Here is a 57,671-nt window from a genome sequence, read left to right as displayed (position 1 = left end):
AGCTCCCGTTACACCAGGTATAAATAATCAGCAGGAAGAGATTGATTATTTTAGTGCTTATTTATTGCCTGTTACGCAAAAAGCTACACTTCAGTCTGCTTTGGATAAGTATGGTTCTGTACGTTTAGAAAAAGGTGATTATTCTGGAGTTAATATCACTATGAAAAGCAACCAAAAGTTGTATGGACATCAATCATTAACGAGAGTGTCAACTATAACAATTGCAGCAGGAAGCTCTAATATTCGTCTGGAAAATTTACTTCCGGCAGATAATAACATAGTACTTCAGGCAGGTGGAGTTATATCAGGGTGCGTTTTCAAATCGATTAAATGGGCTACTTTGGTAGGTACAAATATTATGCTTGAAAACAATTCGTTTATAAACTTTAGTGGGCCAATACGAATTGATTGCAGTCAGTCCGGTTACATGAGAAATAACAAAATTATTAAGCACCAGTCGCAGGGAGGTGCCAATATGCTTGTTTTAAAAGGTAACAGTACTACTCCTAGTTATGGAAATGTTAGTCTGCATACTAATTTTTTAACGCCTCATGGAGACACCAGCGATCTTAATAATTTGCAATCGCTCACTTTTGTAGGTTTAGATGCTGAAGGATGGAATCTTGCCGGTGAAGGAACTAAAGCTATGATTACAGCTAATAATATAGGTAATGTAAAAATAACCAATTTTAATGGTGCTAATAGTTATTCAGCTGTTAGGACGCCATCTTTTGATATTGATGCAGCCAATGTTTTCTTTTTGGAAAAATCCATGAATTTTCCAACAGATGTATTATCAGTAAGAGCAAATATGTTTTTGGTTAACGGTACCGGAAGTTACATCAGAAAATCAGGAACAGTGACAGGGTTTGATCTTCTGGGTGATTTAAATGGCAGTAACTTAATAAGGTATAATGGGGTTGATCAGACTACTGCTATGACAAACAGTACAGCGATAAGTAATGTTTCAAATACTATCCTGGGAACTAAATATACGCCATGGGCAAGACCTTTCTGGGAAACATTGCCAGATCCGCTAGGAGCAAACTGGAAAACAAGCAGAACAGGTAAACCTGATCAGACTAGTTATATACAAAATTTGATTAATACTAAAGGAGTAGCTGAATTACCGGAAGGAACCTTTTACATAAGCTCTACTCTAAAAGTACCTATTGATTCTAATCATGGAATTGTAGGACAAGGAACAGGTAAAACAGTTATCGTTGGTATTACAGATGATTTTCCGCTAATTTCTCTAACCGGAGGACAGGATGCTAATTTTATTCTTGGATATTTAACGCTTCAGGGTGGAAGTGTAGGAGTATATTCTTCACAAGACTTTGGATCACAGCATTTGACCTATCAAAATATTAAGTTTGTAGTATTCAGAAATCAAAACTACGGGATACAGCTAAGACGAATGAAGGGGTTTGATAATAATTTCTTAGATAACTGTAGTTTTGTAAATTGTAATATCGGATTTTTTCAGGATCCTCTTACTCCTTATGCAAACGACCTTGATACTTCAAGTTTTGTTGATAAAACGATGTTTTATAAAAATCAGTTTATTAATTGTGGTACAGCAGTCTCTATGCAGGCAACAAGAGCAGATAATCTGAATGCCTGGGTAGATTGTAAGTTTGACGGAGGTACAATGGCACTTTCTTTAACTGCTCAAAACTCTCCTTTGGCTGCAAATTGTGATTTTACAAACTATAGTGGAGTAAATATTATAACAAGTAATGTATTTTCGATATACAACTCTCATGTCTACAATAACAAGGTTACCGGTTCGATAATGAATGCCATTAGTACGAACATTGAGGGCTGTCAGTTTTTAGACAATATTCCAATGTTTGCACCTGTTTTATTTAATCCTTTAAGTAATCATATTTTAAATTCAACTATTACAGGAAATGTGGTAACAACAATTCCTGCTAATAAAGGTTACGGGCTGGAATCTGCTATATATGTGAATAATACATTTTTAGCAAATCCGACATTGAGTAAATTGCTGGTAAACGTAAAAGCAGGTGTTCCGACAGTTATAATAAATTCTGCTTCAAATCCATATCCTCAGTTTTTAGTGACGCAATAAAATTTTACTAAACAGAATAAGATTTAAATAATAGAAACGATTTAAAAAGGTTCAGATTAAGTTTTCAAACTAATCTGAACCTTTTTTTTGCCTTTTAATTTTCTTAATCAGAATTAACATTTGAGTGTTTCATTTCAAAAATTTTTCGGACTGTTATATTATAGATTCAGTTCAGTTATTATTTTTCAAAATGCTCAAATAGCTTTTATAATTTCATTGTGAAATCATTCATCGCGATTTATTTTAAGCAAATCATTTTCTATATATTTTTTCTTTTTTATATCTCAAGGCACTATAACAGGGTTCTGCAGCAGGTAGAAGTACGTGCTTGTTCTCTTATTAAATAAGGTTTTTATGTCAATATCATATTGATCTGAGAGTCTTAAAATGGCACATGTTGTATTTTATCGGATTTTAAAATACGTTGAACAGATTTATTATTATAAACTCGAAACATTATATATTTTTGATCAGAATTTAAAATGAATGATAAAGAAAAACCGTCATTTAGCTTTAAACCTTGTTAATAATTGAATGGTTACTGTCAAAAGGTGATTTTTTTACAAATAATGTAGGAATTAAACCAATAGCTTGTCTGTAATTTTTTTAGTGATAGTTTTTGACTGCAACTGCAAAAAGAGAAATTATTTATATTTTTTATTTTTTATGAAATATAGTGTATACGAAAATATTAGAAAGATAAGAGAATTAAAAAATTTGACTAGAGAATATGTAGCGGCTGAATTGAAAATGAGCACCAGCGGTTATGGAAAAATTGAAAGAGGTGATGTTGATTTAACCGTTTCTAAATTAATTGAAATTTCAAAAGTATTAGAAGTGTCAATTGAGTTCATTTTTAAATTCGATGTTTCAATCTTTTTTAGTGAAACAAGATAAAGTCTCTTCCTGTAATTTGTGAAATAGTATAATATGAAACCTGAAAAGTTTAAAATAGTAATAAAAAAATAGGATCATGGAAAATTACTACTTAAGAATAAAAGAGTATCGGTTACAAAATAATCATACTCCGGAATATGTAGCTATTCAAATGGAAATGAGTGTAAAAACATACGAAAAAATTGAAAGCGGCATGATTGATCTTAAATTGTCTAAATTGGATCGATTGGTGAAGATTCTAGGTATCAAAAAAAGTCAAATCTTCGAATTAGAAAACTAATATTAATGGGCGATTAGTCTGCTCTTTCCGAAAAAAAGAGTTTCAATTTACATCTTTAATTTATTGAAACTCTTTTTTTATTTTATATTATTTATGTTTTACTTTTAAAACATATCCTAAAGATTCCAGAATTAAAACATAATGCGTTTTTGTAATGTCTTTAACAACAGCATTCTGGTCGCAAAAAGGACCGGAATTTAAATGTATTTGATCACCAATTTGATATTGCATTACAGATATTTCTGAAGCCGTATCTCCAGTATTCAACCATTCTTTAATAGTTTCGATTTCCTGATCTTTTACTATGGCGTGTCTTCCCAGCCAAAATAAAAATCTGACCACTCCGGGAGAATGAAAAACAAGATTTCTGTCTTTTTCTGCTAATTGTACAAAAATGTAATGATTAAACAATGGCACTTCTACCTTTACTTTCCTGTCTGATCTTTGTTGTACTTTTTTAATGACAGGGCAATAACAGTTGATATTAAATTTACTCAATTGTTCTGCGGCTCTTTTTTCCCATTTAGGTTTGGTGTACACTACATACCATTTCATAATTGTAACTGTTTAAATGTTTTTTTAAAATAGTTGTTTAAAAAAGATAAGCTCTTTGTATCGGTAAAATATTATTTTTCAAAATAGAAAAATAATATTCTGATATAGATAATGTTAAGATTCTGATTCCTTATTAAAAGATATTCTTCGCTCTAATTTAAATAGCAGTACTCAGAAAAAGCATCTTGAAAGGAATTAGATATTTTATCTATAAACTAAGTGGTAAATTTAATTCCAAGCTTCAAAAAATGCGATTGCTTTTTATAGTAAAATTTCCTTATTAAGGACATTTAGCAACAAAATTGAAATTTCTCATCAGCTGTATTATCCTAATTTTATCTTAAATTATTGTTACAGATATAGGGATAATATCGATTTAAATTTCTTGCTTTTTTTGCTAAGATTTGGATCATTTTGGAACAATCGAAAACCATAATTTTTTAATTTTTATACCATTTATTTTTTCTTTTTTGAGCAGTTATTATGTAACTATTCACGGGGAACCCTTTTTTAAAATTTTAAAAAAAGCCTCAAAAAACCAATAAAATGGTTTGTATAAGTTTTTGAAAATCATATCTACATTAACAAACATAATTTTTAATTTAAAACATTAAGCAGATGAGAACTGGAATAACATTTAGTGCTTTTGATTTGTTACATGCAGGGCACGTTAAGATGCTTGAAGAAGCAAAACAACATTGTGATTATTTAATTGTTGGTTTGCAAACAGATCCAACATTAGACCGCCCAACAAAAAATAAACCAACACAAACTGTAGTTGAAAGATACATACAGTTAAAAGCGTGTAAGTTTGTTGATGAAATTGTCCCTTATGCTACGGAGCAGGATTTAGAAGATATTCTAAAAGCATTTGCCTTAGACGTACGTATTTTGGGTGACGAATATAAAGATAGAGATTTTACAGGTAGAAAATATTGTGAAGAAAAAGGAATTGAACTATATTTTAATACCAGAGATCATCGATTTTCGAGTACCAATCTTCGTAATGAAGTATATCAAAAGGAAGTTTTAATGCATTCAAATGGCAATTAGTACTGTTACTCACGTTATTTTGACCGGAGGAATTGGCAGCAGATTGTGGCCTCTTTCCAGGAAAACACTACCGAAGCAATATCTTGAGCTTTTTGACGGAGAATCGCTCTTTGAAAAAACAGTGGTTCGTAACGAAAATGTTTCCTCTAATATGATAGTAGTCGGAAATATTGAAAATTACAAGATGAGTAATGCTATTATGGCAAAATTTAATAAACCATTTACGCATATTGTTGAAGCTGTTCCGAGAAATACTGCTGCTGCAATTGCATTTGCAGCGTTTGCATCTAAAGCAGAAGATATTTTACTGATCACTCCCTCAGATCATATTATTGATGGCAATGATTCTTATACAAATGCTTTAAATAAGGCTATTGAATTAGCAAATCAGGATTATCTGGTTACTTTCGGTATAAAACCGACTAAACCGGAAACAGGGTATGGTTATATTGAGTTTGAAGGTGAAAATGTAATTGCATTTCATGAAAAACCTGATCAGGAAACAGCAAAAACATATCTTAAAAAAGGAAATTATTTTTGGAATAGTGGTCTGTTTTGTTTTAAAGCCGGAAAATTTTTAACAGAACTGGAAAAACAGGAACCGGAAGTATATTGGGCTTCAAAAGCAGTTTGGAGCGCCAATAATGATGGTTTTCTGGATTACGATTTGTCATTAAATATTCCGTCCATTAGTATCGATTATGCTGTTATGGAGAGAAGCGCAGATATTAAGGTTGTTCCCGCTCAGTTTGAATGGTCTGACTTAGGTTCGTTTGAATCAGTTTATGATTATCTGGTAGATAAAGGTCATCCAATAGATACAAACAGAAACATTGTGATAGGAACTTCATTACATACTACTTTTATTGGCGTAAAAAATTGTATATTGATCTATACTGTTGATGCTCTGATGGTTCTACAAAAAGAGAATTCTCAGGAGGTGAAACAGGTTTACCAACAATTAGAATCGATTGCTTCGCCATTATTATAAATCTCTCAGAAAAGATTATTATAAGTCTTTATAAAAAACAATTACAATGATTGATAAAAATGCTATAATATATATCGCCGGACACAAAGGAATGGTTGGAAGCGCCATTTGGAGAACTCTGACTGTTAAAGGTTATACTAATCTTATAGGGGCTTCAAGCAAAGAACTGGATTTAAGAGAACAAGAATCAGTTAAGGATTTTATTCAAAAAATTAAGCCGGATGTAATTATAGATGCTGCTGCAAAAGTGGGAGGGATTTTGGCAAATAATGATTTTCCGTATCAGTTTTTAATGGAAAATATGCAAATTCAAAATAATCTTATTAATGAAGCTCATAATTCGGATGTAGAAAAATTTATCTTTTTAGGTAGTTCTTGTATTTATCCGAAATTGGCACCACAACCATTAAAAGAAGATTATTTGTTAACTGCTCCTTTAGAGAACACTAATGAGTGGTACGCCCTGGCAAAAATTACAGGAGTAAAATTATGCGAGGCGATTCGAAAACAATTCGGAAAAGATTTTGTGAGTTTAATGCCAACAAATTTATATGGTACACATGACAATTTCGATCTCAGTAGTTCTCATGTTTTACCAGCCATGATTCGTAAGTTTCATGAAGCTAAAGAAAGTAATAATGCCCCTGTTATTCTTTGGGGAACCGGAAATCCAATGCGGGAATTTTTATTTGTAGATGATATGGCTGAAGCCGTTGTTTTTGCTTTAGAAAATAAACTCCCTGAACATTTATACAATATTGGGACCGGAGAAGATTTGACCATCAAGGAACTGGCTGCTACAATTCAGAAAATTGTAGGTCATACCGGAGATATAATCTGGGATGAAAGCAAACCTGATGGTACACCAAGAAAATTAATGGATGTTTCTAAAATGCATAATATTGGCTGGAAACACCAGATTGATTTAGAAGAAGGAATACAAAAAACCTACAATTGGTTTCTGGAAAACATTAAAAACTTAAAGCAAAAGAGCTATTAATAGTTCACTCTTTTAATCCGGAAATCTCCAAAAAACACTTTACAAGTTAAGACTTTACAAACTTTGCAACATTGCAACACAATGCCTTTGTGCCTTATAATAACATTATGACTCTATTAAAAAAAACAGCATTCATTACAGGAGTGACAGGACAAGACGGAGCCTATCTAAGTGAATTTTTATTAGAAAAGGGCTATATCGTACACGGTTTAAAAAGACGTACTTCGATGTTTAATACAGATCGAATTGACCATTTGTATCAAGATCCTTATACCGAAAACAGAGATTTTATCCTGCACTATGGTGATATGACGGATAGCACGAATTTGACTCGTTTGATTCAGGAAATTCAGCCTGATGAAATCTACAATCTGGCGGCCATGAGCCATGTAGCAGTTTCTTTTGAAACTCCTGAATATACCGGAAATGTAGACGCGTTGGGAACTTTAAGACTTTTAGATGCAGTTCGTTTATTGGGGCTGGAAAAAAAGACTCGCATTTATCAGGCCTCTACTTCAGAATTGTATGGTAAAGTGCAGGAAGTACCGCAAACAGAAAAAACGCCATTCTATCCAAGATCACCTTATGCAGTGGCCAAAATGTATGCGTTCTGGATTACCGTAAACTATAGAGAAGCCTACGGAATGTATGCTTGTAATGGTATTTTGTTTAACCATGAGTCACCTATTCGTGGAGAAACTTTTGTAACTCGTAAAATTACCAGAGCAACTGCCAGAATTGCTTTAGGATTGCAGGATAAATTATACTTAGGTAATCTGGATGCTCAACGTGACTGGGGACACGCTAAAGATTATGTACGAATGATGTGGATGATTTTGCAGGCTGATGAACCGGAAGACTGGGTAATTGCTACAGGAAAAACTACTCCGGTTCGTGAATTTGTCAGAATGAGTTTTGCTGAGGTTGGTATTGAATTAGAATTCAGAGGCCAGGGCATAGAAGAGAAAGGTTTTGTTTTGTCGTGCAGTAATCCTGATTATCAGATCCCGGCAGGTACAGAAGTATTAGCTGTTGATCCACATTATTTTAGACCTACAGAAGTAGATTTGTTAATAGGAGATCCAACTAAAGCCAGAACAAAATTAGGCTGGGAATGCCAGTATGAGTTGCCTGAATTGGTACAGGAAATGATGCAGTCCGATTTAAAATTGATGAGAAAAGAACAGCATCTTAGAGAATGTGGTTTCACGATACTCAACTACTACGAATAGAATATTAAAACCAATCAATTAACGAAATAAACATTTTTTGCCTTCAAAAAACATATTTAAATGAAAATAAAAAATATTTGTTGTTTAGGTGCTGGCTACGTAGGCGGTCCTACAATGTCTGTTATCGCATTAAAATGTCCGGAAATAAAAGTTACAGTTGTAGATCTAAACGAAAACCGTATTGCAGCCTGGAACGATGAAGATTTAGATAAATTACCGGTTTATGAACCAGGTCTTGCAGATGTTGTTCGCGAAGCAAGAGGTCGTAATTTGTTTTTTTCAACTGAAGTAGATAGTGCAATTGAAGCTGCTGATATGATATTTATAGCAGTAAACACTCCTACAAAAACATATGGCGAAGGTAAAGGAATGGCAGCTGACTTAAAATTTGTTGAGCTTTGTGCCAGACAAATTGCGAGAATTGCCAAAAATGATAAAATTATTGTTGAAAAATCAACTCTTCCTGTTCGTACAGCCGAAACTTTACAAACGATATTAGACAGTACTGGTAATGGAGTAAAATTTGAAGTACTTTCTAATCCGGAATTCTTAGCCGAAGGAACAGCAATCGACGATTTATTAAATGCCGATCGTGTTTTAATTGGTGGAAAACAAACTGATAGTGGTAAAAAAGCAATTCAGTGTTTAGTTGATGTTTATGCGCACTGGTTATCTCCAAAACAAATTCTTACGACAAATGTCTGGTCTTCAGAGTTGTCAAAACTTACTGCTAACGCATTTTTGGCACAAAGAATTTCGTCAATCAACGCTCTGTCTGCTTTATGCGAAGTAACAGAAGCAGATGTTGATGAGGTAGCAGCGGCAATTGGAACTGATAGCAGAATTGGTTCTAAATTTCTTAAAGCGTCTGTAGGATTTGGAGGATCTTGTTTTCAAAAGGATATTTTAAACTTAGTTTATTTATGCCGTTATTTTAATTTGCCGGAAGTGGCAAATTATTGGGAACAGATTATTATTCTGAATGATTATCAAAAATATCGTTTTGCAAAAAATATTATAAGTTCACTTTTTAATACCGTAAGCGAAAAAAAAATAAGCTTTTTAGGCTGGGCTTTTAAAAAAGATACCAATGATACCCGTGAGTCTTCTGCTATTTATGTAGCTGAACATTTAATTGAAGATGGAGCAGAAATTCATGTATATGATCCTAAAGTTTCTGAAGCAAAAATTATAGCCGACATGCGTTATTTATGGGAATTAAAAGGGCTTACAGATCAAAAGATAGAAGCCAAACTAAAGCAAATTTTTGTTTATAATTCTCCTGTAGAAGCAATGGATCAGGCACATGCAATTGCTGTTCTGACAGAATGGGATGAATTTAAAACTTATAACTGGAGTTCAGTGTACATCAATATGTACAAACCGGCATTTGTATTTGATGGGCGTAATATTCTGGATACAAAAAAATTAAAAGAAATTGGATTTGAAGTTAGAGGAATTGGTAAAGGATAAACCTTTTTGTTCGAAAGAAAAACTATCTTTAACTGTATTAATTTTATTTTTTTGAAAGCTGCTTTGATAAAATTTAAACAACATCCCAAGTATAATACGATTGTTAATTGGGGGAAATTAATTTCTATTACAGGAAGTGCTCAGATTATTGTACAAGGCGTTGGATTTGCTTGTGGAATTCTTATCATCCGATTGTTGCCTGTTCAGGAATATGCTTTTTATACACTGGCAAATACAATGCTTGGGACTATGACTGTTTTAGCAGATAGCGGAATCTCTACCGGTGTTATGGCTCAGGGAGGAAAAGTGTGGGCAAATAAAGAAAAACTAGGAGCTGTTTTAGCTACGGGTATAGATTTAAGGAAAAAATTTGGTTTGGTAAGTTTAATAGTTTCAATCCCTATTTTAGTTTATCTTTTAATCCATAATGGAGCTAGTGTTCTAACCAGTTTATTAATTACTACAGCTTTAATTCCTGCATTTTATGCTGCCTTGTCAGATTCAGTGTTAGAAATAGTACCCAAATTGCATCAGACGATACTACCATTACAAAAAAACCAAATTGGTGTTGGAGTAGGACGTTTGCTGTTAACAGGCTTAACAATTTTTATATTTCCGTGGGCTTTTATAGCTATTCTGGCTGCAGGTATTCCCAGAATTTTAGGGAACGTTCATTTGAGAAAGTTAGGACATAACTTTGCAGATAAAAATCAAAAACCGGATCAGGAAGTTCGTACTGAAATTTTAGGTTTGGTTAAAAAAATCATGCCGACATCCATTTATTATTGTGTATCAGGGCAAATTACGATTTGGCTTATTTCTGTTTTCGGAAATGCAACTTCCTTGGCACAATTAGGTGCTTTAGGCAGATTTAGTATGATATTAACGGTTTTAAGTGCAATAATTGCAACCTTGATTATTCCGCGTTTTGCTAAATTAGCATCAGACAAATTCTTGTTACTGAAACGGTTTGTGCAAATAATGGTAATATTGGTAGTTTTGTTAAGCGTAGTTGTTCTGATAGTTTATTTGTTTCCAACTCCAATATTGTGGCTACTTGGTGATGCTTACAAAGGATTACCATTTGAGTTATTATTAAGCATTATAGGTGGATGCATTGTATTATTGGGCGGAATAGTTTTTAGTTTATATAGTTCAAGAGGATGGGCAATGTCTCCTTTATTATTAATTTCAGTTAATCTGCTTGCTATTATAATTTTGGCCAGTTTGCTGGATTTAAATAGTTTGAGAGGGGCTTTGTATTTTAATATAGCGTTAGGTTTAGTCGCATTGCTTCAAACCGTTTTATTTTGTACCTACAATATTCTTCTAACAAAAAATGAGCAATATGAAGAAACCCAATAAAATAGCATTGATTTATAATAAAGTTATTAGTATTGGTCATTCGGTGTCATTTTATCTTCTTAAAATCAGGGGATTGCAGGGAGGTGAAGATTCACAAGTTGGAAGTATTACTTGTAATTGGCCTAATAAATTAATATTAGGACGCGAATGTGAAATACAAGATAAAGTTGATTTTAAAATATGGCATCCATTTAACGATGAGTCTTATATTAAATTAGGAAATAAAGTATTTATTGGACATGCCTGCGAATTTGTTTGTAATGACAAAATTATTATTGGAAACAATTGTTTAATTGCAAGCAGAACCACAATTAACAACACCGGACACGAATACAAAATAAATGCAAATATAAATTTACAACCCATTACAAGTCTGCCCGTAATTTTAGAAGATGATGTATGGATAGGAACATCTTGTGTGATTTTACAAGGTGTTACCATTGGAACTGGTGCTGTCGTTGCAGCAGGTTCAGTAGTAAACAAATCCATACCAGCAAATGAAGTTTGGGCAGGAGTACCAGCACGTTTCATAAAAAAAAGAATATAAGATATGATTTCAGCCGTTTGCACCTTATTTGAGGGACATTATCATTTTGGAGTTGCTACACTTTCTAATTCACTATATACGCAAGGATTTCGTGGAACTGTTTATGTTGGTTACCGCGGATTATTACCAGACTGGGGACTAAAAGGCAAAAATGAACCTGTTGGTAAATGGAAGGATGCAATTATACTAAATCCCGTTGATGGCATTCAAATCGCTTTTTTAAAACTCGATACTACGTATAGCCTCACCAATTATAAACCCGACTTTATGTTGGAGTTATGGGAAGACGCTGCAAAAGAAGCCGAAGCATTATTTTATTTTGACCCGGATATTGTAGTGATTGATTCATGGGCTTGTTTTGAACAATGGGTGAATTGCGGTGTTGCTGTTTGCGAAGATATCAATTCACCTTTACAGGAATTTCATCCACGAAGACAAAGCTGGAGAAACTATTTTAAAAAGTATGATATTGATTTAAAGTTTAAAAACCATATTTATGTAAATGGTGGTTTTGTCGGACTTATAAAAGAGAATATTTCTTTTTTAAAATTATGGATTGAATTACAGGAGCGAATGAGTGATGCAATTGGGGGACTTGATAAATCTATATTTTTAAATCAGATGCATAATTCGACTATTGTAAAAATGGAAGGATTTCAGTTTTTTGATAAATCAGATCAGGATGCTTTAAATGCAACTATCGAAGCCTATGATGGCAATGTAAGTTATATTGGTAAAGACGGAATGGGTTTTGTTCCCGGTGAGGCGACAATGCTTCATGCTTTAGGAAGTTTCAAACCCTGGCAAATTAATCACTTTATTCGATTTTTTAAAGGAAGAATCCCAAGAAGAGAAGATGTTGCATATTGGCAATATTCAAGAAGTCCAATCCTGGCACATTCAAAAGTAGAAATAAGAAAAAAGGAATTGGCCATTAAAATCAGTAAATTTTTAGGAAGATTTTATAAAGTTTAAAATTTTAGGCAGATAAAAGCAAAAAAGTGATTCCAAAAATAATTCACATTTGTTGGTTTAGCGGAGAAGAGTACACTCCATTTATAAAAAAATGTATTGCCACCTGGGAAATTCATTTACCGGATTTTAAAATACGTGTTTGGGATAAAAACAGTTTTGATTTTGATTCTGTACCTTTTGTAAAGGAAGCAATCTTAGCCAAAAAATGGGCTTTTGCAGCAGATTATATTCGCCTATATGCCTTATACACAGAAGGTGGATTATATCTGGACTCGGATGTTAAAGTACTTAGACCGTTTAAAGAACAGTGGTTCAATTACGATTTTTTTAGTGCACATGAAATTCATCCGGGATTGTTTGACGAAGCTGGAGGAATGAAACAGTTAACTTCTTCCTATGTTCCTAAAAATCCAAATAAAGCGATAACAGGATTTGCAATTCAGGGAGCAATTTTTGCTTCAGTGCCAAATCATCTTTACCTGAAAGACTGCCTGGAAAAATACAACAACCTGAAATTATTTGAAGAGGACGGAACTATAAATTTAGATAGAGTAATAATTGGTTCTGTTATGACACCAATTGCAGAACAATACGGATATATTTATAAAGATGTGGAGCAGGTATTAAATGAAAAGATGTTGATTCTGCCTTCCAATGTCTTAGTTGGAAATTCTATTTTTCTGGACAAAGAATCGTATGCTATTCATTTAATAAATGGCAGTTGGAGAGGAAAACAGGGAATTGAACAATTTATCCACGTAATACGGAACGAATATCCGACATTATTTCCGGTAGTTTACTTTATTGACAAAGGTTTCAAGAAAACTAATCGTACCTCAAAACATATCATTAAATCATCATACAGTAAAATTAAAACAGTAATTGAAATTTTTTTCTCTTAAACAATGAAGTTGAAATTAATGATTTAGCAGAGAGACATTTTCAAATCAGAATATGATTATAAATAAGGAATTAAAACCAAAAATGAAAATTCTCTTCATCTGTGGATCGATTGAACCGGGAAAAGATGGCGTAGGAGATTACACCCGCCGACTTTGTGGAGAACTTATCAGAATCGGACATGATGTAAAAATATTATCGTTATCCGATTTCGATACAGTTACTTTTTTGCAGGAGTTTCAGGAAACTGAAGAGACTAAAGTTCATGTAAGCCGTATTCCTGTTGCAGTTTCAAACAGGCAAAGACATATATGGACTCAGGAGGTTTTAAATGATTTTGAACCGGAGTGGATTTCTTTACAATATGTACCTTACAGTTTTAATCCGAAAGGATTGCCGTTTTGGTTACCTTCTTTTCTAAAAAAATTAAAAGGAAATCATAGGTGGCATGTTATGTTTCATGAATTGTGGTTGGGAATAGATACCGAATCTTCACTGAAACATAAATGTATAGGAAAAGTACAACAGCTAATTGCAAAACGTATTATTCGTAAAATAAAAACGAACTTCATCAATACACAAAATAAACTGTATCAGTACTTTTTGAAATCCCGGAATATCAATGCAGCTATTTTACCTATTTGTGGTAACATTCCATTGACAGGAGAAAAAAGCAGAATGAATGATTATATTCAAATAGTACTGTTCGGAACAATACATCCGGGAGCACCTTTTCAGGATTTTATTGATGATCTCGGAAATCTGAAAAGTGAATTGCACAAACCGATAAAACTCATATTTATAGGCAAAAATGGTACAGAGCTTTATGATTGCATCGATATTTTGGAAAACAGGGATATAGAATATGAAGTTATGGGAATTCAGTCGGAGGCAATAATTTCTCAGGTATTAATTGACAGTGATTTTGGAATATCCACAACACCTTATTTTCAAACTGAAAAAAGCGGAGTTTTCGCAGCCTATAAAGAACATCAGATAAATGCTATTTCCGTTTCACGCGAATGGACGCCTACAAAAGGCCAGTATACCATACCAAACATTATTAAATACGAAAAAAATAATTTGAAATTAACACCAATGCCAGTTCAGGTTTTTGACTTGAATTCTTTGGCAAGTCAATTTATTAAATCATTATCTGTCTCATGAAAATTCTTATTTCTCACCCTTCAGGAAATAGTAATGTACGTGCTATTGTAAAAGGATTTTTAACGCAGGGATTATTGTATCAGTTTCATACTTCGATTGCTGTATTTCCTAACAATTTCTGGCATAGAATTGCCGGACTAAAAGGTTTAGGAGATATTAAAAGACGCTCATTTGATTCCGGATTAAAGGCATATACAGAAGCTTATCCAATAAAAGAATTAGGAAGAATGGTAGCTTCAAAGTTAAAAATGAACTCTTTGACAAAATCAGAAACAGGCGTTTTTTGTGTAGATAAAGTATATCAGAATCTGGATAAAAAAATCTCTAAAAAATTACAGCAAGCTCAAAAAGAGGGATTAACAGCTGTTTATGCCTATGAAGACGGAGCATTAGAAACATTTACAGTAGCTAAAGCATTGGGACTGGAATGTATTTATGATTTACCAATTGCCTATCATACACTTTTACAGGAGCTTTTGCATGAAGAAGCTCTTAGAAAACCAAATTGGGCTTTTACTTTAGGTGGTGGAATTAATGATAGTGTTGAAAAATTAGAGAGAAAAAGAAAAGAATTAGAGTTGGCAGATACAATTATTGTTGCAAGCGATTTTGTTCGTCACTCCTTACCGGAATGGGCAAAGAAAAAGAAAATTATTCAATCGCCTTTTGGAACACCTTTTTCATCTGATCAATTGGTTTTGAAAGAAAAGAACGATAACAAGAAACTAAGAATTTTGTTTGTAGGTTCAATGACACAGCGCAAAGGATTGGGCGATTTATTTGATGCTATAAAATTGGTCGATCCTTCAAAAGTTGAATTAGTAGTTTTAGGTTCACTGGCAGCTCCAATTTCTTTTTACAGCGAACAGGTAAAGTTCACTTACGAACCTACACGTTCACATGATAAAGTCCTGGAATTGATGAGAACCTGTGATGTTTTTTGCCTGCCATCCATTGTTGAAGGAAGAGCACTTGTAATTCAGGAAGCGATGAGTCAGGGACTTCCCATAATAATTACGGCAAATACAGGAGCGGAAGATTTAGTAAAACCTGAAGAAACAGGTTTTTTAGTTCCAATTAAAGACCCGAAAGCAATTGCAGAAAAAATAAATTGGTTTTTAGCCAACAGGAATAAAATTTTTCAAATGGGTAAAAATGCAAAAGAACTTGCAGATACCTACAGTTGGGATAGTTACGCCAGCAAAATTTGTAGTGTATTAAGTTCTCAGGAAAATTAATTATTAAAACGATTATCAAAAGTTACAAATGAAAGACACTATCGCTAATATTGAAAACTATAGTTCTTTAAAAAAAGCTATCTGGCTGTACTTTTTATTATGGATTTTTGAAGGTGCTTTACGTAAATGGGTTTTGCCGGGTTTGGCCACCCCGTTACTTATTGTACGTGATCCTTTCGCAATTTTTATAATTGTGAGAGCCATTTATCTGAATGTTAAATTCATGAACGGATATGTAGTCTGGAGTTCTATTATAACGCTTTTAGCATTCATTATAACGCTTACTTTCGGTCATGCTAATTTGTTTGTAGCCATATATGGTGCGCGTATTATGTTGCTTCATTTTCCGCTGATTTTTATTATTGGAGCCATTTTTACCAAAGAGGATATTCTTAAAATGGGTCAGGCATTGCTGGCAATTAATATTTTTATGACATTCATTGTCTATCTGCAATTTATTAGTCCGCAATCTGCTTTTATAAATATAGGTTTAGGCGGAGAAGGAAGTGCCGGTTTCTCTGGCGCTATGGGATATTTTAGACCTCCCGGAACTTTTTCATTTATTATTGGATTAGCGGCTTTTTATATTTTGGTTTCCGTATTTATTTTCTATTTCTGGTTATCCAAAGAACCAATTTCAAAAATTTTACTTTATGCCAGTACTGTAGCTTTAATATTTGCTTTGCCATTAACAGTAAGCAGAACTGCCGTTGGTGGCGTAGTTTTGGTAGGTATTTTTGCTTTTATTGGTTCAGCAACTAGTCTTAAAACCCTGATGAAAATTGCTTTTACACTGGTAGTTTTATTTGGATTATTTACAGTTTTAAAAAACACTACATCTGTATTTAATTTAGGAACAGAAGTGTTCATGAGCAGGGTTGATACTGCCAGTGGCCAGAGCGGAAGTTTCGAAGAATCTTTCTTTTCAAGATTTCTGGATGATTTCAGAAGACCTTTGGTAAATCTTTTAAACATGCCTTTGTTTGTAGGTAAATTAGGAATGGGAACCAATGCAGGAGCTCAGATGCTATCAGGCAGTACTAATTTTTTAATTGCCGAAGATGAGTTAGGAAGAGTAGGCGGTGAGCAAGGTCTTATTTTAGGAGGAGCATTAATTCTTTTACGATTAATATTAGCCGTTAATTTATTTCTTCAGTCCATACGATTACCAAAAGAAGATAAATTGTTACCTCTTACATTCTGTGGTACCGCTTTATATTTAATTACACTGGGGCAATGGGCTCAGCCAAGTATGCTGGGTTGTGCTGTTTTAACAGTCGGGCTTTTGGTAGCAAGTATAAATATGAATTCCAAACAAGTGAAATGAAGATAGTATTGTTTACTCATCCCTCTTTTTTGGGGCATAAAAGTATGCCCAGATTTGCTCAGATGATCGACACGGGAATGAAACAAAAAGGACATGAAGTAACAGTATGGACTCCCAAAGCTGTTTTTTTTAAACTGTCTTTTAAAAAAGTTATTCTGGAAAAATGGCTGGGTTATCTGGATCAGTTTTTTGTTTTTCCGATAGCGGTAAAATTAAGATTACTGAATTGTGGTAAAAATACTTTGTTTGTCTTCTCTGATAATGCTTTAGGTCCATGGGTACCATTGGTTTACAAAAGATACCATGTTGTACATTGCCACGATTTTTTGGCACAACAGTCGGCTTTAGGTTTATTACAGGAAAATAAAACAGGTACTACAGGAAAATATTATCAGAAATTTATTCTCTGGGGATATCGTAAAGCTATAAATTTCATTCCTATTTCTAAAAAGACACAAACTGATTTACATTTTTTGTTAAATAAAACTCCAGGCATATCAAAGGTAGTTTACAATGGTCTGAACCAAAATTTTGAACCGGCAGAAGATATAGAAAAAGTAAGGGAATTGCTATCCAATACCCATGAAATCGATTTATCTAAAGGATATATTCTACATGTTGGCGGAAATGCATTTTATAAAAACAAACTTGGGGTGATGGAAATTTATGACCAGTGGGCCAAAGATTTTGAAATAAACCTGCCCTTGATTTTAGCCGGAGAACCGCCTACAGAACAAATGATTGCTTTTAGAGACGAGTCAGTTGCAGCAAAATCGATTCATTTTATAAATGATATTGACGATTTACAATTACAGCAGTTTTATCAGGGAGCAACGGTTATGCTTTTCCCCTCTCTATATGAAGGTTTTGGATGGCCGATAGTCGAAGCAATGGCATCCGGAAGTTTGGTTATTACAACAAATGAGGATCCAATGAAAGAAGTTGCGGGAGAGGCTGGTTTTTATATTCCTAAAAAACCGGTTGATGTTGAGAAATTAAAGGATTGGAAAAAAATAGCATCCAACGAACTGGAAAGAATCATACAACTCAGTCCCGAAGAACGCAGGGTCGCTGTTACAAAATCAATTTTGCGTTCAAAAGAATTTTCATCTCAGGGTTTTATAGATTCAATAGAAACCATTTATCAGGAAATTTTAAATCATAAATGAAAGTAGTTCATTATATAGCAAGTATTGACAAGACCGGAGGCGGAACCACAGAATACATGCGGTTAATAAGCAAAGCATTATACAATGATACCTCTTTTATAATTGCAACCGGAATGTCTAAACAACCCATATCCATAGATGGAGTTTCAATTAATTTTTTTAACTGCAGTATGTTTAGGTGGTTTTCTTTAATGAAAGAGTTCCGTGTGTTTCTGGAAAATGAAAAACCTGATATCGTTCATATTAATGGAATCTGGACACCACAAAACTGGGGTTTTCAAAAAGTAGCGCAGGCACTTAACATAAAAGTCGTTTTATCACCCCATGGTATGCTGGAAGCATGGATAATACAACACAATCCTCTAAAGAAGAAACTCGCTCTTTTTTTATTTCAGAATAAAGCAATTAAAAGAGTCGATCATATTCATGCAACAGCGCAGATGGAGGAAGACAGCATCAGAAATATGAACTTCAGCAATAACATTACAATTATCCCAAACGGAATTGATCTGAATGAAGTTGTTGGACGCAAAGAAAAATACGGAACGAAAAAAATGGTTTTCTTTTCACGTATTCATCCCAAAAAAGGAATTGAAATATTACTGGAAGCCTGGAGAAATTCTGATACAAAAGACTGGACTTTGGAAATTGCCGGCAATGGAGACGAAAATTATATAGCACAATTAAATGAAAGTGCTCTGGATCTAAAAAATGTTCATTTTGTCGGAGCAAAATATGGTAAAGAAAAGTGGGATTTTCTAAAATCAGCCGATATAATGGTTCTTCCTACTCACAGTGAAAATTTTGGGATTGTAGTTGTAGAAGCTCTTGCACTGGGAGTACCGGTAATAACAACACACGGAACACCTTGGGAAGATTTAGAAACCTACCAATGTGGCTGGTGGTTCGATCTGTCAGTTTTAAATCTTGAAAAGATTATTAGTAAAGCCATTCATACCCCAATTGAAGAATTAGAGAATATGGGGAAAAGAGGAAAAGAACTTGTAGCAGAAAAATATGAAATTAACACTGTTGCAAAGAAGATAATCGAATTATACAAAACACTTAATTAATTCACATTTTGGATTTATCTACTTATAGTCATTCATTTAGTTTAAGAAATAAAATTTCAAGACTAATATGGAATTTCGCACGATTGATTTTGTTTCGCCCGTTTGCTTCCCGATTATTTAGAAAATGGAGAGTTTTTGTACTTAAATGTTTTGGGGCAAAAATAGAATGGTCTTCACATGTTTATGCCTCAGTAAAAATCTGGGCACCCTGGAATTTAGAAATAGGAAAAAATTCAAGCTTAGGCCCTAAGGTTGATTGTTACAATCAGGGAAAAATAAGCATTGCAGATAATACTATAGTTTCCCAAAAAACATATTTATGCGCCTCTACACATGATTACAATCAAAAAGATTTTCCACTTATTTTAAAACCAATTACTATTGGAAGTGGAGTCTGGATTGCTGCCGATGCTTTTATAGCGCCGGGAGTTTCTGTAGAAGATCATGCTGTTGTAGCAGCCCGTTCTGCTGTTATTAGAAATGTTGAGAAAAATACAATCGTAGGAGGAAATCCTGCTAAACTTATAAAAACCAGAAGTTTTGAATAAAATTCCAATTACTGTAATCGTTTCTGTCAAAAATGAAGCTTTGAATTTGCCTTCTTGTCTGGAAAAATTAAAGCGTTTTGACCAAATAATAGTAGTAGATTCAGGAAGTACTGACAATACTACAACTATAGCCACTAATATGGGAGCTGAAGTTTTGCAATTTCAATGGAATGGTAAGTTTCCTAAAAAACGCAACTGGGCATTACAAAATGGTAATCTTCGTCACGAATGGATTCTTTTTTTAGATGCTGACGAATTTGTTACAGACGAATTTGTAGATGAAGTTGCTGTTAAAACTCTTGATCCTAATTATAATGGTTTTACGATACAATTTGAAAACTATTTTATGGGACGAAAACTCAGATATGGCTATGGTTTTCAGAAATCAGCTCTTTTCAAAAAATCTAAGGGAGCATATGAGAAAATCGAAGAAGATTTATGGAGCCATTTAGATATGGAGGTTCACGAACATCCGGTTATAGAGGGCAAAGTCGGAATTATAAAAGCCAAGGTTGTTCATAAAGATTTTAAAAACTTAGAACATTACATCGAGAAACACAATGCTTATTCGACCTGGGAAGCTCAAAGGTTTTTACAACTTAAACAATCTAAAAACGCTCATTTGTCATTAAATCAAAAGATTAAGTATGGTCTTCTTAATACAGGACTGCTTCCTGTTGTTTATTTTGTAGGTGCCTATTTCTTCAAATTAGGATTTTTAGATGGAAAAGAAGGTTTTTATCTGGCTCGTTTTAAATCACACTACTTTTTTCAGATACAAACTAAGGTTGGAGCATTAAAAACTAAATTACAGTAGCAGTAAATAAAAAATTTTAAAATACGGAATCAGATATAAATTGAGAAGATAATATTAAATCACGAAAATATGAATATAGCTTTTAACATCAACAGATTAGCGATGATAGGTCTTGGAGTTACATTAAATTCCTTACTAAAAAATTGTTCTGATCCAAAAAAATTAAATATTTACATATTGTGTGCAGACTTAAATGCTGATGATAAAGAGAATATTCATAAACTATTAAACAGATATGGTTTAACTACTATTAATTTAATCGATTTTGATGCTAAAGAGCATTTTGGAAGTTTTAGGTCGCTACAAGGAGACTGGACACCTTACGGAAGATTATTATTAGCAGATTATATTAAAGACGACTCTGTATTATATCTGGATGCTGATCTTGTTATTGAACTGGACGTCCTGGCAGTTGAAAGCTTTGATTTTCAGGGTAAAGCCATTGCTGCAGTAAACGGAGGTGCAATTGAGTATTCTTTAGAAAATGCATTTTTTTGCAATGAAATCGGAATAGATCCAAAATTAGCGTCGTTTAATTCAGGAATACTTCTAATGAATTTAAAACTCTGGCGTGAGAAGGATATTAAAAAACAATGTTTAGATTTTGGAAAACTTCATCCTGCTAAATTAAGATCGGCAGACCAAACGATACTTAATGCCTTGTTTGCAGGAAATTTTGCTTATTTACCGGATGAATTCAACATGGCCTGGTACGGACACATTAATAAACCGGTTAGTAAAAAAGCAATTTTACATTTTGTTGGTTCCCCTAAGCCGTGGGATTTATTTGGCCGATTTTTTCACAAAGGATTTTCAGTTTGGAAAAGCTACCTCGATAGTGTCTGGAAAAAAGCATACTACAACTACAATTATGATGATTTTTTAAGAGCATGGCATATCCGTAAATCTTATGCACGAACATTTATGTTAAAGATAAAATCAAACGATTAGTAAAAATTATAAAAAGATAGGCTGAAATTTCTTTTGAAACCTAAATATAGATTATTCCTTTTACCTCAGGAGTAATAGAAACTTTAAATAGTAAAAAATGAAAAGAATACTGATAACTGGCGGAGCCGGATTTGTAGGATCGCATTTATGTAAAAGATTATTGAATGAAGGCAATGAAGTAATTTGCCTGGACAATTATTTTACCGGGGCAAAATCTAATATTATCGATTTATTGGATAACCCTTATTTTGAAATGGTGCGACATGATATTACAGAACCTTATTATGCTGAGGTTGATGAAATTTACAATCTCGCTTGTCCTGCCTCTCCGGTACATTACCAATATAATCCGATAAAAACGATAAAAACTTCAGTAATGGGAGCCATAAATGTTTTGGGATTGGCAAAACGTGTTAATGCTAAAGTATTACAGGCAAGTACAAGTGAAGTTTACGGAGATCCTCTTGTACATCCTCAGACCGAAAATTATTGGGGACATGTAAATCCAATTGGTATTCGTTCCTGTTATGATGAAGGAAAACGTTGTGCAGAAACTTTATTTATGGATTATCATAATCAAAACAAAGTGGCCATTAAAATTATTAGAATTTTTAATACATACGGACCAAACATGAATCCGGCAGACGGAAGAGTAGTATCCAATTTTATTGTACAGGCTTTACAAGGAAAAGATATTACCATTTTTGGTGATGGTTTACAAACCCGTTCTTTTCAATATGTTGATGATTTGGTCGAAGGCATGGTTAGAATGATGAATTCTGATGCTGGTTTTTTAGGACCTGTAAACCTTGGAAACCCTAATGAATTTACAATGCTGGAACTGGCTCAGGCAATTATTGAGCTAACAGAATCAAAATCAAAAATCATTCATATGGATCTGCCACAGGATGATCCAAAACAAAGACAACCGGATATTTCTCTTGCTAAAGATAAACTTAATGGTTGGGAACCAAAAATTCAGTTACGTGAAGGTTTAATTTCTACCATCAACTATTTTGATTCGCTTTTATTAAATCAATAAAAGCACTTTTTCTTTTACAAAATACCCATAATTTCTTTCAGCTACTTTCTCTCAATTTCCTTATTAAGGAAACAGATTCTGGTACACCCTGTTTTAAAGTCTGCTTTTTTGTGCTTTTAACGAGTTTTGTGGTGCTTCATCGAGAACTTTTTTTAGTAAAATACCTTTGTTTTAATTTTAACTTGAAATTGTGAGAGACAGTTAGCTAGAGAAGAATATTTATAACTTAAAAAAATAATTATTATGAGAGTTACTATAATCACAGTATGTTACAATCGTAAAAATACGATCGAAAAAGCGATCAAAAGTGTATTGGACCAGAATTATGATAATATAGAATATATTGTTATTGATGGTAATTCAAAAGACGGAACAAAAGAAATTATCGAGTCCTATAAAGACAGAATAACAAAATACATTTCTGAACCGGATAACGGTATGTATGATGCGATAAACAAAGGCTTAAAATTAGCAACAGGAGATGTTATTGGATTAATGCATTCTGATGATGAGTTTTATGACAATGATGTAGTTTTAAGAATAGCATTACGTTTTCAGGAACCTAATATCGAAGGTGTTTATGGTGACGGAGTTTATGTTTCTAATGACCAGAAAGAACGCCTGATCAGAAATCGAATAGGAGGTGGGTTCAGTCTTAAAAGAATTAAAGGAGGCTGGCTACCATTACATCCAACGGTTTATTTAAAGAAAAGTGTCATTGATAAAAATGGTTTCTATAACCTTGATTTTAAAATTGCTTCTGATACGGAATTTTTACTCCGCTATTTGTACAAACATAAAATTAAGATGAGTTACATAAACGAGTATATCGTTAAAATGAGAATGGGCGGAATGAGTACCAGTTTTAAAAGAGCGTTTGAGGTTTTAAAAGAAGACTACAGAATTTATAAATATCATGGTTTGACTGCGTTTTCAGTGGTATTTCGTAAGAAAACCATCGCTTTAAAACAGTATATAGTTCATTAAGAATAAAGATGGGCAACGTTTTTTAGAAGAAGTATAAGACAGTAGTAAAATTGGAGTTCTGAAAAGAACTTATCGAAGATAAATTAAAGTAAAAAGCCAATATAAATTGAAAGATTGAATGCAGGTTTAGTTTGAAGATAGACATATCGAGGAGTTATTGAGCGCTAAATAGTTTTCATTTTATTTCAATAGAATTTAGAGTAATTAAAGAATACTAATATATACTACAATTAACATGAAGAAAATTTTCCTTTCGATAATTTTATTGCCTTTATTGATGCTTCAATCTTGTACGACCAGAAAACAAATGTTGTATTTACAAGATTTAGATAGCTATGCAAATTCGACGATAAATTATACTTCGCCAAAAATACAGCCTAATGATATTCTAAAAGTTGAAGTGGGTGATCTTAATCCATTAGTAGCTGCTCCTTTTAATATTACAAATGGAAATGCCGGTACACAAAATTCTGTAGATATGATGAGATTATCTGGTTATTTGGTTAATCCTCAGGGAACTATCATGATGCCGATTCTCAATGAAGTTAAAGTAGGTGGTTTAACACCCGCAAATGCTGAAATCAAAATAAAAGAACGTCTGATAAACGAAAATTACCTTGTAAATCCAACAGTTCAGGTTAGAGTTCTAAACAACAAATTCACCATTTTGGGAGAAGTAAATGCTCCGGGAGTGAAATCCTTTACTGAAGAGTCAATCAGTTTTATAGATGCATTAGGATTGGCGGGAGATTTGACTTATTCTGCCATTCGAAAAGACATAAAATTAATTAGGGAAGTAGATGGAAAACGTTTGGTTTATCACGTTGATTTAACCACAGCTTCATGGATGTCGAATCCAAACTTTAGAATCAGACAAAACGATGTAATTGTCGTAACCCCGAATAAATTAAAAGCAAATAGTGGCGGATTAATTAAAGATCCAATACAATTGCTGGGAATAACAGCTTCTCTGGCTGCCCTGATTATAGTAATTGTGAAGTAAAAATTGACAAAGTATAAAAGAGTATTTCAATGTTAAATTAGAATATACTCATTGTTATTAATGTGACTGTATCTTATTAATTGAATAGTTATGGATTTAAAAAAAGAATTTTTAAAGTATTTACGTTATTGGCCCTGGTTTTTGCTTAGCTTAATTGTATTCGTTGGGGCTGCCTATATTTTTATTAAAATAGTGCCGCCAACTTACGAAACATCTGCTACGATCTTAATTGATAAAAAACAAGAAGACCAAACGAAAATAATTACTATTAGTACAGACAAAAAAAGTAGTGAAGAAAAATTAGATGATGAAATTCGACTAGTAACTTCAAACGAGTTTTTGTTGCATGTAGTTAAGAATTTGAATTTAAATTTCACCTATTATGAAAAAGTATTTTCAGTTAAGAACAATTTCGTAAATGAAGTTCCCTTTGTTTTAATTCCAACTGTTTCAAAAGATTCACTTCCAGTTATTTCGTACGAAATTAAAATTGATAAAAGCGGATTTATAATAACAGAACCGGAATCAGAACAAACTTATAACGTAACAGGTTATGACGGAAAACAAACGGTTGATGGTTTGCCTTTTAAAATTCAGTTATCTGCCAAAGCGAAGAAAAATCCGTCTTACTATTTTGAAAAAGAATACAAAGTAAATCTGGAGCCAACAGGTGAAGCTTTAAAAAATTTGAAATCATCTCTGGTTGTTTTATCTGATGAAAATGCAAAAGGAGTTTTAGAATTAAAACACATTAGTTCAAGCCCTGATCGTTCAAGAAAGATATTAAGTGAAATTATCGTTCAGCTGGATAAAAGTATTGTACTCAATAAACAGAAAGTATTTAGAAATACCGTTTCTTATTTGACTCAAAGAATAAAAAACTTTAGCAAAGAAAAAGATTCTATTGAAAGTGTAAAGGAGAAATACTTGCAGAACAACGATATTGGAGTAATGGAAAACTATGTTGTTGAGCAAACTGCTGACAGAAGTCAGAAAAAGGAAAACTCAATGATCAATGAAAGACAGATATCGCTTGCAAGTTTTGCCATCAATGATATTAAACAATCCGGGCCTACTCAAACCTTAGGAACAGATTATAATTTAGAATCTCCAACAGTAAATCAGATGCTTGTAAATTACAATGCAAAACTATTGGATAGCCAATTGATTTTACAAAGAGCACAAAGTAACAATCCGGCATATATTACCTTGATAACACAGCTAAAGTCTCAAAAACAAGAGATAATAAATACACTGGAAGGGTATTTGAATTTTCTAAATCAAAACAGTAAAGCCAACAGAACCGAACAAAGTATTGCTGAAGCTAAAGTAAAAAGTATTCCGACAAAAGATAAAGTATTGGGTAATATCAATAGTAATCTTACCACAAAAGAAGAAACTTATGTAGCGTTATTGCAAAAGAAAGAAGAAGCTGTTTTAAACGGGGCGATATTAGAATCAAACCTAAAAACTTTAAATGCGCCGGAAACCAATTATTCCGCGATTTTCCCACAGCCAAAGGCCTTTATGTTAGGAGCATTTTTGTTTGGCTTGTTGCTTCCTTTCGGAGTTACATATGTTCGTTTGTATCTGGATACTAAAATACATAATGAAGAAGATATTCAGAAAGTAATTACTGATGTTCCAATTTTAGGACATATTCCTAAAATAGCTATTAATGATAAGTTGGATAATACAGCAACTTCCCGTTCCTTAATTGCAGAGGCATCGAGGGCATTAGTTTCCAATATTTCTTATTTGCTGCCTAGGAAAAAAGACAGTAAAGGAAATGTGATATTGTTTACTTCATCTATTCAGGGAGAAGGAAAATCATTTTGTGCTTTTCATAACGCAATTACAGTTAGTAATCTTAATAAAAAAGTACTGTTGATTGGTGTTGATTTAAGAAATCCTCAATTACATGATTATTTTGATGTAAAAAGAAATGTATCCGGACTTTCTGATTTTTTAGCGAACAAAACGGATAACTGGAAAGAATTTCTGCAGACAGAAAATAAATTCTCTAAAAACCTGGATGTTTTATTTGCAGGAGAAGCTCCGCCAAATCCTTCACAATTGATCACTAATTCTAATTTTGAAGCATTAATTGCAGAAGCAAAAACAATATACGATTTCATAATACTGGATACAGCTCCGGTGCAGATTGTATCTGATACTTTAAATTTCAGTTACCTCGCAGATGTAACCGTATTTGTGGTAAAGTACGATTATACAGATAAAAGCAATTTGGTTCAGGCAAGTAATTTTATTAAGAAGGAACAACTTAAAAACGTTGGAATTGTTATAAACGGTGTAAACATGAAAACAGCTTACGGATACGGTTATGGCGTAAGTTATGGTTACCAGTATCAGGAAGCAAAAGTAAAGAAACCTTGGTACAAAAGAAGTCTTGCTGTAAAGGAGGCTTAAGGAGTAAAAAGCCTATTTACTAAAATTAAATAATAAAAAATGTTTCATAAAATAGTTCTGGTACTATTGTTTTTTGTCATTGGTGCGGTCTTTTATTTTTCGTGGCTTTCAGATCCTGGTTTATCCAGCGAAATGTATTTACCCAGATGGCTTTTAAATTGGAGTAATCATTATTACAATTTGCGTACCGCTGTTCCTTTTTTAGCTGTAGGTTTTCTACTGGAAATATATACGGAACAGAATAATATTAATGAAGTAAATAATAACAAAAATCTAAATTTCATACAAAACATAATCATTGCGGCAATAATTGTTTGTGTAGCCGAAGGAGGGCAATTTTTAATTCAAAGAAGAAGCCCGGATTTAATGGATATTTTTTATGGAATTCTTGGAAGTTTAATAGGAGCATTAGGTTACAATTTATTGAAAAAGATAAAAAATGCGAAACAGACATAAATTTACTTTCATAATGTGCTGTGCTATTGCCGACATGATTGCGATGGTAGTTGGGACAATGATTTTTTTGAATTTTGCTACTGAAGAGAATATTGGTTGGAATGGTTTATTTCTCAATAAAATGATTCCGATTACCATTTTAAGCTGGCTGTTTTCAGTTACTTATTTTCAGTTGTATAGAGTAGACGTTCTTTTTAGTTTAGATGAATTTTTCCGCAATAGCTGGAGGTCTTTCTTTACACAAAGAGTTTTATGGCACAGTTACATTTTTATTTTTCAGGATGATGTGCTGTACAACTTTGGAAGTAAGGCAAATTTATTTCAACTAAGTTTTTTACTGTCTTATTTTCTGTTATCCAGAATATTATTTACGCTGGTAATTGGAAAAATAAAGGGCTGGGTTTTTAAACAATACACAGTTGCAATCTGGGGATTCAATAAAACAAGTATAGAATTGGCTTCTCATTTAGAAAGTAATTCCTTTTTTATCAACTTTTTAGGTATTCTAAACGAAAATTCGTCTGTAGAATATAATAGTAATGAGGAATTTACTTTTGCACTCTCAGAAGCAATTAATGATGCGTCGAGAAACGAGATCAACGAATTGTATATTGTATCGAAACCTGACTTTATTTCAGACCTGAATTATTTCTTTGAGCTTGGTGATAAACATTGTATGCGTTTGAAATTTGTTCCCGATTTTTCATCCATATCAAAAAAACATTTTAATTCCAGCCACTTAAATAATTTCCACGTTATTAAGCCTCGTTTTGAGCCTTTGCAAAATGCTTATAACAGATTGGCAAAGAGAATATTTGACCTGGCATTCAGCATTATGGTAATTGTTTTCATCTTGTCATGGCTTTATCCTTTATTGGCTTTTCTGATTAAGAAACAAAGTAAAGGACCGGTATTGTTTAAACAAATGCGAACAGGAAAAAAGAACCAGGAATTCTGGTGTTACAAATTTCGAAGCATGTACGTAAATATGGGCGACGAAACACAACAAGCGCAAAAAGGAGACAGCAGGGTAACACCAATAGGAAAATTTATCCGCCGAACCAGTTTAGACGAAATGCCTCAGTTCTTTAATGTTCTGATCGGGAATATGAGTGTCGTAGGACCGCGCCCTCATATGATCAAACATACATCGGATTACAATGACCATATTAACAATTTTATGGTACGCCATTTTGTTAAACCGGGAATTACAGGTCTGGCTCAGGTTTCTGGCCTTAGAGGAGAAACCAAAAAAGTGTCTGATATGAGACGACGCGTTACAACAGACATAGAATATGTACAACGCTGGAGTCTTATAAAAGATGTTAAGATTTGCTTCTTAACGGTTATTGTAACCCTGAAAGGAGACAAAAATGCTTTTTAAATAAAAATAAACTCAAAAAATAAACTCAAGAATAAAACTTAAAAATAAACTAATAAACTAATAATCATGGACATTACTAATTACCTTATAGGTTTACTTACTGGAGTTTCAGTGACAACCTTTTTTATTGGAAAAGAGTGGTATAAATATTATACTAAATACACTATCCAACAAAAACAATTAGATCGAGTTCTGAAATTGAACGATAAAATTAAAAAACTGAAAAACTACAGTCCGGCAGAAGCACAAAATATGAACGTTGGAGTTTAGTAGTGCTTTTTCAATTTTAATTTTACGCAATCGCTTATAGATTCTTTAAATCCATTAAGCCTGTTACTTTTATGAATTGAAGTAATGTATTTATTTTTTACTAAACATTTTAGTAAAAGACAACCTTACTCAAAAGTTTAAAACATTATATAGTTAACTTTGGTAATGAGCTCGATGTTTTGTTGGGCTCATTATTTTTGCTTTATTTTAAATTAAAGCGTTTATACATTTTTATACTCCTTATCTTTTGTCCATTTAGATATGCCTACAATCTAAAAATTTCAATGGACGCTCTTTTCCCATATCCCCATTTTATAATTTATTTTTTTTAATTCATTTTAAAAGTTTAAACCTAAAAACATCAGTTGAATTATTTTTTGTAATTAAATAAAGTTCATTTTTTTTTGAAAGATTCCTTTACATATAGGCGGTTGGTTCATATTTGGATCATTTCATTCATTCACCGGATAAAAGTGAAAACCAAAACAATAGAAAACTTTATGCTCTTTAACAGGAGCAAGGAGATTATTTTATTTTCCATAAAAGTTCCAACATGATCAATAGCGGAACTGAAAACCAACGTAATTTATTTATAAAAAAGGTAAATGTTAATTATTAAAAGATGATTAAGAAAGAAAAAGTTTTAGTTCGTGATAATAAAGGTATTTTTTTAAAAATGTTCAAGAGAAAATTTAAGAATGAATTTGAATTCTCTGAGGAATCCTTTTTGCTTCAAAATGAAAAAAAGTCCAAAGGATTTGATCATTCTGTATTTGTGGTCTATGAATATTCTGAACTGTTGGACTTTTTTGAATTAGATGGCATCAATACCAATTTTATGGTTTGTCTGTTTAGTAAACATCTTTATAACAGTTTATCCCGAATTGAAGAAATCAAAGATTTAATTTTAATAGATGCTTCAAAAACAAAGACGGAAATTTTTGAAGATTTGAAAATGTGTTTTAAAAATTCTTCAAGTATAATTCCGCAATTCTCCAATAGAGGCTTTTCAAAATCAAAAATGCCTAAGAAACAGTTAGAAGTACTGCAACGAGCTTTATATTTTATGATGTAAAAATATACGAATGCATAGCTCAGCTGGATAGAGTCCCCGATCTTATGTCGGGACGGTCGAAGGTTCGAGTCCTTCTGCGTTCGCTAAAGCCGCTCCCTTGAGCGGTTTTTTTGATTTTAGAAGATTTTGTAAAAGTTTATCAGATTAGAAAAGTATCTTTGCAGCCTGCGATAAATGACTCACTTCTTTCGCATAAAATATTTTCAAAAGCCTGATAATGGTACAGCAAAAAAAATCTATTTATACGCTTCAGTTCATTTTACTATGTCTGAGTTCGCTTTTATTTTCATCCAGTTTTAACATGATAATACCGGAACTTCCAAGCTATTTAACCAGTTTGGGCGGCGCAGAATACAAAGGACTTATTATCTCGCTTTTTACACTTACGGCAGGAATATCACGTCCATTTAGTGGAAAATTAACAGACAAATGGGGACGCGTTCCGGTAATGGCAGTAGGTTCTGTTGTTTGTTTAATCTGCGGATTTTTGTATCCTGTTTTAAGTTCGGTTTCGGGCTTTTTGTTTTTACGGTTGGTACATGGTTTTTCTACAGGATTTAAACCTACGGCGACTTCAGCTTATGTAGCAGATATTATTCCACAGGAACGTTGGGGAGAAGCATTAGGAATGCACGGTTTATGCTTTAGTATCGGAGGAGCTTTAGGACCGGCTTTAGGAGGATGGGTTGTAAATGCTTATGGAATCGATGTAATGTTTTACAGTTCTTCGTTTCTGGCTTTTCTGTCTATCGTTATTGTAGCAAACATGAAAGAGACTTTAGAAACAAAAGAAAAACTGCAGAGATCGATGTTTTTTATTGGTAAAAAAGATATTATTGATCGTGGTGCACTTCCGGCTGGAATTATAACTTTCTTTTCTTATACGGCATTTGGATTGATACTAACCTTAATTCCGGATTGGAGCGAACATCTGGGAGCGCAAAACAAGGGAATATTTTTTACAGCCTTTACCATTGCATCGGTTATGATGAGGTTTGGAGCCGGAAAAGTTTCCGACAGACACGGAAGAACTAATGTTATTCTCGCAGGATTGATTGTAACTTCAATCGCATTATTTGTCATTAGTGAAGGAAGAACTATTAATATGCTCTTAATTGGTGCAGCTCTTTACGGAATGGGGACCGGAGTTTTGTCACCGGCAATAAACGCCTGGACCATCGATTTGAGCAACCCTCAGCATCGTGGAAAAGCAATTGCGACAATGTATATTTCTATGGAAATTGGAATTGGATGCGGGGCTTTACTGGGAGGAAGTTACTACAGTGATGTTATCGATCGAATACCTCAAATATTTAAAATTGATATTCTCTTGTTCGTAGTAGGGATCCTTTATCTTTTATATTGGAAAAAGAAATTTGCCGAAAAAAAAGCATAGAAATTATATAAAAATTGAGTGGTAATTTGAAAATTTCAATTCGCTTTAAATTACGTACATTAGTTTAATAGCAAAAATTAATCCCATATTACACTGGAAAAATGTACGTAAAAAGTCTGTTATTTTGTTTTCTATTCTTTTCAATTCAAGCCAATTCTCAACTTTTAGAACACGATAAAGATTTTCGTGCAGCAGATTCACTTTTAAAAGAACATAGTTTTTCTGTTCACAGAGATAATTATTTTTTGACCGGTATTCCGTTAAACGAACCCATTACCCGTAATTCTGCCGATGTCAAATATCAGATCAGTTTTAAGCAAAGATTAACAGGAAAGCCGTGGATTGGCGGTTTCTTCCCATATTTAATGTACACTCAAAAAGCTTTTTGGGACATTTATGCCAGTTCAAAACCATTCTCTGAAATCAATTTTAATCCCGGAGTAGCAATTGTCCGGCCATTTTATTTAAAAGGTGGCAGGTTAACTTATGGTACAATTTCATTTGAGCACGAATCAAACGGAAGAGATTCTATATATTCAAGAACCTGGAATATGCTGGCCTTTTCTCTCAAATCACAAGTTTCACCAAGATGGACAGTTGGAATACGCGGATGGATTCCTTTTGTTGATAAAGAAGATAACCCCGGACTGACCAAATACGTAGGCTATGGCGAAGCCAGTGCAACCTATCAGATAAAACCTGGAAGATGGAGTGCCGATGTTCTTTTTAGAAAAGGAAGTGGTCTGATTAATTATGGTTCCCTGCAAACACAAATCAATTGGAAACCCTATAAAAATGAGAATTATTACATCACTTTACAATGGTTTGTGGGATATACAGAGAGTTTAATAGATTATCAGGAACATAAAAGCATGCTTCGTTTAGGGTTCACAATTAAACCCGAAAACATGGGTATTTTCTAAATTAATTTTTACCCAAAGTCCAAAAAATAGCATTTTTAAGCAGTGTTGTATAAGCTTTATTTCGAAACAAATCGGGCGAATGTCCCATAAAAATGTAAACATTGCGTGAAGCAAAATGGTCGTTTGTCCAGATTACAGGATGATCGCCCATTTTTATTTTAGAATCCGGTACATAAGTAGATTCATCTACAGAAGCCAATACATGAACATTTTTTCTTGGACTTTTATCATAAGTGTACCATTCTTCTTTTTTGACTAAAAATTCAGTTGAAATTCCTTTTGTTACAGGATGCGATTGGTCTTCAATTTTTACTCTGCCGCTAGCAAATTCAGGAATGTAATTCTCAAAACGTATTCCTCCCATAAAATCAGAAAACCATTGCCACATCGGATAACCGTCAAATTCTCCCAATAGAGTAGCATGATGCAGACCAATCCAGCCACTTTCTCCGCTATTCATGTATTTCTCAAATGCTTTCATTGATTCTTCACTCCAGGTATACGGAGGATAATCAAGTTGTAAAAAGACCTGATATTGGTTTAAAAGAGTTTCATTTATTGTTTTGGTATTTTCAATATAATCAATTGAAAAATCATTTTCATCAGCTAATTTGTTGAGCCATGGTTTTGCTGCTTTGGTAAATTCCAGATGATGCCCGCCATTTTCATACAAAACCAGCATTTTAAATTTTCCTTTTTTAGGTTTCTGTGCAAAACAATTTCCATTAAAGAAAAAGCCCGTTAACAATAAACTGATTATAATTATAGAATTTTTCATTTCTTTTTATTTTTGAACTAATGCTGTAATAGCCTGTAAAAACCATGCAGAATGTGGAATCCACTGTTCAGTCCAGCGCCATTCATTTCCATTGTCTTCCATTTTAAAATCAATTCCGGATCCGTCAGAATTTCCATCTTTCCCTGTAATTCCGTTAGAAATGCCTCCTTTTTCAGAACCATGTCCGTAATTTGAATGCATGTATGGAACATTTTTTTCGCCAAATTCATACATAAAACACATCGAGTACGGATTACAGCCTAATATCCATGATAGTTGCTGTGAAGCATACAAATCCAGTAACTTTTTCTTCGTTTCATTTTTGGAAGGACTAATAATTTTTCCGCCTTCAATGGCAGCGGTAGCCAGCGAAGCTAAACGTGCATTTTCACCTTGCCACCACCAACCGGTTTCATTTTCATGCGGAATGAAAAAACCGTCCTTTATTTGATTATTAAATAAAAAAGTCTGTCTCGCATAACCAAACGGATTACTTGTATTTTGGGTAACAGTTAAATGATAATCTAATGCTTTTTTTATCACATGAAGGGCAGCTGTTTTTTCATTAGTATCATTTTCTTTTTTTAGATAACGGGTTAATGCAACAATAGGTAAACCTGCATCTGCAGCATGCCAGAACGGACGGTTAGTATCATTGCTTCTAAACCAGCCTTGATCTGTCATTCGGTTTTCCAGTTTGTGAGCCCATTTTCGGGCTTCTTCTTTATAGAAATTATCAGATGTGGCAATCCATAATTCAGTTGCAGCCATTAAAGCACAGTAATCATCTATAATGTTTTCTTTCCCGTCATCAGTATATTTGGTATTGTTTATCAACAGATGGTTGTAAGCCCGCTTAGCGCCTTCTAAATATTGTTTTGAAGTGAAATCTCCATTTTTATTCCATTGTGAAATTCTTGCGAGTGCTGCAATTGCCATTCCACCGCCTTCGCGAAAAGCTGACTGGTATTCATCTGTAGTCACACTATTTGCTTTTAGTCCGACAATTCTTCTCGCGGCGGGGTTTTTATCAAAATAGCTAAAAACAATCATATAGAAATAACCTTCATCAGAAAGACATCGCATTAAATAATCGGAACCCCAAATGGCTTCTTCATCTAATGAATCTTTGATTTTCCATTCCCTAAGCTGTTTCGGAATTGCTTCCGATGTAGTAATAAGTGACCAGGTAACCAAAGGCGTTTGTTGGGGGGATACAAAATTAGCGTAAGCCAGATGCGAAAAGTATTTACTCACGTCGCCGGAGGCATCGCACCAGCCACCACGAACATCAACTCTTTTTGTACTCCCATAAAGCAATATTTTTTTATCGGCTTCCAGTTCTTCGGGAGTATTGGCTCTCTGTTTATTGTAATAATGTACTATAGAAGAAATGGTTCGTTTGGCCAGTATATTTTCTTCAATGGAAAAAATTGGGGAATTGAAAGTTTCATTATTAATTTTCACAGAAATGATATAGTTTCCTTTTTTTTGAAAAGAAGAAAAATCGGCTTTATAAAAGAATTTTCCTTGCTGCCAATCATCAATACTTTCTGCTTTTCCAATTACGGCTGTAAAAACTGTTATTCCCGTAGTAGTATCGATAAGAAAGAATGTGGTATTTTGAAGTTGATTTTCAGATCCTATTACAGCTATTTTTTGACTTTTGGGATCAAATCCAATTTGATTGACATAAATGACAGGTTTACTGTAAGCCACAACAGAAAGAAACAGTACTATTATGACAGATTTTAGTTGTTTTCTAAACTTAAGCATAAATTACTTTTTAACAGAAAGATTTTTTTCAGATATTTTTAATGGGCAAATTACAAAAAAGTAAAAATGTAAGTTCTTTTTGTATTTTCCATCCAAAATCTTTCCATTCGGTAATTTTAATTCAAGGCCTGTTTTTGCTGCTAATTTTAGTTAAACATAGAAAACTATGATGTGTATTTGATGTGATTTTAATCTATATAGTAATAATCATTTTAATCTGATCAAAACATTTAGAATGAATTTCAGCACCTTCTTTATATTCTTCAAGAGTCATTCCATATAAATAAGGAATACTTTTTAAATCTGTATTATTTGAGGACTGAATATTATATTGATTTTTAATTGACTTAATCTGATGTTTTTGCTGATTATTATTTTTATTTCGCTCTGTCATATACTTAAGGTTTTATTCCGGAATTTTTAATAACTATTTACTTTAAGAAGTAAGAAGTTTAATTCTTTCAATTGCTTCTTTATTTTCATAAGCTACTTCTACTAACGCTAATAGAATGTCATTTCGTACAATTGTTTTGTTTCTTACGTTTCTAATTAATGCTTTACTTGGAGGATTTAGTCCTTTGCTTACTAAACGGGAAATTGTAAGATCAACATAGGTTACAGGTAAATGCTTGTCAATAAATTCATAAGCCTGCTCGTTGTGAGAATTATCTTCTTTAAAATTGCTGTTTTTGATTAATTTTGACATATATTTGCTAATTATTAATTGGTGTTTTTATAAAAAGGTAAATGTAAGAATAATATTATATTATTTATTCTTTTTAATGTTAAAAAATATATTCTGACTATATTTTTTTTTGATTTTAAATGATGATGTATAACGAGAAACTAAGCAAATTCTTTAAGTCTAAAGGATTAAAGCAAAAAGAGGTGGGGGCAATTTTAGGATTTAGCCCGGCAATGATTGGGAGATATTTACACGGTACAGCAAATATTGGCTCAGAATTTATTCTTAGTTTGAGTAAAAATTTTCCCGACGTAGATTTAAATGATCTATTTGCACCAGAAGAGGGGCAAAACATGGTTAAAGAAGCTGGAGCAGTTTATGAAAAGCAAAATATGCTTAATGATTTAGAAGAGATCGAAGATCGTATTCATAATATTAGGCTGCGATTGGCAGACAAAAAATTTGAGGAATAATCTAAATAGTTTTCCGAAAGTATCTAACCCTTACAAATTTTAACCAAATGATTTCAAACCACTCTTTCAGAGTGGTTTTTTTATGAATTTAGAGTTGTGTTTTAAATGCTTGTATTGTAAATAGTTAAGTTTTTTTATTAAATTTGATAGAACAATTTCTAGCCAATAACCACATGGAAAAATTAAAACGACCGGTTTATGTTAAACCTGGAACCGATGATTTTTTTAAAAAGATGCGTTTAGAAGTGAATGAAACGGTCTTAAATAACTCATCGTTGTATCGATTAAATGTTGTAAAGTCTATAGGACTTTTAGCCGTTTTTTTTCTATTCTACGGCTGTATTTTAATTTTTGGAAACCAGACTTCTTTACTTTTTCTTTTTTACATTCTGTCTGGAATTACCATGATTGTTTTATTTATCAATGCTTTTCATGATGCCGCACATGGAGCTTTGTTTAAAAAGCCAAAGCAGAATGAATGGTTTTTGTATGTTTTAGAATTATTCGGAAGTAATCATTGGCTTTGGATGAGACGACATATTGGTCTTCATCATGCTTTTCCAAATGTTCCTGATTGGGATATCGACATCAAGCAAAGTGATATAATTCGAATATTTCCCAACAGTCCCTTATTTAATTACCACAAATATCAGCATATTTATATGTGGTTTATTTATCCGCTTTACAGTTTAAACTGGATTTATATCAGGGATTTTAAAGACTTTTTTGGTACCAAAAACAACTATGTTAAAAAAGTAGTCGAGACAATTCCAAAGCAGGAAGTCTATCGCCTGTTTGCTGCCAAAATTATTAATTTGATTTATATTCTTTTTATACCAATGATGCTTTTAAACCAGCCTTGGTATATGATTCTTTTAGCCTGGCTTTCAATGCATATGTGTGGAAGTGCTCTTGGCGTTGTTGCTTTAGTTTCAACTCATGTAGACGAAGACGCTAATTTTCCGAATACAGATAAAGAAGGAAATCTTTCTGATACGTGGGCCATGCATCAAATGGTGGTAACTAAAGATTTTAGCACAGAAAGTAAATTGGCCAATTTTCTCTATGGCGGATTTACACATCATGTGGCACATCATTTATTTCCGGGTGTTGGACATACCTATTATCCTTATATTACGCCAATTATAAGACGTTATGCTGAAGAATACAATCTGCCTTATACGTCTTATCCTTTTTATCATGCCGTTCGTTCCCATTTTAGAATGCTGAAGAATAAAGGGACAAAAGAAAATATTTTAAGGACAGGAGAAATTTAAAACATTAAAAAAAGCGATCAAAAATCGCCTTTTTTAACTCATAACTCATAACTCATAACCTTTAACTCTTAATTCTTAATTCTTAACATTTTCCTTCTTAATATTCAAATCTTTTAAGAAATTATCTTTTATTTCAATATCAAAATTATCTTCTTTAAAAACCGTAAGTTTCGATTCAGCGAACTTATAGACGTTTATTTTATTGTTTTTTACATCAATATAGAGATCATAAGAATAAGTGCTGCAATCATGTTGTTTACATCCCCAGGCATGAAGTATATTTTCCTGTTTTTCAAAAGGGGTTTCGGTATTCCAGTATTTTATCATTTGATCATAATCTGTTCCCATTAATTTTTTTAATCTTGGAGCGAGACTGCTTTTAGTCAAAAACTGAGTTCCAATAACACTTTTGTCTACTAAAGTATATAAGGAATCGGTTGGGTTTATAACAGAGCTGTCCGTTTTTAAAGCTTCTGTTTTTATGGAAGTGGAATCTGTTGTGGGAACACTTTTTATTATTTCTTTTTTACACGAAATAAATACTAAACTGCTCAATAAAACTAAAGAAAGGTATTTGGTTTTGCAATTCATAATAACTGATTTTAGAATTAATAATGAAATTTATAAACCCGTAAGGGGCTGATTTTTATAAAGATATTAAAATAAAATTTCTTTTGAAAGGAAATCATAACGATTGTAACGACTAAAAATGGAGTCGTTAAATTGGAAGAACAAATAATAAAAGCAGCAGTTTTGAGTTTTTTTACTTAACTTCAATTTTTAAACAGGAGCAAAAAATGAAGTGTTTTTCAAAATTAATAGTCGGTTTTCTAGTTTGTATTTCGTCTTTACAAGCGCAAAATGAAGCATATATAAGTGAGGGAAATTCACAAATTTCAGATACAACATTTGTAAATTTAAGAGAGTACAGCAATGATTTTATTTACGATATGAAATATGCTACTGAAGATAATTTTCTAAAAGCAAAAGTGTACGATTGCGCGGAATGTATGCTGCGTTTAAAAACCGTAAAAGCGTTAATTGCAGCCAATAATGATTTTTTGAAAAAAGGATTCCGAATTAAATTGTATGATTGTTACAGGCCTTTAGACATTCAGAAAAAAATGTGGGAGATTGTATCGAATCCGGAATATGTAGCAGATCCAAAAAAAGGCTCCATCCATAATAGAGGAGGAGCCGTAGATATTTCGTTGGTTGATATAACCGGAAAAGAAGTAGATATGGGCACTTCTTTTGATTTTTTCGGAATTCAGGCCAGTCATAATTTCAAACAGCTTTCAAAAGAAATCCTTTCAAAAAGAGCTTATTTAAAAAATACAATGATTAAAAATGGCTTTAATTCATTTGATTCTGAATGGTGGCATTATAATTTAAAGGCTGGCTTAAAAGACAAAGTAGCCAATCAGAAATGGAAATGCGAATAATTATTCAACGCATCTTATATTTTCCATAAAATAGGTATTCGGATTCGTAACTTTTCCAGTCAGCTCTGATTTTAGTTCCCTTTTTACGATGTAGTCTTCTATATTTGTAAGGTATTTAATTCGCATCAGAGAAATCGGAGATTTTTTAAGTTCTTCGTAATTGTCTTTCATAAACATAAAAATTCCCGTATTGATGCGGTTGTCATAACCTTTGTCGTCGCGTACAAGTGTACCACAGTTTTCCTGGTCAATATGCATTAGCGTAACAATTTTACCATTTTCTAACTGCAAAAAGATTTTAGAACCTTTGTCAAAACAGTTTGCCTTAATAAAATCTTTACTTTTTTGAATGGACTGCAAGTTAAGTGTTGGTAAACCATCTGTCTGAGCCAAAGAGAAAAAAATGTAATTGAAGTTTCCTCCAAAATATTTCTCACTCATTAAGTATTCGTTTGTTACTTTATAAGACCCGATTGAGTCGTTTACATTTACACTGTATTCACATGGTTTTTGTGCAAATGCGGTAATCGTTAATAAAAAAAGAGTTAGTGTAAATAGTTGTTTCATTGTTTAGATTATTTTGCTGCAAATTAAAACTATTTTGTTATCTTTTACATCAGTTGTAAAAAAACAATACAAATTCCCTCCATTTTTTATTTTCCACTTTTTTCTAATGTTTTCTACAGTCTCCGGAAAATTACGGGTCGTAATATTAGCCTGTTGATTTACAAGCTCATTTTTCATTTCATTTTTGTTGTATGAAATGACTTTCTGAACCTCAAATCTTCTTCCGGGAAAATCAATTAAGTTTTCTGAAGTATATAAATGCGAATGTTTGTGTAGTTTATGAATCTGAAAACCAGCGCTAATCTCATCAAAACCGCCCGATTTCATAATTGCCGAATTGGGCTCGTACAAATACTTTTGAGGCAAATCATAAAAAGGAAAAGATTCTTCGCCCAGAACAAACTCAAAAGTTTCAATTTTTTCTTTTAAAATGTTTGCAGTCTTTAGTTTTATTTCGCCTGAATAATTTTTATGGATCTCAAAAAGCAATTCTTTTACTTCATTTTCAAGAGCAATAACATGTATGTTTTTTACATTTTTAAGTTCCGATAATCCGGCAGAAATATCCAATAGAGGAGCCGTTTTAATTAAAACAGAATCTGCTTTTTCGAAATAAAAATCTAATAATTCCGGAACATTTGGCAGGCAGTCTTTTAGCATAAAGACTTTGCCTTTTGCATCATTTCTTCGTGATGGATCGATATAAATCCAATCGTATTTTTGGTTTGATTCTTCTAAAAAATAAATAGAATCTCCCGTATAAAAAGTACAATTTTTAACCTCTAGCTTTTCGAAATTATGTTTTACAATTGCAGATAAGTTTTCATTGATTTCGCAATGCGTTATCGATTCGAATTGCTTAGAAAAATAATAATCATCAACACCAAAACCACCGGTAAGATCGATTAAAGTTTCACCGGAAATCAGTGAAGCTTTATACAAAGCAGTTTTTTCTGAAGAAGTTTGTTCTACAGAAATTTTACCTGGAAAAATAATGTCCTTTGTCGAAAACCAGGTTGGAAGTTTATCTTTTGCCTTTGTTCGTGCTTCAATTTGATTTAAAACAGAAATCCAGTCCATTTCAGGAAAGGGATTTTTCTGAAGTGCTAATTTTGTTAAATCTGCACCAGTATTTTGAGTTATAAATTCCTGAATATCCGGATGCAAAATGGAAGTGTTCAAAACTAAATTCTTTCGGTTAATACGGAGACAATTCTATTGTTAGGGAAAAATTCTTTTAAAATTACTTTAATCATTGTAAAAGCGGGTACGGCAATGATCATTCCGACAATTCCGAACGTGATTCCGCTAATTAATATAATCAGGAATATTTCTAACGGGTGCGAATTTACACTTTTTGACGAAATTATTGGCTGACTGATATTATTATCAATGGCCTGAACGATTAAAAATCCAACAACAACATAGATTGTTGTTGGCAGAATCTCGGACTGGAAATCTTGACCAATCATACTAATCATAGTTAAAACTGCTGCTAAACTAGTTCCGATAATTGGTCCTAAATATGGGATTATATTTAAGATGGCACATAAAAAAGCAATTACAAAGGCATTTTTATTTCCAAAGATTAACAATACAATCAGATAAAGAATAAATACGACGATCAATTGTAATAATAACCCAATAAAATAACGGGTTAATAAGTGGTTTATCTTAGTAATTGAATTCAAAATTTTATCTTCATTAGAGTCAGGAAGTATTCTTCTGGCCTGATCTTTAAAAATAGTCTGATCTTTAATGAAAAAGAAAGTAATAAAGAATACCGAAACCAATCCCATTCCCATATCGGCCATAAAATTGATGATCGAATTGATAAATCCTGTAAAATAACTAAAATCTAATACTGAAGTAAGTTTAGAATCTTTTATGACTTTATTTAAATCGATATGCTGAATATTAAAGTATTCTTCGAGATGTTTTTCGGTCTCCATAAATTTGGTCTGAAGATGCGCCGTATCCAAAAGAGCCAAATTATTAGCTTGTGAAATAATTAAAGGAACAAATAAAAGTATAAAACCAACAATAAGAAAAATAAAAAGGATTATTGTTGTAGTGGCGGCCATTGTATTGCTGAATTTTAGTTTGTTTTTTAAAAATAAAATCAACGGATTTGAAATTAGACACAAAAGTAAAGAGATGCATAGATAGACAATAACGGTTTGAATGCTATATAAAAAATATAAAACGATACCAATAATTAAGATCGTTGCTAATGCTCTTAAAATTCCGTTCGAAATAGTTTTTGACGTGATCATGTTTGAAATTTAGACTATAAATATAGGAAAAAGCATTTTAAAATTTAACTCTAAACAAAAAAAGCGAGATCGATCTGATCTCGCTTTATATTGAATTTGTCTAACAATTATTGTGCAAATGAAGCTCTGGCACCTCCAGCAGTAAATATGGCTGAAATTCTGTTTTTCTGACCTGTTGAGAACATGTACATGGCAGCATCATCAACATAATCCATATAGTTCATTGTCATTTCTACAGGTGTTCCGGAACAAGTGCTGTAATGTGGATATGCAGGAACTCCGTAGTTTTCTTCGTTATGCGTTGGAGTATCCGCTACAAGGTCGCTTCCGCAAGTTGCATCTCCCCAGATATGACGTAAGTTCATCCAGTGTCCTACCTCGTGAGTAGCTGTTCTTCCCAGATTAAATGGGGCATTTGCTGTACCTGATAATCCAAAATAACGTGGATCGATTACAACTCCGTCAGTAGAAGAAGAACCTCCCGGAAATTGTGCATAACCTAAAATTCCGCCTCCAATAGTACAAGTCCAAATATTTAGTTTTGTAGTAGGAGAGGTAGGAGCAAGACCGCCCTGAGCTGTTTTTTTCATGGCATCATTTGTTCCCCAAGAGGTTTTAGTAGTCGACTTTCTGATGATCTGATCTAAAACAAATGTAATGCCTACATTCGCTTTAACTCCTGAGAATAATGCCGGTACATTATTGTAATCAGAGTTTAAAGCATTAAAATCCTTATTTAATACATCGATTTGTGATTGAATCTGTGCATCTGAAATATTCTGTGCAGCTGTTCTGTATAACACATTAACTACAACAGGAATTTCTATTTTGCCATTTACTAGACGACCTGTAAAATTGGAACCAGCATGTTTTGCTGTAAAAGTTTCAATTTCATTCATTCTAATGGCTAATGAAGGGTTTTCTTTTAATTGCGCTTCCAAAACTTCTTGCGTTGCGCATCCTCTTCTTGAAGCAGCAACTGCATTTGTGTTATTAGATTCAGATTGTTCGTTCTGACAAGCAAACAGCATTAAAGCTGCAAATGTGGTAATAATAACTTTTTTCATAATAATTTGGGTTTTTGTTATAAAAATGTTGATTAGTTAAACATTAACGCAATTTTATAACAAAATTAAATTACAGAAAAATTTTATAACAGATATTTTGTGCGAATTTTTCCAACACCCTACAAATGCTGGTTCTTACAAAAACAGAATTAAAAATATTAATAAGATTTTACTTTGTTTTTGTTTTTTTAATGTAGTTCGTCGTGATAATTTATCCGTTTAACGATAAATCACGCCATCAAATTCTTGAAAATCAAATTGCTGCTTAAAAGGGAAATAGATTTTTTTATTTAGAAGTAAGCTCATAAAGTGCAATGCTTGCTGCCTGCACAACATTCATACTGCTGTTTTTGCCAAACATATTGATATGAACAATTTGATGCGAAAGTTTTAAAAGCTCATCTGAGATTCCATTAATTTCGCTTCCAATTAAAAGGGCAATTTTTTTGTTTTCAGGAATAATGACTTCTTTTAAAGGTTTACTGTCTGAAGCGATTTCAAGAGAGATAATTTCAAAATCATTATCCAATAGAAAAGATTGAAGCTCTGTAAAATCTTCAATAACAATATGTGCCACATGAAGATGCGTACTTCGTGAAGTTTTGTTTATTTTTCGAGGTGTTAGCGGAATATCTTTTCCAAAAAAGATGATGTTTTCTACTCCAAAAGCTTCAGAAATTCTGAATAAAGAACCAATATTTTGTTGAAAGTAAATGTGATCACAAACTAAAGTAATCGGAAAAGTTTTTCTTTCAAATTGATTTTCTTCGTGAGTAAGCTGCACTGTTTAAAATTTAATTGGTAAAAATATAATTGATAATGTTGGCACCCATTTTTAACGCTTTGTCCCTAACATTTGCAGGATCGTTATGTACTTCGGCATCTTCCCATCCGTCACCCAAATCGCATTCGTAAGTATAAAGCAAAACGAGTTTGTTGTCTATGAAAATTCCAAATGCTTGTGGACGAGTTCCATCGTGTTCGTGAATTTTGGGTAATCCGTTTGGGAAAGGAAATGGTTTCTGAAAAATAGGGTGATTAGCCGGAATTTCGACTAAACTATTATTTGGGAATATTTTTTTTATTTCTTTTCGAATAAACTGATCCATTCCGTAGTTATCATCAATATGGAGAAAACCACCCGCAGTCAGATAATTTCTAAGATTAGTTACATCAGAATCGCTGAAAACAACATTTCCGTGTCCCGTCATGTGTACGAAAGGATAGGAAAATAAATCCGGATTACCAGGTTCAACGGTCGAAGGTTTATTTTTGATACGGGTATTAATATTGGCATTGCAAAAACTAATCAGATTCGGTAAAGAAGTAGGATTGGCATACCAGTCGCCACCTCCACTGTATTTTAGCAAAGCGATTTCTTGTGAAAAAGAAGAGATTGAAAAAAGTAATAATAAGTAAAATATTTTTTTCATGAATTTTGATCTTTTTTTGTCATTTTGACGAAGGAGACTCAAGCGATAGCGAACTGGCGAAGCAAATCTCGACAAGTAGCTCGACAAAGATTTGTAACTTTTATTGACAAAGTTGCCGTTAATTTACTCATTAAAAAAAACAACACTATGACAAGCCACAACTGCAGCAGTTTCTGTTCTTAAACGTGTATTTCCTAAAGCCACCGGTTTGTAATTGTTTTCTAATGCCAAGGCAATTTCTTTTTCGGAGAAATCCCCTTCAGGGCCAATTAAAATGGTAACATCTTCATTTGGTTTTAAAACTTCTTTCAGTGATTTTTTATCCGTTTCTTCACAGTGTGCAATCAATTGTAAACCTTCATTTTTTTGTTTAATGAATTCTTTAAACGAAATAGCTTCATTTAATTTCGGAAGAAAAGTTTCATTGCATTGTTTCATTGCCGAAAGAATAATTTTCTCAAAACGATCTCTATTGATTACTTTTCGCTCAGAGCGATCACAAAAAATTGGAGTTATTTCCTGAATACCAATTTCGGTTGCTTTTTCCAGAAACCATTCAAAACGATCATTCATTTTCGTAGGCGCAACAGCCAGATGAAGATGAAATTTAGGTTTTTCAGCATTGGTTATAGAAAGTACTTCAACGGTACATTTATTATCTGAAGCCAAAGTGATCCGGGTTTCAAACAATAATCCGAAACCATTGGTAACATGTAAAATGTCTGAATCTTTTTTGCGAAGAACTTTTATTATATGACGGCTTTCTTCTTTATCAAAAGAAAAACTTTCGGTGTTTTCGTCTATATTCGGATTGAAAAATAACTGCATGTTTTAAAATTGAATTCTTGCTTTAGAAACGACAGCAGAAGTTTCAAAACGATTTGATAAATATTTCTGATAGCCGACAATTCCAATCATTGCGGCATTATCTGTGGTATATTCGAATTTTGGAATAAAAGTTTTCCAACCGTATTTACTTTCTGTTTCTTTTAGCGTATTTCTGATTCCTGAATTTGCAGAAACACCTCCGCCAATTGCAATTTGCGTAATTCCGGTTTCTTTTACCGCCAGTTTTATTTTGTCCATTAAAATTTCGATAATAGTATGCTGAATCGAAGCACAGATATCGTTCAGATTTTCCTCAATGAAATTTGGATTTGCCTGTTTATTTTTTTGAATGAAATAAAGAATAGCCGTTTTAAGTCCGGAGAAACTAAAATCCAATCCTGGCACTTTTGGTTTTGTAAATGCAAATGCTTTTGGATTTCCTTCTTTCGCATATTTATCAATCAAAGGTCCTCCCGGATAAGGAAGTCCAAGGATTTTAGCACTTTTATCAAAAGCTTCACCTACAGCATCATCTGTAGTTTCACCAATGATTTCCATGTCGAAAAAGCTGTTCACTTTAACCACCTGTGTATGTCCGCCACTAATAGTTAAAGCTAAAAAAGGAAACTCAGGTTTATCATAGCCTTCTTCGTCAATAAAATGGGCTAAAATATGAGCATGCATGTGATTTACAGCTATTAACGGAATGTTTAAGGCTAAAGATAAAGATTTGCTGAAAGAGGTTCCAACCAATAATGACCCCATTAAGCCCGGACCTTGTGTAAAGGCGATTGCGCTTAACTGTTCTTTTTGTACATTTGCTTTACGAAGTGCAGCATCTATCACGGGTACAATATTCTGCTGATGCGCTCGCGAAGCCAATTCAGGAACAACACCTCCGTATTGATTATGAATTAATTGATTGGCTACAACATTTGACAATACTTTGTCGTTATGTAAAACCGCGGCAGCAGTATCATCGCATGAACTTTCGATGGCTAGAATAAAAACCTCTGGATTTTGCATATAAAGGCACAAATTTTGAATTATATTTGACAAACCAAAGGGATTTAAATTTCTTTGATTTAAGCAGTGCCCCAAAATTAAAGAATTTTTATCAAAAACAGCCGCTCTTTGTCTGTTCAAAATAAATTTAAAAGAAAACTAAAATTAAAGAAGCTATCAAAAAAGTAAAGAAAATAATATCCAGAACCCTAATTGGGTTGATTTTACTTTTGCTGGCACTTGCTATCATATTGTCGCTTCCTGTAGTTCAGACTCAGATTGCAAACTACGTTACAAAATCTCTGAATGAAGATTTTAAAGTAAATATCAGCGTTGAGAGAACAGCCATTAATATTTTTGGAGGAGTGAAATTAAAGAAAGTGATGATTTTAGACCATCATAAAAAGACTTTAATTTATTCTGATATTATTACTACAGACATTGCCAGCTTTAGCAGATTACTTGACGGAGATTTAATCTTTGGTGATTTACGCCTGACTGGCTTGATTTTTAACCTGAAAACATACAAAGGCGAGGATGAAAATAATATCAATAAGTTCATTCAGGCTTTTGAAGAAAAAAATGCTCAGCCAAAGAAAAAATCAACTAAACATTTCCTGTTAACAGCTAAAAATGGTTATATCGAAAAAGGAAGATTTTCTGTTGTTGATGAAAATAAGACAACACCTAAGTTCTTGGATTTCACTAAACTTAATGCCTATATCAGTGACTTTAAATTATACGGACCTGATGTAAATACAACAATTCATCGATTTTCTTTTATGGATCATCGCGGTTTGTATGTTTCCAATTTCGCCGGAAAATTCAGTTATACAAAAAAACAGATCAAAGTCGAAAATCTGGCGATTAAAACCAAAAGGTCTTCTATTTACGGTTTAGCGATCTTAAATTACAAACCATCAGACTTCCTTGATTTTACAGATAAAGTAAAGTTTAATGTGATGATCGATTCTTCTTCTATTGCAACAAATGATATTCGTCATTTTTATGATGGTCTAGGTAAGAATCAGCATTTTAAACTAAAAACAAAATTAGATGGTCCGTTGAATAATCTGACGCTTTCTAAATTAAGATTAAGTGATACAAACGGATCAAAAATTAACGGAATAATCAATTTCAGAAATCTTTTAGGCAGTAAAACGCAGAAGTTTTCTATGGATGGAAAGTTTGATAAACTACTTTCCAGTTATGATGATTTGGTGGTGTTGCTTCCGGAAGTTCTGGGAAAAAAACTTCCGATCGAGATGAAAAGAATTGGAAAATTCAATATTGTCGGAAAAGCAAAAGTTTCGACTACAGATCTGGAAACTGATTTTAAAATAGGAACAGATTTAGGAAACGGTCAGATCGATCTTCATATGAATAATATGGATTTTATTGATAAAGCGTCTTATTCTGGAAATATTATTCTAAATGCTTTTGATGTTGGAGCGGTTTTAAACCGAAAAGATATTGGTAAGACAACTTTAAACCTTGATGTTGATGGGGTTGGTTTTACAGAAAAGTATCTGAATACTATTATTAAAGGAGATATTTCAAAGCTGGATTATAATAAATACACCTATAATAATATAGTGGTTAACGGAAACTTTAAATTACCATATTATAAAGGGCAAATTACAGTAAATGATTCTAACCTAAACTTAAGTTTTGACGGTTTGCTGGATTTGAGTAAAAGAGAAAACCGTTATGATTTTCATATTAATGTAGAAAATTCAGATTTAAGAAAACTGAAATTGGTAAGTGATTCGATTTCTCATTTTAAAGGAGATGTTGTGGTTCAGGTTACCGGAAATTCTATCGAAAATCTTCAGGGAAATATCTTCTTAAAAGATGCTGAATATCAAAATCCTAAATCAAGTTATGTTTTTGATGATGTAACTGTAAGCTCAAATTTTGATGCAGATCGATTAAGAACCATAACAATTAGTTCGAATGATGTTGTGGATGGACAAATAGTTGGTAAATTCAGATTTGATCAGCTGGATAAACTAGTCATGAATTCGGTAGGAAGTTTATATACTAATTATAAACCGTACAAGGTTAAAAAAGGACAATTTTTACGATTTAATTTCCGTGTTTATGATAAAGTGGTTGAAATGCTTTATCCTGAAATTAATATCGATTCTTCTACAGTTGTAAGAGGGAAAATTGATTCTGATTTGCAAGAGTTTAAATTCCGTTTTAGATCGCAAAAAATTACAGCGGCTAAAAATACGTTCGATAATATACGTATCAACATTGATAATAAAAATGCCCTTTACAATGCCTATGTTGAGTTAGATAGTATTAAGACGCCTTATTATAAAATTCGTGATTTTAATTTAATTAATGTTACGGCAAAAGACACGTTGTTTGTTCGTTCTGAATTTAAAGGAGGGAATGAAGGGGAAGATTATTTCAATCTGGATTTGTATCATACGATTGATAAAAATAAAAATAATATAGTCGGAATTAAGAAATCCGAAATGAAGTTTAAAGATTATATCTGGTATCTAAACGAGGATGCGGAAAATGATAATCAAATTGTTTTTGATCAGTATTTTAAAAACTTTACAATCGATAACATTGTTTTATCTCATGAAAATCAGAAGATTGATTTGAATGGTGTAATCAAAGGTAAAGATTATAAGGATCTCGTGCTGAATTTTGAAGATGTTGATATTAATAAAATTACACCGGTAAATTCCAAATTTGTCTTTAATGGTAATTTAAATGGGAATGTCAATTATAAACAGAATAAAAATGTTTATCAGCCAACGGCATCGATAAAAATTGATCATCTTGTAATGAATAAGACAGAATTAGGAACACTTAATTTTGATATTTCGGGAGATGAAACTTTCAGGAAATTCACTGTTAATTCCTCCATTCAAAACGGTTTTACTGAGTCGTTCCGGGCAAACGGAAATTTTGCGATTGAGAACAAAGAGACTATCATGGATATGAGTCTAAAGCTCGAAGGGTTTAATCTGGCTACCTTAGGAACTATCGGAGGAGATGTTTTATCTAATATTCGTGGTTCGGTTTCAGGAAACGCTGCTGTTGTCGGAAATTTAAAAAAACCGGAAATTAATGGACGCTTATATGTCGAAAAAGCCGGAATGACAATTCCGTACTTAAATACAGATTACGAATTAAGTGACAGAACAGTTATTGACTTAACCAACGAAAAATTCCTGTTTAGAAACAATCAGCTGACAGATACTAAATACGGTACGAAAGGTTTACTGAATGGAAGCATAGAGCATAAAAATTTTGGAGACTGGAAACTGGATTTAAATATAACTTCTAAACGACTGGTGGCACTCGATACCAAAGACAGTGATGACGCTGCGTATTTTGGTACAGCGTTCATAAATGGATCGGCTAGTATCAGAGGTCCTGTGGAAAGTTTATTTATTAAAGTAGATGCGAAATCTGAAAAAGGGACAGAGGTTAAAATTCCAATTAATAATGTGCAAAGTGTAGGAGAGAGTAGCTGGATTCATTTTGTTACACCAAAGGAAAAATACAATCTTGCTAACGGAATTGTCGAAAAAACAAGAAACTACAACGGACTGGAGCTGGAATTTGATTTCGATATTACGCCGGATGCTGAAGTAGAAGTTATTCTGGATCGGAATTCCGGTCATGGAATGAAAGGAAAAGGATACGGATCGCTTTTATTTAAAATTAATACACTGGGAAAATTTAATATGTGGGGAGATTTCCAGGCGTATGAAGGAACCTATAACTTTAAATACGGCGGACTTATTGATAAAAAGTTTGCGGTTAAAAAAGGAGGTTCAATTATTTGGGAAGGAAACCCAATGCGTGCGCAGTTAAATCTGGAAGCAGTTTATAAAACTCAGGCGAATCCGGCAGTACTTTTAGATAACACTTCTTCATTCAATAAAAAAGTTCCTGTAGAAGTTGTGATTGGTTTAAGAGGAGATTTAGCAAGTCCGGAGCCTAATTTTGATATTCAGTTTCCATCGGTAAGTAGTGTGTTGAAGTCGGAAATTCAATATAAGTTAGATGATAAAGATATTCGCCAGACACAGGCTTTGTATTTATTGTCTACAGGTTCATTTATGAGTACCGACGGATTTAGTCAAGGAGATTTCTCTGGAACATTGACAGAAACTGCATCAAGTTTGTTGGGTGGCATTATAAAATCAGATAATGATAAAGTTAATATCGATTTAAATTACATTGCTGCAGACAGAAGAATGGGGCAGGAAGTTGATGGTCAGTTTGTGGCTAATATTTCTTCGCAGGTTAATGAAAGAATCACCATAAACGGTAAATTGGGGGTACCGGTTGGAGGTGTAAATGAATCTGCAATTGTGGGAGATATTGAAATTCTGTATCGTGTAAATGAAGATGGTACAATGAATCTTAGATTGTTTAATAAAGAAAATGATATTAATTATATAGGACAGGGAATAGGTTATACACAAGGTGTCGGTATTTCTTATGAAGTAGATTTTGATACTTTTAGCGAATTAGTGAATAAACTATTTAAAAATCATAAAATAGAAAAAGCGATCAAAAATTCTTCTGATGATCTTCAGGATTCTTATCTTCCTGATTATATGAGCTTCTCAAATAAAAAAGAATCGGATAAAAATAAAAAGAAAGCAGAGAAAGAACAGGAAAAGAAGAAAAAAGAAGAAGAAAAGAAAAAACATCAGGAACCTCACAATAACCAAGGAGTAATTCCTGACGACAACGATTATTAACACTTTGTTAAAAATATACATTTATAAAACCATTATTCTCATAATGGTTTTTTTTGTGCTAAATTAGGGGCTCTAAAAAAGAATTTTGCGATTGCAACGAAAATCCGATTTTTATAACACTTCATTTGGGTATTGTTAATTTTGATGATTTAATTAAAAAACTGGCCTTTTATTATTTTAAATGAAATTTTTACCATCAAAAAACTTATTAACGAAAACGTTTGAATTTAACATATTTTATTAATTTATAATAAACATAACGAGAAAACTGGTGAATGTTTGCTAATTTTACAACTTTAATACTTAAATAATGTCAAAAACAATAAAAAAAGTAGGTGTTCTTACCTCAGGAGGAGACTCACCAGGAATGAATGCTGCAATACGATCAGTTGTTCGAACATGTGCTTATCATAATATAGAATGCGTAGGGATTTATAGAGGGTATCAAGGAATGATCGAAGGCGATTTTAAAGAAATGGGCCCTCGAAGCGTTAATAATATTGTAAATAAAGGGGGAACGATTTTAAAATCGGCTCGTTCTGTAGATTTTAGAACGCCGGAAGGCAGAAAAAAAGCTCACGAAAACCTTTTGAAAGCTGGAATTGATGCTTTGGTTGTAATTGGTGGAGACGGAAGTTTTACCGGAGGACTAATCTTTAATTCAGAATATAATTTCCCAGTAATAGGAATTCCTGGTACAATCGATAATGATATTTACGGTACAAGTTTTACACTTGGTTACGACACTGCTTTGAATACTGTTGTTGACTGTATTGATAAAATTAGAGATACTGCAAGTTCACATAACCGTTTGTTCTTCGTAGAGGTTATGGGTAGAGATGCAGGTCACATCGCACTTAACGCCGGAATTGGTGCAGGTGCAGAAGAAATTCTTATTCCTGAAGAAGATTTAGGATTAGATCGTCTTTTAGATTCACTGCAAAAAAGTAAAGCTTCAGGAAAATCATCAAGTATTGTTGTTATTGCTGAGGGAGATAAAATTGGTAAAAACGTATTCGAATTAAAAGATTATGTTGAGGCTAATTTACCTGAATACGACGTTAGGGTATCTGTTTTAGGACACATGCAACGTGGTGGTTCTCCATCTTGTTTTGACCGTGTTTTAGCTAGCCGTCTTGGTGTAAAAGCTGTAGAGTCATTATTAGAAGGAAAATCAAATTATATGGTTGGTCTTAAAGAAGATAAAGTGATTTTAACGCCGCTGGAACAAGCTATCAAAGGGAAATCAGAAATTGATAGAGAATTATTAAGAGTGTCAGACATTATGTCTACATAACCCAATATAAAAAGTTTAAAAAGAAGAGAAGTTTATTGTGAGGAAATTAGACTTTGAAATAGTGTAATAAAAACAAAAGCAAAAATTTAGTAAAATGTCAAAAGTAAAATTAGGAATAAACGGATTTGGACGTATCGGAAGAATCGTTTTTAGAGAGTCTTTCAATAGAGATAATGTAGAGGTTGTAGCAATCAACGACTTATTGGATGTTGATCACTTAGCTTATTTATTAAAATATGATTCAGTTCACGGACGTTTCGACGGAACTGTAGAAGTTAAAGAAGGAAAATTGTATGTAAACGGAAGAAATATCCGTATTACTGCTGAAAGAAATCCTGCTGACTTAAAATGGAACGAAGTTGATGTAGATGTTGTTGCTGAATGTACTGGTATTTTCACAACTGTTGAAACTGCAAATGAGCACATTAAAGGTGGAGCTAAAAAAGTAATTATTTCTGCTCCTTCTGCTGATGCTCCAATGTTTGTAATGGGAGTTAACCATGAAACTGCTAAAGCTTCTGATTTAGTTGTTTCTAACGCTTCTTGTACTACAAACTGTTTAGCTCCTTTAGCTAAAGTAATCAACGATAACTTTGGAATTGTTGAAGGTTTAATGACTACAGTTCACGCAACTACTTCAACTCAAATGACTGCTGACGGACCTTCTAGAAAAGACTGGAGAGGTGGACGTGCTGCTGCAATCAACATCATTCCTTCTTCAACAGGTGCTGCTAAAGCGGTTGGAAAAGTTATTCCTGAATTGAATGGAAAATTAACAGGTATGGCTTTCCGTGTTCCTACTGCTGACGTTTCTACAGTAGATTTAACTGTAAAAGTAGCTAAAGAAACTTCTTATGAAGAAATTATGGCTGTATTGAAAAAAGCTTCAGAAAACGAATTAAAAGGTATCTTAGGATATACTGAAGATGCAGTTGTTTCTCAGGATTTCATCTCTGACAAAAGAACATCTATTATCGATGCTGGTGCAGGAATTGGTTTAAATTCAACTTTCTTCAAATTAGTATCTTGGTATGACAATGAGTACGGATACTCAAGCAAATTAATTGATTTATCTGTTCATATTGCAGGTTTAAAATAATAATATATATTTTTGCAAAATCCCGTTATGTAAGTAACGGGATTTTCTTATTTTGTGACCTCTATAATTAATGTAGAAATTACACTTTTAAATTAAATATAGAGAAACCTAATCCCAAAAACTAAACGAAATGAAATTAATAGTTGATAGTGGATCTACTAAAGCCGATTGGATTGCAATAGATGATAATGGAAAAGTATTATTCACAACACAAACTTTAGGATTAAATCCAGAAATTCTTGACGGACCGGAAATTATTTCAAGATTAAACGACCGTTTTGATATTTTACAAAACAAAAAAAATGCAACGCATTTGTTCTTTTATGGAGCAGGATGTGGAACAGACAGAATGAAAGAATATTTGAAACAAGTCTTTCAAGAGTATTTTACTAACGCAATTGTTGACGTTCAGGAAGATACTTATGCTGCTGTTTATGCTACAACTCCAAAAGGGCAGGAGGCGATTGTTTCTATTTTAGGAACAGGATCTAACTGTAGTTACTTTGATGGAAAAGTATTACACCAAAAAGTTCAGTCGTTAGGATACATCGTTATGGATGACTGCAGCGGAAATGTTTTTGGAAAAGAATTAATTAGAAAATACTATTTTAATAAAATGCCTAAAGAATTGGCTGTTGAGCTTGAAAAAGAGTACGACGTTGATCCGGATTTTATTAAAAATAAATTATATAAAGAGCCAAATCCAAATGCTTATTTAGCAACTTATGCTAAGTTTTTAATTAAGCATAAAGACACAGAGTTCTGCAGAAAAATTATTTTCAAAGGAATGAAATCTTTCGTTAAGAATTATATTAAACAATTCGACAACTGTAAAGAAGTTCCGGTACATTTTGTAGGTTCTATTGCTTTCTATTTGAAAGACGAATTACAAGAAACATTTGATAAATATGAACTTCAATTAGGGAATGTTTTAAGAAGACCTATTGATGGATTAATTGCATACCATGTCGCTAATCAATAGTTCTGGTTTTATGGAAATTGCCATTATCGCTCATGATGGAAAAAAAGCAGATTTAATTGATTTTTTAGTCAAAAATGAAGCTGTTTTGCACAATGAAAAGATAAGGCTGATTGGTACAGGAACTACGGGAGGAAAAGCTGAAGCAGCAGGGTTTAAAACTCAGAGAATGCTTTCAGGTCCTCTTGGTGGTGATGCGCAGATTGCCGGAAGAGTAGCAGAAGGAATTACACAGATGGTTTTCTTTTTTAAAGATCCTTTGTCAAGTCATCCGCATGAGGCAGATATTAATATGCTGATTCGTGTTTGTGATGTGCATAATGTGCCGCTGGCGACTAATGAAGCAACGGCACAATTATTATTAGATGCTATTGCACAGCAATTATAGAAATCTCAACATTTACATTTTTTGGCAAACAAGCCACTTGAACCGTTTCACGAGCTGGAGCGGTTTTTTCGTTAAAATAAGATCCGTAAACAGTGTTGATAGCTCCAAAGTTATTCATGTCCATAATGAAAATAGTAGACTTCACTACATTTTCAAAAGTCATTCCTGCTGCTTCAAGAATTGCAGCGATGTTTTTCATAACCTGGTTTGTTTCGTCGTTAATATTGTCTGTAATCAATTCTCCGGATTCAGGATTGATTGCAATTTGCCCGGAAGCATAAAGAGTGTTTCCGGATAAAACAGCTTGATTATAAGGTCCGATTGGAGCCGGAGCTTTCTCTGTAAAAATGATTTTTTTCATAATGAAAGTATTTTGGTTCGAGAGTAGCTTATCGGTTTGAAACGCTTCGTTTGTTCCATTTAATATCGCTAAGCATACCAGATTTAATTCCGATAAAGAAATTCCAGTTTGAGTTTGTTCCAAGAGGTTGCCAGTTAAAAGCCATTCTCCAGCTTAGCAAGTCTCTTTCAAAACGGAATTGAGTAAAAGTAACTCCTTTTTGGACAAAATCATAACCGGTAGAAACACCGCCTTTCCATTTTGGCGTGATATCCGTATTGATGGAAATCATAAGCGAGTTTCCTGAAATTTGGTTTTGCCTGGTTGTATTGGAGTATGTTAATGAATAAGCTAATGTCATATCCCATGGAATTTTTGAATTGAAAAACTCGGTAATTACATCTTCTTTTTCAGGCTCGTTGGCAAACTGACTGTTTCTGCTGTCATTTAAATCAGTATTCGTTCCAAACAAGTCATCACTTCGTCCTCCATTCCGTTGACTTTGTGTGTTTTTTTCTTTACCGGTTCCTTTGTTTGAAAAGGAATAGTTGACTGTTACGTTGGCGCTTGTTAACCTAAATAAACTGCCTCCATTGTCTATATTGTAAGTGCCTATTTTGTTATTACCACTGTCAAGTGCATAAGGGTCAAGGGTAGCTCCAAAGTTCATGTTCATTTTATTGTCAAAAAACTGTGTTCCGCCACTTACTAAAACTGGTTGCCATGCAAATGTTGATTTTCCATCCGCATTGAAGTTATAACTTGTGCTAAAGTTCAGGTTATTTAACAGCATTATTTTCTTTGGCTCTGTTTTAGTACTGTCTCTGTCTCTTACTTTAGCTTCAAAAGTATTACTCAGGGCAAAACCAACGACGTTGGAGTTCTCTTTTCCGGGTGCCCCAAAAAGACCATTTTCAAAGCGTGTGTATTCGGATGTTATTGTTCCTGTTGCATCAACTCCATAAGTATCGTAGTAACGCTCAAAACTTGGTGTGTAGGAATAAGTTATACTTGGACGCATAACGTGTCGTATGGACTGAATTCTTTTGTCTTCTCCAAAATTGAAAGTTCCATAAATGGTTGTCCCTAAATTCGTGCTGAAATTATAAGTTCTGAAAGAGTCAAATCCATTTACCGTTTTGTCTGTTGCTTTTCCTTCAGTAGGATCGTAACTTTTAGAAATTGTTTTGTTTACCCAGGTTTCCTGATAAGTTGTTGATGCTCCTGCACTAAAATATTTAAAGATTTTAAAGTTGGTGCTAAGGGGTATAGTATGTTGCATTCCTAATTGGGCATCCTGAAACATTTGTGGTTTAAAGAATAAGGAGTCTTTAGTCTTAAAATAGTTTTTTCCGCTTACGTTATATTGTAAGTTAATGTTTTTGATTAATCCCTTTTTTACGCCATTTTTTCCAACAAAAGGATATACACGGTCAATACTTCCCTGTAACGACGGAAGTGTCATAATGATGTCTTCTGTCTGAGTGTTTTGGCTATGGGTTGCAGATAGTGCAATACGAGAGCCTGGAATAGTGTTAAAGGTTTTGTTGTAATTGATAGACGAACTTAAAGTGTTATTTAAATTCGATCCAATATTAGCCTGGTTGATGGATTGCTTAAAATATTTACTACTACCCATGTTTACCGATGCTGAGAAACTTGAATTCGGATTTGATTTTGTATCTTTAGAATGTGACCACTGAATGTTATAAATACCTTGTTTAGAATAATCAGGATAACCACGTTCACTGCTAATCAGGTTTTCAAAACGAATATTTACATTTCCACGATATTTATACCTTGTAGCATAAGCCGATTCAAAGCGCATGGCATAACTTCCGTTTGTGTAGTAATCTCCAAGTACGGTTAGGTCATAATTATCACTAAGAGCAAAATAATATCCTCCATTTTGAAGAGAGAAACCTCGGGTATTTGAATCGTTATAACTTGGAATAATAATTCCTGAAACACTTTTTTCCTGACTCATTGGGAAATAGGCAAAAGGAAGCGCCAATGGAGTAGGGACATCAGCAATTACCATATTGGTTAAACCTGTGATTACTTTTTTACCAGGAATAAATTTTACTTTATTAGTCTGGAAATAATATTCAGGATGGTCTACATCTGTAGAAGTTGTGAATCGGGCCCCTTTTAAGAAATATACAGAGTCATTTTCTTTTTTGGTAACGGCAGCCTTGATTTTAAATTCGCCTTGTTCAGTTCTGGAATTATAAATTAAAGCTTTTTTAGTTTTGAAATTAAAACGAATTGAATCTGGCTGTACTTCACTTGAGCCTTGTTTGAAATTCGGATACTGTGTTAAAACACCTGAAGAGTCTTTTATTCTTCCTGCATAAACTTCATCTTTTTCATAATTAAGAACAATTATACCCGATTTTAATTCAACATCTTTATAGTATAATTCAGCTTCATTATATAAAGTAATCAGTTTTTTCTTTTGATCAATTTTAGCATAATCCTTTGCCTTGTATCTGACTTTTCCATCCAAAAAAGCCTTTTTTGGTTTAACAGTATCAAGTTTTATAGTGTCGGTAAGTGTAGGGGCTTCCTTATCTGTTTGTTTTACA

The 57,671-nt window shown here is 33.0% G+C and carries 54 protein-coding genes and 1 tRNA gene (2 of these 55 cut by a window edge); 39 read left to right on the top strand and 16 right to left on the bottom strand.

Features of this window, described 5'->3' with window-relative positions; translation table 11 throughout:
* From ACFS3A_RS18810 to ACFS3A_RS18800, 3 genes are all read left to right on the top strand, one after another.
* A protein-coding gene (locus ACFS3A_RS18810; RefSeq protein ID WP_379827107.1) for a hypothetical protein crosses the window boundary here: on the top strand, positions 1-2,098 show its 3' portion. It extends 83 nt beyond the left edge of the window; only the last 2,098 of its 2,181 coding nucleotides appear in the window; its start codon lies off the left edge, out of view; the stop codon is at positions 2,096-2,098.
* A 666-nt stretch (positions 2,099-2,764) separates the two neighbouring features.
* Complete coding sequence (locus ACFS3A_RS18805; RefSeq protein WP_091492892.1) at positions 2,765-2,995, top strand: helix-turn-helix transcriptional regulator; 231 nt, start codon at positions 2,765-2,767, stop codon at positions 2,993-2,995.
* A 76-nt stretch (positions 2,996-3,071) separates the two neighbouring features.
* The gene (locus ACFS3A_RS18800; protein ID WP_144219046.1) at positions 3,072-3,275 is read left to right on the top strand and encodes a helix-turn-helix domain-containing protein; all 204 of its coding nucleotides are present in this window, start codon (positions 3,072-3,074) and stop codon (positions 3,273-3,275) included.
* Between the two features lie 87 nt (positions 3,276-3,362).
* Here ACFS3A_RS18800 and ACFS3A_RS18795 read toward each other — a convergent pair whose 3' ends face one another.
* Entirely contained in the window at positions 3,363-3,830 is a 468-nt protein-coding gene (locus tag ACFS3A_RS18795) for a UpxY family transcription antiterminator (RefSeq protein WP_379827106.1), read from the bottom strand.
* A gap of 618 nt (positions 3,831-4,448) precedes the next feature.
* Here ACFS3A_RS18795 and ACFS3A_RS18790 point away from each other — a divergent pair.
* The 28 genes from ACFS3A_RS18790 (at position 4,449) to ACFS3A_RS18655 (ending at position 32,622) form a co-directional block, all read left to right on the top strand.
* Positions 4,449-4,883 (top strand): adenylyltransferase/cytidyltransferase family protein, encoded by a 435-nt coding sequence (locus ACFS3A_RS18790; RefSeq protein WP_109194230.1) that lies wholly within the window; start codon positions 4,449-4,451, stop codon positions 4,881-4,883.
* A complete protein-coding gene (locus ACFS3A_RS18785) occupies positions 4,873-5,874 on the top strand; it encodes a mannose-1-phosphate guanylyltransferase (RefSeq protein WP_379827105.1) in 1,002 nt (333 codons plus the stop codon). Before ACFS3A_RS18790 ends, ACFS3A_RS18785 begins: the two co-directional genes overlap by 11 nt.
* 46 nt (positions 5,875-5,920) lie before the next feature.
* Positions 5,921-6,874 carry a GDP-L-fucose synthase family protein gene (locus ACFS3A_RS18780; RefSeq protein WP_379827104.1) on the top strand — a complete coding sequence of 318 codons (954 nt, stop codon included), beginning with the start codon at positions 5,921-5,923 and terminating at the stop codon, positions 6,872-6,874.
* Positions 6,875-6,981: 107 nt separating this feature from the next.
* Complete coding sequence (gene gmd, locus ACFS3A_RS18775) at positions 6,982-8,106, top strand: GDP-mannose 4,6-dehydratase (protein WP_379827103.1); 1,125 nt, start codon at positions 6,982-6,984, stop codon at positions 8,104-8,106.
* Between the two features lie 60 nt (positions 8,107-8,166).
* Positions 8,167-9,579 (top strand): nucleotide sugar dehydrogenase, encoded by a 1,413-nt coding sequence (locus tag ACFS3A_RS18770; protein ID WP_379827102.1) that lies wholly within the window; start codon positions 8,167-8,169, stop codon positions 9,577-9,579.
* Positions 9,580-9,642: 63 nt separating this feature from the next.
* Positions 9,643-10,944: a polysaccharide biosynthesis protein gene (locus ACFS3A_RS18765; protein ID WP_379827101.1), complete on the top strand. Its 1,302-nt coding sequence runs from the start codon at positions 9,643-9,645 to the stop codon at positions 10,942-10,944.
* Positions 10,928-11,491 carry an acyltransferase gene (locus tag ACFS3A_RS18760; protein WP_379827100.1) on the top strand — a complete coding sequence of 188 codons (564 nt, stop codon included), beginning with the start codon at positions 10,928-10,930 and terminating at the stop codon, positions 11,489-11,491. Before ACFS3A_RS18765 ends, ACFS3A_RS18760 begins: the two co-directional genes overlap by 17 nt.
* Positions 11,492-11,494: 3 nt before the next feature.
* Complete coding sequence (locus ACFS3A_RS18755; protein WP_379827099.1) at positions 11,495-12,466, top strand: hypothetical protein; 972 nt, start codon at positions 11,495-11,497, stop codon at positions 12,464-12,466.
* Between the two features lie 26 nt (positions 12,467-12,492).
* Positions 12,493-13,368, top strand: a complete 876-nt coding sequence (locus tag ACFS3A_RS18750; RefSeq protein ID WP_379827098.1) for a glycosyltransferase family 32 protein — start codon at positions 12,493-12,495, stop codon at positions 13,366-13,368.
* Positions 13,369-13,450: 82 nt separating this feature from the next.
* On the top strand, positions 13,451-14,533 hold the full coding sequence (locus tag ACFS3A_RS18745) for a hypothetical protein (protein ID WP_379827097.1): 1,083 nt from the start codon (positions 13,451-13,453) through the stop codon (positions 14,531-14,533).
* The gene (locus ACFS3A_RS18740) at positions 14,530-15,771 is read left to right on the top strand and encodes a glycosyltransferase family 4 protein (RefSeq protein WP_379827096.1); all 1,242 of its coding nucleotides are present in this window, start codon (positions 14,530-14,532) and stop codon (positions 15,769-15,771) included. Before ACFS3A_RS18745 ends, ACFS3A_RS18740 begins: the two co-directional genes overlap by 4 nt.
* Before the next feature lie 28 nt (positions 15,772-15,799).
* Positions 15,800-17,098 carry a hypothetical protein gene (locus ACFS3A_RS18735; RefSeq protein ID WP_379827095.1) on the top strand — a complete coding sequence of 433 codons (1,299 nt, stop codon included), beginning with the start codon at positions 15,800-15,802 and terminating at the stop codon, positions 17,096-17,098.
* The gene (locus tag ACFS3A_RS18730; protein ID WP_379827094.1) at positions 17,095-18,267 is read left to right on the top strand and encodes a glycosyltransferase; all 1,173 of its coding nucleotides are present in this window, start codon (positions 17,095-17,097) and stop codon (positions 18,265-18,267) included. Before ACFS3A_RS18735 ends, ACFS3A_RS18730 begins: the two co-directional genes overlap by 4 nt.
* Complete coding sequence (locus tag ACFS3A_RS18725) at positions 18,264-19,340, top strand: glycosyltransferase (RefSeq protein ID WP_379827093.1); 1,077 nt, start codon at positions 18,264-18,266, stop codon at positions 19,338-19,340. The genes ACFS3A_RS18730 and ACFS3A_RS18725 overlap by 4 nt, the downstream gene beginning before the upstream one ends.
* 8 nt (positions 19,341-19,348) lie before the next feature.
* Entirely contained in the window at positions 19,349-19,888 is a 540-nt protein-coding gene (locus tag ACFS3A_RS18720; protein ID WP_379827092.1) for a putative colanic acid biosynthesis acetyltransferase, read from the top strand.
* The gene (locus ACFS3A_RS18715) at positions 19,881-20,705 is read left to right on the top strand and encodes a glycosyltransferase family 2 protein (protein WP_379827091.1); all 825 of its coding nucleotides are present in this window, start codon (positions 19,881-19,883) and stop codon (positions 20,703-20,705) included. The genes ACFS3A_RS18720 and ACFS3A_RS18715 overlap by 8 nt, the downstream gene beginning before the upstream one ends.
* 69 nt (positions 20,706-20,774) lie before the next feature.
* Positions 20,775-21,656, top strand: coding sequence for a glycosyltransferase family 8 protein (locus ACFS3A_RS18710; RefSeq protein ID WP_379827090.1), 882 nt, complete (start codon positions 20,775-20,777; stop codon positions 21,654-21,656).
* 97 nt (positions 21,657-21,753) lie between these two features.
* Positions 21,754-22,698, top strand: coding sequence for a UDP-glucuronic acid decarboxylase family protein (locus tag ACFS3A_RS18705; protein WP_379827089.1), 945 nt, complete (start codon positions 21,754-21,756; stop codon positions 22,696-22,698).
* A 243-nt stretch (positions 22,699-22,941) separates the two neighbouring features.
* Positions 22,942-23,685: a glycosyltransferase family 2 protein gene (locus ACFS3A_RS18700; protein WP_379827088.1), complete on the top strand. Its 744-nt coding sequence runs from the start codon at positions 22,942-22,944 to the stop codon at positions 23,683-23,685.
* Between the two features lie 235 nt (positions 23,686-23,920).
* On the top strand, positions 23,921-24,688 hold the full coding sequence (locus ACFS3A_RS18695) for a polysaccharide biosynthesis/export family protein (protein WP_379827087.1): 768 nt from the start codon (positions 23,921-23,923) through the stop codon (positions 24,686-24,688).
* Positions 24,689-24,778: 90 nt separating this feature from the next.
* On the top strand, positions 24,779-27,118 hold the full coding sequence (locus tag ACFS3A_RS18690; RefSeq protein ID WP_379827086.1) for a polysaccharide biosynthesis tyrosine autokinase: 2,340 nt from the start codon (positions 24,779-24,781) through the stop codon (positions 27,116-27,118).
* A gap of 39 nt (positions 27,119-27,157) precedes the next feature.
* Positions 27,158-27,574: a hypothetical protein gene (locus tag ACFS3A_RS18685; protein WP_379827085.1), complete on the top strand. Its 417-nt coding sequence runs from the start codon at positions 27,158-27,160 to the stop codon at positions 27,572-27,574.
* A complete protein-coding gene (locus ACFS3A_RS18680; RefSeq protein ID WP_379827083.1) occupies positions 27,558-28,958 on the top strand; it encodes an exopolysaccharide biosynthesis polyprenyl glycosylphosphotransferase in 1,401 nt (466 codons plus the stop codon). Before ACFS3A_RS18685 ends, ACFS3A_RS18680 begins: the two co-directional genes overlap by 17 nt.
* A gap of 66 nt (positions 28,959-29,024) precedes the next feature.
* Complete coding sequence (locus ACFS3A_RS18675; RefSeq protein WP_379827082.1) at positions 29,025-29,228, top strand: hypothetical protein; 204 nt, start codon at positions 29,025-29,027, stop codon at positions 29,226-29,228.
* Positions 29,229-29,850: 622 nt separating this feature from the next.
* Positions 29,851-30,303: a hypothetical protein gene (locus tag ACFS3A_RS18670; RefSeq protein ID WP_379827081.1), complete on the top strand. Its 453-nt coding sequence runs from the start codon at positions 29,851-29,853 to the stop codon at positions 30,301-30,303.
* An 8-nt stretch (positions 30,304-30,311) separates the two neighbouring features.
* Positions 30,312-30,386, top strand: a tRNA-OTHER gene (locus ACFS3A_RS18665).
* Positions 30,387-30,520: 134 nt separating this feature from the next.
* Positions 30,521-31,699 (top strand): MFS transporter, encoded by a 1,179-nt coding sequence (locus tag ACFS3A_RS18660; RefSeq protein ID WP_379827080.1) that lies wholly within the window; start codon positions 30,521-30,523, stop codon positions 31,697-31,699.
* 101 nt (positions 31,700-31,800) lie between these two features.
* A complete protein-coding gene (locus tag ACFS3A_RS18655; protein ID WP_379827079.1) occupies positions 31,801-32,622 on the top strand; it encodes a phospholipase A in 822 nt (273 codons plus the stop codon).
* 1 nt (position 32,623) lies between these two features.
* Here the strand turns inward: ACFS3A_RS18655 and ACFS3A_RS18650 are convergent, their stop codons facing one another.
* The 4 genes from ACFS3A_RS18650 to ACFS3A_RS18635 form a co-directional block, all read right to left on the bottom strand.
* Positions 32,624-33,400 (bottom strand): ThuA domain-containing protein, encoded by a 777-nt coding sequence (locus ACFS3A_RS18650; protein WP_379827078.1) that lies wholly within the window; start codon positions 33,398-33,400, stop codon positions 32,624-32,626.
* 6 nt (positions 33,401-33,406) lie between these two features.
* Positions 33,407-35,176 carry a glycoside hydrolase family 9 protein gene (locus ACFS3A_RS18645; protein WP_379827077.1) on the bottom strand — a complete coding sequence of 590 codons (1,770 nt, stop codon included), beginning with the start codon at positions 35,174-35,176 and terminating at the stop codon, positions 33,407-33,409.
* Positions 35,177-35,369: 193 nt separating this feature from the next.
* On the bottom strand, positions 35,370-35,570 hold the full coding sequence (locus ACFS3A_RS18640) for a hypothetical protein (RefSeq protein ID WP_379827076.1): 201 nt from the start codon (positions 35,568-35,570) through the stop codon (positions 35,370-35,372).
* Positions 35,571-35,612: 42 nt separating this feature from the next.
* Positions 35,613-35,882 (bottom strand): hypothetical protein, encoded by a 270-nt coding sequence (locus ACFS3A_RS18635; protein WP_379827075.1) that lies wholly within the window; start codon positions 35,880-35,882, stop codon positions 35,613-35,615.
* A 122-nt stretch (positions 35,883-36,004) separates the two neighbouring features.
* Between ACFS3A_RS18635 and ACFS3A_RS18630 the strand changes: the two genes are divergently transcribed.
* Positions 36,005-36,334: a helix-turn-helix domain-containing protein gene (locus tag ACFS3A_RS18630; RefSeq protein ID WP_379827074.1), complete on the top strand. Its 330-nt coding sequence runs from the start codon at positions 36,005-36,007 to the stop codon at positions 36,332-36,334.
* Positions 36,335-36,507: 173 nt separating this feature from the next.
* Positions 36,508-37,611 carry a fatty acid desaturase family protein gene (locus ACFS3A_RS18625; RefSeq protein WP_379827072.1) on the top strand — a complete coding sequence of 368 codons (1,104 nt, stop codon included), beginning with the start codon at positions 36,508-36,510 and terminating at the stop codon, positions 37,609-37,611.
* Positions 37,612-37,686: 75 nt separating this feature from the next.
* On the opposite strand, the gene ACFS3A_RS18620 is transcribed toward ACFS3A_RS18625, so the two are convergent.
* Positions 37,687-38,202: a hypothetical protein gene (locus ACFS3A_RS18620; protein ID WP_379827071.1), complete on the bottom strand. Its 516-nt coding sequence runs from the start codon at positions 38,200-38,202 to the stop codon at positions 37,687-37,689.
* 206 nt (positions 38,203-38,408) lie between these two features.
* Between ACFS3A_RS18620 and ACFS3A_RS18615 the strand changes: the two genes are divergently transcribed.
* On the top strand, positions 38,409-39,056 hold the full coding sequence (locus ACFS3A_RS18615) for a M15 family metallopeptidase (protein WP_379827070.1): 648 nt from the start codon (positions 38,409-38,411) through the stop codon (positions 39,054-39,056).
* On the opposite strand, the gene ACFS3A_RS18610 is transcribed toward ACFS3A_RS18615, so the two are convergent.
* The 8 genes from ACFS3A_RS18610 to tsaD form a co-directional block, all read right to left on the bottom strand.
* Positions 39,057-39,623: a hypothetical protein gene (locus ACFS3A_RS18610; protein ID WP_379827069.1), complete on the bottom strand. Its 567-nt coding sequence runs from the start codon at positions 39,621-39,623 to the stop codon at positions 39,057-39,059.
* 3 nt (positions 39,624-39,626) lie between these two features.
* Positions 39,627-40,805 (bottom strand): class I SAM-dependent methyltransferase, encoded by a 1,179-nt coding sequence (locus tag ACFS3A_RS18605; protein WP_379827068.1) that lies wholly within the window; start codon positions 40,803-40,805, stop codon positions 39,627-39,629.
* Between the two features lie 2 nt (positions 40,806-40,807).
* Entirely contained in the window at positions 40,808-41,899 is a 1,092-nt protein-coding gene (locus ACFS3A_RS18600) for an AI-2E family transporter (protein ID WP_379827067.1), read from the bottom strand.
* 107 nt (positions 41,900-42,006) lie between these two features.
* Positions 42,007-42,966, bottom strand: a complete 960-nt coding sequence (locus tag ACFS3A_RS18595) for a zinc metalloprotease (protein WP_379827066.1) — start codon at positions 42,964-42,966, stop codon at positions 42,007-42,009.
* 286 nt (positions 42,967-43,252) lie between these two features.
* Positions 43,253-43,750, bottom strand: a complete 498-nt coding sequence (locus tag ACFS3A_RS18590) for a TrmH family RNA methyltransferase (protein WP_379827065.1) — start codon at positions 43,748-43,750, stop codon at positions 43,253-43,255.
* A gap of 10 nt (positions 43,751-43,760) precedes the next feature.
* Positions 43,761-44,399, bottom strand: coding sequence for a DUF4159 domain-containing protein (locus ACFS3A_RS18585; RefSeq protein WP_379827064.1), 639 nt, complete (start codon positions 44,397-44,399; stop codon positions 43,761-43,763).
* Between the two features lie 123 nt (positions 44,400-44,522).
* Entirely contained in the window at positions 44,523-45,227 is a 705-nt protein-coding gene (locus tag ACFS3A_RS18580) for a 16S rRNA (uracil(1498)-N(3))-methyltransferase (RefSeq protein WP_379827063.1), read from the bottom strand.
* 3 nt (positions 45,228-45,230) lie between these two features.
* Entirely contained in the window at positions 45,231-46,253 is a 1,023-nt protein-coding gene (gene tsaD / locus ACFS3A_RS18575; RefSeq protein ID WP_379827062.1) for a tRNA (adenosine(37)-N6)-threonylcarbamoyltransferase complex transferase subunit TsaD, read from the bottom strand.
* A gap of 197 nt (positions 46,254-46,450) precedes the next feature.
* Between tsaD and ACFS3A_RS18570 the strand changes: the two genes are divergently transcribed.
* The 5 genes from ACFS3A_RS18570 to ACFS3A_RS18550 all read left to right on the top strand — a co-directional run bounded on the left by ACFS3A_RS18570 (position 46,451) and on the right by ACFS3A_RS18550 (position 54,743).
* A complete protein-coding gene (locus tag ACFS3A_RS18570; protein ID WP_379827061.1) occupies positions 46,451-50,980 on the top strand; it encodes a translocation/assembly module TamB domain-containing protein in 4,530 nt (1,509 codons plus the stop codon).
* A 310-nt stretch (positions 50,981-51,290) separates the two neighbouring features.
* Positions 51,291-52,277: a 6-phosphofructokinase gene (pfkA, locus tag ACFS3A_RS18565; protein ID WP_091492971.1), complete on the top strand. Its 987-nt coding sequence runs from the start codon at positions 51,291-51,293 to the stop codon at positions 52,275-52,277.
* A gap of 94 nt (positions 52,278-52,371) precedes the next feature.
* Positions 52,372-53,376, top strand: a complete 1,005-nt coding sequence (gene gap / locus ACFS3A_RS18560) for a type I glyceraldehyde-3-phosphate dehydrogenase (protein ID WP_379827060.1) — start codon at positions 52,372-52,374, stop codon at positions 53,374-53,376.
* Between the two features lie 130 nt (positions 53,377-53,506).
* Positions 53,507-54,358 carry an N-acetylglucosamine kinase gene (locus tag ACFS3A_RS18555; protein WP_179004949.1) on the top strand — a complete coding sequence of 284 codons (852 nt, stop codon included), beginning with the start codon at positions 53,507-53,509 and terminating at the stop codon, positions 54,356-54,358.
* A 10-nt stretch (positions 54,359-54,368) separates the two neighbouring features.
* Positions 54,369-54,743, top strand: coding sequence for a methylglyoxal synthase (locus ACFS3A_RS18550; RefSeq protein WP_379827113.1), 375 nt, complete (start codon positions 54,369-54,371; stop codon positions 54,741-54,743).
* On the opposite strand, the gene ACFS3A_RS18545 is transcribed toward ACFS3A_RS18550, so the two are convergent.
* Both ACFS3A_RS18545 and ACFS3A_RS18540 read right to left on the bottom strand, forming a co-directional pair.
* On the bottom strand, positions 54,724-55,104 hold the full coding sequence (locus ACFS3A_RS18545) for a RidA family protein (protein ID WP_144219091.1): 381 nt from the start codon (positions 55,102-55,104) through the stop codon (positions 54,724-54,726). The genes ACFS3A_RS18550 and ACFS3A_RS18545 overlap by 20 nt on opposite strands.
* A gap of 28 nt (positions 55,105-55,132) precedes the next feature.
* Positions 55,133-57,671, bottom strand: partial view of a putative LPS assembly protein LptD gene (locus ACFS3A_RS18540; RefSeq protein WP_379827059.1) — the 3' portion only. Its footprint extends 158 nt past the window's final position; 2,539 of the gene's 2,697 nt are visible here — the last part of the coding sequence; its start codon lies off the right edge, out of view; the stop codon is at positions 55,133-55,135.

The organism is Flavobacterium notoginsengisoli (assembly GCF_042686225.1).
Lineage (GTDB): Bacteria > Bacteroidota > Bacteroidia > Flavobacteriales > Flavobacteriaceae > Flavobacterium > Flavobacterium notoginsengisoli.
This window is presented reverse-complemented; position numbering and strand designations above follow the sequence as displayed.

What these genes read in the sequence shown, in the direction of transcription:
- ACFS3A_RS18805 (WP_091492892.1), top strand. Translation starts at nt 2,765, where the DNA reads ATGAAATATAGTGTATACGAAAATATTAGAAAGATAAGAGAATTAAAA.
- ACFS3A_RS18800 (WP_144219046.1), top strand. Translation starts at nt 3,072, where the DNA reads ATGGAAAATTACTACTTAAGAATAAAAGAGTATCGGTTACAAAATAAT.
- ACFS3A_RS18795 (WP_379827106.1), bottom strand. Translation starts at nt 3,830, where the DNA reads ATGAAATGGTATGTAGTGTACACCAAACCTAAATGGGAAAAAAGAGCC.
- ACFS3A_RS18790 (WP_109194230.1), top strand. Translation starts at nt 4,449, where the DNA reads ATGAGAACTGGAATAACATTTAGTGCTTTTGATTTGTTACATGCAGGG.
- ACFS3A_RS18785 (WP_379827105.1), top strand. Translation starts at nt 4,873, where the DNA reads ATGGCAATTAGTACTGTTACTCACGTTATTTTGACCGGAGGAATTGGC.
- ACFS3A_RS18780 (WP_379827104.1), top strand. Translation starts at nt 5,921, where the DNA reads ATGATTGATAAAAATGCTATAATATATATCGCCGGACACAAAGGAATG.
- gmd (WP_379827103.1), top strand. Translation starts at nt 6,982, where the DNA reads ATGACTCTATTAAAAAAAACAGCATTCATTACAGGAGTGACAGGACAA.
- ACFS3A_RS18770 (WP_379827102.1), top strand. Translation starts at nt 8,167, where the DNA reads ATGAAAATAAAAAATATTTGTTGTTTAGGTGCTGGCTACGTAGGCGGT.
- ACFS3A_RS18760 (WP_379827100.1), top strand. Translation starts at nt 10,928, where the DNA reads ATGAAGAAACCCAATAAAATAGCATTGATTTATAATAAAGTTATTAGT.
- ACFS3A_RS18755 (WP_379827099.1), top strand. Translation starts at nt 11,495, where the DNA reads ATGATTTCAGCCGTTTGCACCTTATTTGAGGGACATTATCATTTTGGA.
- ACFS3A_RS18745 (WP_379827097.1), top strand. Translation starts at nt 13,451, where the DNA reads ATGAAAATTCTCTTCATCTGTGGATCGATTGAACCGGGAAAAGATGGC.
- ACFS3A_RS18740 (WP_379827096.1), top strand. Translation starts at nt 14,530, where the DNA reads ATGAAAATTCTTATTTCTCACCCTTCAGGAAATAGTAATGTACGTGCT.
- ACFS3A_RS18735 (WP_379827095.1), top strand. Translation starts at nt 15,800, where the DNA reads ATGAAAGACACTATCGCTAATATTGAAAACTATAGTTCTTTAAAAAAA.
- ACFS3A_RS18730 (WP_379827094.1), top strand. Translation starts at nt 17,095, where the DNA reads ATGAAGATAGTATTGTTTACTCATCCCTCTTTTTTGGGGCATAAAAGT.
- ACFS3A_RS18725 (WP_379827093.1), top strand. Translation starts at nt 18,264, where the DNA reads ATGAAAGTAGTTCATTATATAGCAAGTATTGACAAGACCGGAGGCGGA.
- ACFS3A_RS18710 (WP_379827090.1), top strand. Translation starts at nt 20,775, where the DNA reads ATGAATATAGCTTTTAACATCAACAGATTAGCGATGATAGGTCTTGGA.
- ACFS3A_RS18705 (WP_379827089.1), top strand. Translation starts at nt 21,754, where the DNA reads ATGAAAAGAATACTGATAACTGGCGGAGCCGGATTTGTAGGATCGCAT.
- ACFS3A_RS18700 (WP_379827088.1), top strand. Translation starts at nt 22,942, where the DNA reads ATGAGAGTTACTATAATCACAGTATGTTACAATCGTAAAAATACGATC.
- ACFS3A_RS18695 (WP_379827087.1), top strand. Translation starts at nt 23,921, where the DNA reads ATGAAGAAAATTTTCCTTTCGATAATTTTATTGCCTTTATTGATGCTT.
- ACFS3A_RS18690 (WP_379827086.1), top strand. Translation starts at nt 24,779, where the DNA reads ATGGATTTAAAAAAAGAATTTTTAAAGTATTTACGTTATTGGCCCTGG.
- ACFS3A_RS18685 (WP_379827085.1), top strand. Translation starts at nt 27,158, where the DNA reads ATGTTTCATAAAATAGTTCTGGTACTATTGTTTTTTGTCATTGGTGCG.
- ACFS3A_RS18680 (WP_379827083.1), top strand. Translation starts at nt 27,558, where the DNA reads ATGCGAAACAGACATAAATTTACTTTCATAATGTGCTGTGCTATTGCC.
- ACFS3A_RS18675 (WP_379827082.1), top strand. Translation starts at nt 29,025, where the DNA reads ATGGACATTACTAATTACCTTATAGGTTTACTTACTGGAGTTTCAGTG.
- ACFS3A_RS18670 (WP_379827081.1), top strand. Translation starts at nt 29,851, where the DNA reads ATGATTAAGAAAGAAAAAGTTTTAGTTCGTGATAATAAAGGTATTTTT.
- ACFS3A_RS18660 (WP_379827080.1), top strand. Translation starts at nt 30,521, where the DNA reads ATGGTACAGCAAAAAAAATCTATTTATACGCTTCAGTTCATTTTACTA.
- ACFS3A_RS18655 (WP_379827079.1), top strand. Translation starts at nt 31,801, where the DNA reads ATGTACGTAAAAAGTCTGTTATTTTGTTTTCTATTCTTTTCAATTCAA.
- ACFS3A_RS18650 (WP_379827078.1), bottom strand. Translation starts at nt 33,400, where the DNA reads ATGAAAAATTCTATAATTATAATCAGTTTATTGTTAACGGGCTTTTTC.
- ACFS3A_RS18645 (WP_379827077.1), bottom strand. Translation starts at nt 35,176, where the DNA reads ATGCTTAAGTTTAGAAAACAACTAAAATCTGTCATAATAGTACTGTTT.
- ACFS3A_RS18640 (WP_379827076.1), bottom strand. Translation starts at nt 35,570, where the DNA reads ATGACAGAGCGAAATAAAAATAATAATCAGCAAAAACATCAGATTAAG.
- ACFS3A_RS18635 (WP_379827075.1), bottom strand. Translation starts at nt 35,882, where the DNA reads ATGTCAAAATTAATCAAAAACAGCAATTTTAAAGAAGATAATTCTCAC.
- ACFS3A_RS18630 (WP_379827074.1), top strand. Translation starts at nt 36,005, where the DNA reads ATGATGTATAACGAGAAACTAAGCAAATTCTTTAAGTCTAAAGGATTA.
- ACFS3A_RS18625 (WP_379827072.1), top strand. Translation starts at nt 36,508, where the DNA reads ATGGAAAAATTAAAACGACCGGTTTATGTTAAACCTGGAACCGATGAT.
- ACFS3A_RS18620 (WP_379827071.1), bottom strand. Translation starts at nt 38,202, where the DNA reads ATGAATTGCAAAACCAAATACCTTTCTTTAGTTTTATTGAGCAGTTTA.
- ACFS3A_RS18615 (WP_379827070.1), top strand. Translation starts at nt 38,409, where the DNA reads ATGAAGTGTTTTTCAAAATTAATAGTCGGTTTTCTAGTTTGTATTTCG.
- ACFS3A_RS18610 (WP_379827069.1), bottom strand. Translation starts at nt 39,623, where the DNA reads ATGAAACAACTATTTACACTAACTCTTTTTTTATTAACGATTACCGCA.
- ACFS3A_RS18600 (WP_379827067.1), bottom strand. Translation starts at nt 41,899, where the DNA reads ATGATCACGTCAAAAACTATTTCGAACGGAATTTTAAGAGCATTAGCA.
- ACFS3A_RS18595 (WP_379827066.1), bottom strand. Translation starts at nt 42,966, where the DNA reads ATGAAAAAAGTTATTATTACCACATTTGCAGCTTTAATGCTGTTTGCT.
- ACFS3A_RS18585 (WP_379827064.1), bottom strand. Translation starts at nt 44,399, where the DNA reads ATGAAAAAAATATTTTACTTATTATTACTTTTTTCAATCTCTTCTTTT.
- ACFS3A_RS18580 (WP_379827063.1), bottom strand. Translation starts at nt 45,227, where the DNA reads ATGCAGTTATTTTTCAATCCGAATATAGACGAAAACACCGAAAGTTTT.
- tsaD (WP_379827062.1), bottom strand. Translation starts at nt 46,253, where the DNA reads ATGCAAAATCCAGAGGTTTTTATTCTAGCCATCGAAAGTTCATGCGAT.
- pfkA (WP_091492971.1), top strand. Translation starts at nt 51,291, where the DNA reads ATGTCAAAAACAATAAAAAAAGTAGGTGTTCTTACCTCAGGAGGAGAC.
- gap (WP_379827060.1), top strand. Translation starts at nt 52,372, where the DNA reads ATGTCAAAAGTAAAATTAGGAATAAACGGATTTGGACGTATCGGAAGA.
- ACFS3A_RS18555 (WP_179004949.1), top strand. Translation starts at nt 53,507, where the DNA reads ATGAAATTAATAGTTGATAGTGGATCTACTAAAGCCGATTGGATTGCA.
- ACFS3A_RS18550 (WP_379827113.1), top strand. Translation starts at nt 54,369, where the DNA reads ATGGAAATTGCCATTATCGCTCATGATGGAAAAAAAGCAGATTTAATT.
- ACFS3A_RS18545 (WP_144219091.1), bottom strand. Translation starts at nt 55,104, where the DNA reads ATGAAAAAAATCATTTTTACAGAGAAAGCTCCGGCTCCAATCGGACCT.